The sequence below is a fragment of the Sphingomonas panacis genome, assembly GCF_001717955.1.
In the GTDB taxonomy this organism is placed as follows: domain Bacteria; phylum Pseudomonadota; class Alphaproteobacteria; order Sphingomonadales; family Sphingomonadaceae; genus Sphingomonas; species Sphingomonas panacis.
In genome coordinates this window covers 2,246,313-2,303,602 of the sequence record NZ_CP014168.1, presented here as the reverse complement: position 1 = coordinate 2,303,602, position 57,290 = coordinate 2,246,313, and the positions used below count along the sequence as shown (strand labels likewise).

Below are 57,290 nucleotides of genomic sequence, written 5' to 3'. Positions count from 1 at the left end.
GCCGATCGCCCTGATGCAATGGACATGGAATTTACTGGCGATCGCCAATCCCCTTCGAAATTATCGGTTTTCAGCCAAGTCGGACGCGCGGTTTCAGGCAAAGAATTCGTCAGAAAGAACGCAATACACCGATGAAGGTTGTTAGGGCGCGGACGCGGCTACGGCCTCGACGATGAAGTCGAGAAATACGCGGACCTTTGCCGGCGGAAGGCGGCGAGAGGGAAGATAGGCGTAGAGCGGGTATCGCTCGGTCGACCATTCGGACAGGATTTGCACGAGCTCACCGCGTCGCAGCCAGGCATCGAGGCCGAGCGCAAGACTCTGGAATATGCCATGGCCCGCAGCACAGGCCTCAATCGCGGTCGTTGGGTCGTCGGTCGTCATTCGACCGCGTACATCGACGTCGATCGCCTGACCATCCTTTGAGAACTCCCATTCGAACGGTCGGCCGGTCTGCGGATCCCGGAACAGGAGCGCTTCGTGGTGCAGCAGATCGTGCGGGCTCTGCGGTGTGCCGTACCGACCGAGATAGGTTGGCGCTGCGCAAGTCAGTACGCGTGTGTCGAGCAGCTTGCGGACGATGAGCGATCCGCCGTCGGCCGGCCCAAACCGGACCGCGACATCGACGCCAGCCATCTTGTCCTCGCGGTGGTTGCTGACAAGCAGGTCGATCGACACCTGTGGATAGCGAGCGAGAAACGCCGGCAGCCGCGGGGCAAGCACCATCCGCGCGAACCAGGGATCGACGTTGATCCGCAACTTGCCGCTCACCGTCGCGGCAGCGCCGGCAGCGTCGGTTGCGGCCTCCTCTATCGATGCCAGCAGGGGCATGATCTGGGCGTGGAACCGCCGTCCTTCATCCGTAAGCGTAACGGCCCGCGGCGAACGATCGAAGAGCCGGATGCCGATACGCACCTCGAGCCGCGCGATAGCGCGACTGACACCCGACGGCGTCAGTCCCAGCACGTCTGCGGCGCGCGCGAAATTACCCGTTTCCGCTACCGCAGCCAGCACGCCGACTCCGGTCAAGATTCGCGTATCGAAGCTCATAGGCTCGTCCCTACGGTGATTCCATGTCACTATAGAAGTGATAATTATGCGCGCAGGGCATCGCCGACAGGAGCGTAACGGGGTCGCTGACGCAGCCCGGCGTGGCTGTACCAGACGATACGCGAGGAAATCATCATGTACGCAATCACTGGGATCACCGGTCAGGTTGGCGGCGCACTCGGCAGTGCGTTGCTGGAACAGAGCCTGCCCGTACGCGCCGTCGTCCGCGACGCGGGCAAGGGCGCTTTGTGGGCGGCACGGGGTTGCGATGTCGCGCTCGCGGACATGAACGACGCGGCGGCGCTCAGCACGGCCTTCGCCGGGGCTGAGGCGGTGTTCATCCTGCCGCCGTCCGAGTTCGATCCGGTGCCCGGCTACACCCAGGCACGCGAGACGATTGAAGCGATCGTCACGGCCTTGATCGCGGCCCGCCCGGCAAAGATACTCTGCCTGTCCACGATCGGCGCGGATGCCGTGCAGGACAATCTGCTGACCCAACGGACGTTGATCGAGCAGGCCCTGAGCTCTCTGCCGATACCAGTCACATTTCTACGGCCCGGCTGGTTCATCGAGAATGCGCTCTGGGACGTGGCGTCGGCACGCGACGAGGGCGTCATTCGCAGTTTCCTGATGCCGCTCGACAAGCCGTTTGCGATGGTCGCGACCAAGGACATTGGCGCGCTGGCAGCAACGCTCATCCAGGAGGATTGGGCCGGCAACCGGGTCGTCGAACTGGAAGGCCCACGGCGTGTATCGCCCAACGATCTCGCCGCCGCTTTCGCCAAGGCGCTGGCACGACCGGTGCGGGCGGAAATCGTGCCTCGCGACACCTGGGAGGCGATGTTCCGCAGACAAGGTGCGACCAACCCCTATCCCCGCATCCGGATGCTCGATGGCTTCAACGAAGGCTGGATCGATTTCGCCGAGGACAGCGCGGCGCTCCGCAAGGGCAGTATCGACACCGATACCGTCATCGCCGAATTGGTGGCGCGCCAAGGATCGGCGAAATGATCGCGCCACTCGAAACACTCGGCATTTCGCTGCCTCGGCTTGGCCTCGGGACATTCCGCATGCAGGGTGCAGCCTGCCAGGCAGCGGTCGAGAACGCCCTGGCGCTGGGCTATCGCCATATCGATACCGCCGAAATGTACGGCAACGAGGAGGTCGTCGGCGCCGCCATCGCCGCATCGGCCATCGCACGGAGCGATCTGCACGTCACGACCAAGGTCTGGCATGACCATCTCGCGCCAGACGCCCTCCCGCGCGCGCTTGACGGAAGCCTTCAGCGACTCGGGCTGGACCATGTCGATCTGTATCTTATCCATTGGCCTGCCAAAGACATGGATCTGCCGACGACGCTGTCCGCGCTGATTCGAACGCGGGAAGAGGGTAAGACCCGCGCGATAGGTGCCGCCAACTTTACCTTGCCGATGCTGCGTCAGGCGATTGAGGAGGTTGGTGCGCCGATCGCGTGCAATCAGATCGAGTATCACGTCTTTCTCGATCAGAAGCCGATGCTTGGCTATCTGCGGTCGAGGGCAATCCCGCTGATCGCCTATTGCCCGCTCGCCCAAGGTCAGGCTGCAGAAAGCGACGAACTCGCGCGGATCGGTTCGAAGCATGGCGTTTCAGCAGCGCAGGTCGCACTTGCCTGGCTCTTCGACCAGGAAGGTGTCGTCGCGATTCCCAAAGCCGGCCGGGTCATCAGCCAGCGCGCCAATCTTGAGGCCTACTCCCTAGCTCTCGATGACGAAGATCGCGAGGTGATCGCATCCCTGCCCAAGCAAAAGCGGCTGGTGAACCCGCCGTTCGCACCCCGCTGGGATACGCCGATAGTCCAATGATGCGCGCTTTGGCACGAAAGACGGCTTTCGTCCGAAGCGGCCTTTGCCTGACCGGCCGTGATACGTCCAAACTTGTGAAGGGTTTCGGGCGCTTGCGTACGAAAGCCTCCAGTGCAGGAACCCGCGGGCCCCACGCGCTGGTCTATGGGTAAAGCGGCTTTTGGGTGGTTCTGACGGGTAAGCGATGCCGATCCGGAAGTGTCGGTTCTGGCCGGATCAACGTGACTTTGTGCGGCGTCAGAGTGCGGACGGTGGTGGTTTTGCTGGTCGGTGCGTGCTGCGCTGGGCTGGATTGCGGAATGGGCATGCACTGGGTCATCGGCCAGGACGCCGTGGGCGCGACCGTCGTGCAGCCTGAGCCATGCCGGATCATGGCGCATTCCCCCGGATTGGCGATGCCGATGATGGCGGCGCGCGGGGCTGGCACCAGCGGGCGAAGGCCTCGATGATGGTCATGTGCCCGCCGCAACATGGGCATGGCGGGCGATGGTCGGGAGGTTCGTCGGGTTCGGGCTCCTCGACCGGTACAGCAACGCCCAGCAGCCTGCGGGCCAGCGCCACGGTGTCCTTGTGGGTCGAACTGGCGAGCAGGCCGTAATGCCGGATGCGGTGGAAGCCGCGCGGCAGAACGTGGATCAGGAAGCGGCGGACGAACTCGCCGCTCGCCAGCGTCATGACCTGCTGGCGTTCAGCAGCAGGGCGGCGATAGTCCTTGTAGCGGAACGTCACGCCGGCCTCGTCGAAGCCGATGAGCCGCCGGTTCGAGATGGCAACGCGGTGCGTGTAGCGCGAGAGATAGGCCAGCACCGCCTGCGGCCCGGCGAAGGGTGGTTTGGCATAGACCACCCAGCGCTTCTTACGGATGGGCGACAGATGCCGCAGGAAGGTCTTACGCGAGGCCAGGCCTGCCAAGGCGTTGAAGAAGGCCAGCTTGCCGGCGTCGAACAACGCCAGCAAGCGTGTGAGGAACAGCCGGCGGAACAACGCACCCAGCACGCGCACTGGTAACAGGAAGGCCGGGCGCGACGAGATCCAGCGCGTGCCATCGAGCGCGATGCCGCCGCCGGGCACGATCATGTGCACATGTGGGTGGTGAGTCAGCGCCGATCCCCAGGTGTGCAAGACAGCAGTGATGCCGATCCGCGCACCAAGGTGCTTGGGATCGGCGGCGATGGTCAGCATCGTATCCGCAGCAGCGCGGAAGAGCAGGTCATAGACCACCGCCTTGTTCTGCCACGCGATGTCGGCGATCTCGGCGGGCAGCGTGAAGACGACATGGAAGTAGCCAACCGGTAATAGATCGGCCTCGCGCGCGGCCAGCCAGGTGCGCGCGGCGGCGCCCTGACATTTGGGACAATGCCGGTTGCGGCAGGAGTTGTAGGCGATACGCCAGTGCCCACAGTCGTCGCAGGCCTCGACGTGACCGCCCAGCGCGGCGGTGCGGCAGTTCTCGATGGCCGTCATGACCTTGAGCTGGCCGAGGCTGAGATGCCCGGCATGGGCCGCCCGATAGGCGGGCCCGGCGCTGCGGAAGATATCGGCGACCTCGATTGAGGCGCGCACCGGTTCAACCGGGAGGGGCCCTGCCTTCCATCACGGCCACGATCTGGTCGAGCGGGCTGGCCACCGCCCGCATCGTCTTGCTCGAGACCTGGGTGTAGATGCCGGTCGTGTTGATGTTCACGTGTCCCAGCAGGACTTGGATGACCCGGATATCGACACCCTGCTCGAGCAGGTGAGTGGCAAACGAATGCCGCAATGTGTGCGGGCTTACCCGCTTGTGGATCTCGGCGCGCTCGGCCGCTTCCTGCACGACGCGGTGCAACTGGCGGGCCGAGATCGGATCCGTGCCATTGCGACCGGGGAACAGCCAGCCATGGGGTAACATCACACCGCGCCGCTTGCCTTCGCGCCACCATTGACGGAGCAAGTCCAGCAAATGCGGTGAGAGCATGGCGTTGCGGTCCTTGCGTCCCTTGCCCTGCTCGACGCGGATCATCATCCGGGTGCTGTCGATGTCATCGACCTTGAGATGGGCAACCTCCGAGACCCGCAGGCCCGCGCCATAGGCCACGCTGAGGGCCGCTTTGTATTTGATGCCTGGCGCAGCCTCGAGCAGCCGCGCTGTCTCCTCGACGCTCAAGACCACACGCAGCTTGGGCATGCAGCGAACAACGACGAGCCCCAGCGCCATCTCCGGGCGCTTGAGGGTTATCCCGAACAGGAACCGCAGTGCCGAAACGCCCCCATTGATCGTGGCCGGCCCCACGGCGCGCTCGTGCTGGTCGACCTGATAACGCCGCAGGTCTTCCATTGTGGCCGTATCCGGCGGACGGCCCAGGAACGCGGCGAAGCTCCGAACATGCCGGATATAGTCCTTCTGTGTGTGCGCCCCGAAGCCACGCATCGTCATGTCCTGCAACATCCGCTCACGCAGCGAATGGGGCGGAGCAGCGGTCGTGATAGCATCCATGGTAAGTTCCTCTCCGTTGAAGGAACTCCACAGTCGGCGGGCGACGCCGCCTCGCCGAAAGCCTCACAAATACTACGCTACGTCATCCCAAGCGACCCTCCCGCGGAGCGGGTTCGTGCTCTGGTCGACTGCTGTCGGAAGCGAACCCGGAGTCGTGGGGACTTTTCTGCCGCTCCCGAGAGCTCCTGCCGACGACGGCTTCTGGCAGTAACAGACGGACCTCAAACATTGGTAACTCAGGCGCGAGCAATTGAAGTTTGGAAGGCAGGCGACCGTCAGCTTGGGACCGAATTTCGCCAGCCGCTTTGCCCAGAGTAGATCCGGAGCAACGCCGTGCCCCGCCCCATCCCGCGTTTTCATTGCCTGTCTCCGCCACCGGAGACAAACTAATTCGTATCATGATCTAAAATACATGTTGCGATATGATAATAGGGGAGGTATCCCCTTGGTAGTGAATTGCCACCAGCGAGAGTGGCTTCGATGAAGGGGATGGGCATGTTGAAAGCAAAACGCTTGTTGGCCAATACGTTGTCGGTCGGCGCACTCGCCGTGGCCATCATTCCAGCCAAAGCGGATGCACAAGCTAGCGTGCAGGCGTCGCCGTCAACAGAAACGTCCCTCACCGACATCATCGTGACAGCGCAGAAGCGCTCCGAGAGCATGCAGCGTGTTCCAGTGGCCGTTTCATCCGTCAGCTCTGAGGGGCTGCAGAATGCCGCAATTACCGGGCTGGCGGATATCAAAACGGCTATTCCCGGATTGTCGGCCGATCAGGGTGTTGGCATTCTCATTTTGCACCTACGCGGCATAGGGACTGTTGCCAACGGGCCGGGCATAGAGAATCCTGTCGCGCTCTACGTCGATGGTGTTTACTATGGAACGCAAAATGTTGGTCTGATCGGCTTCAACAATATTGCGCGCATTGAAGTTCTCAAAGGGCCGCAGGGCACGCTTTTCGGGCGCAATGCCACGGGTGGTCTGGTGCAGGTCGTAACCGAAGATCCAGGGCAGACATTCAAAACACGCGGCAATATCTCATACGGCAATTTCAACACGGTCAACGCTGCTCTTTACGCGGGCGGACCGGTTTCCGCCGTTTTGGCGACGGATTTTGCGTTGTCGTTCAACCGCCGCGACGGATGGGGCACCAATCTCGCAAATGGGACCGATGTTTTTGGCGTAAAACATGACATTGCCTTGCGTTCTAAAACTGTGTTCACGCCGGGAGCCGCTAAATTTACTTTGATCGGCGACTACAATGTGCATGAGGGTTCGGATAATGCCACGGGCATATTTAATGGTTTCCGAGGTGTCGGCAACCCAGCCCCCGTCGTTTATCCGCGGCGTTGGGATACAAATACCAACGTGCAGCCTTTGCTGGAATCTCGATCCTATGGCGTAAGCGTTAAATCAGAGTTCGATGTTGGCTCGGTTAACATCTCTAACCTGACAGCTTATCGCAACGTCAACTTTGACAGTCTGTTCGACTATGATGGTGGGCCACTGCCGATCACCAGCGTCAGAATTCTTCAGCGCGATCAACAATTCAGCAACGAGCTTCAGTTGAGCGGGGGAGATCCTTCCGGTTTGCGCTGGTTGGCGGGCGCGTTCTATTACTGGAGCAAGGCGAGTATCAACCCCAATGACGTGGGATTCAGTGATAATCCGCTGTTCAATCCGTCGTTTCCCGTCGGCACGATACGTATATTCGGACACCAGACGACGGACTCTCTTGCAGGCTTCGCGCAAGTGACTCTGCCAATCACAGACACACTCAGCCTGACCGGAGGCGCGCGCTACACAAGCGAAAAGCGTTCCCTGGAATCCAATACTGCCGCTGTCCTCCTGGTCCCTGGCACGCCAACCGTGCCGGTGGGGCCAACGATCACTGCGGAGCGCCGCTTCAATCGTCCTACATTTAGAGGGGCTGTTGAATTCAAGCCGAGCAGCACCGTTCTGCTCTACGCGTCGGTAAACACCGGGTTCAAAAGTGGCGGGTACAATGTGACCACGCCTAACGATCCTGCTTATGGCCCGGAGAAGATCACGGCTTACGAACTCGGGGAGAAGGTAGAGCTGTTCGATCGCAGGGTCAGGCTGAATTCGTCGGTTTTTTATTATGATTACAAGGACATCCAGGTCATTCGTGCAGAAGCGACCGGTGTCGGTGTTATAAACGGGGCGCGGGCGCGAATTTACGGTCTTGATGCTGACGCCGTGATAAAGGTCAACTCGGTTCTTGATGTTACCGGATCGGAGAGGTGGCTCGGTTTGTCTGTACAGCCTCGCGGGCTCGTTAAGTGGATCGCCGGCCGGTTGATCATGCCGCTGCGAGAAGCGGCTGGTTGTAGTATATCTGGTTGGGCGTCCTGCAGCCAAGGCTCGAGTGCGGCCTCACGGCATTGTAGAAGCCGAAATATCGACCGATACCGGTGCGAGCTTCGGGCACCGACGCGTAGGCGTGGAGATACACCTCCTCGTATTTCACCGACCGCCAAAGGCGCTCCACGAAGACGTTGTCGCGCCAGCAGCCTTTGCCATCCATGCTGATAGCGATCTTCTCCCGCTGAAGTACGCTCGTGAACTCGGTGCTGGTAAATTGGCTTCCCTGATCGGTGTTGAATATCTCGGGTTTTCCGAAGCGCGTCAGCGCTTCCTCCAATGCCTCGACGCAGAAGTCGGTCGCCAGCGTGATCGACACGCGCCATGCCAACACCCGTCTGCTGAACCAATCGACGATGGCGACAAGGTAGACGAAGCCGCGCGCCATTGGGACGTAGGTGATGTCGGTCGCCCAGACCTGGTTCGGCCGCGTAACCGCCAGCTTGCGGAGCAGATACGGGTAAATCCGGTGTCCCGGCGCCGGTTTCGAGGTGCTGGGTCGGCGGTAGATCGCCGTAATGCCCATCTTCTTCATGAGCGTCGCGACGTGCAACCGCCCGACCTTCACGCCTTCGCCGCCGAGCAAATCCCGAAGCATCCTGCTGCCGGCAAACGGGTACGCCATGTGCAGTTCGTCGATCCGGCGCATCGTCGCGAGATCGGCGGACGATACCGCACGAGGCAGATAATAGATGCTGCCGCGACTGATGCCGAGCTGCCGCGCCTGCTGTGAGACCGGCAGATCGTGAGAACGGTCGATCATCGCTTTGCGCTCGGCAACAGTCCGGCTTTTCCGAGCGCACCGGACAAAAAATCGTTCGCCAGCGTCAGCTCGCCAATCTTCGCATGCAACACCGTCACATCGACTGCGGGCTCGGCCGGAGCCTGCTCCGAGCCGAACACGTCCGCCGCGCTCTCCAGCAGCTTCGCCCGCCATTGGTTGATCAGATTGGGATGGACGTCGAACTGCTGTGCCAACTCCGCCAGCGTCTTCTCGCCCTTCACCGCGGCCAACGCCACCTTCGCCTTGAATGCCGGACTGTGATTCCGTCGCGGTCGCTTGCTCATCATGCCTCCTGTGCGTCAGCCATTCTGGCTGCCTTCAGGCCGATAATCCACTTATCCCGCTGTGCAGTTTCTCCGAGCCACCTCTCGGTGACGCTGCTCGACGCAAAGTTCCGCGACTTTCCCGTAGCGCCATTTGCCACCCGAGGCGGCGGTGTTCCGCTTCGCGACGGTGATGCTTCAGGTAACCGCTTGCCCTATGCACCAAAGACGACATTCAGCCTGAATGGCACGTACCGAATTCCGACCGGTGCCGATCAACTGGTCTTGAGTGGAACGGTGCTGCACAGTGGATCCTATTATTTCGAGCCCGATAATATCGCCAAGCAGCGCGCATACACGAGCTTCAACGCCGTTGCCCGGTTCGAAATTGATAATGGGCGCTACTATGTCGAGGCCTTCGGAAAGAACCTCGGCAATGTGGCAGTGACGAGCGTTGTCCTCACCAACCCGACGGGCGCGTCCAACACGAGCTTGCAACCGCCGCGGACCTATGGTGTCACGCTCGGTTTCAAATGTGAGGGATATGCCGAAGCATTTCGAGCGCAATCATATGACCAAAGTCGCTTCGCCTGAAGTGAGCAAAGGTTTCACGGGCGGTTGCCGCTGTGGAGCGGTTCGCTATGCGTTCCCTTAACCATTATTCATGGGGCTTTGCTATTGCCGGGATTGCCAGCATTCGACCGGAACGTCACATGCTCCGGTTATTGCTGTGCTCAGCGAGACACTGGATTTTACAGGTACTGTGCGGTGGTACGACGGTCAAAGCGCGTGCGGTAACAAAGTACAGCGTGGTTTTTGTGTTGAGTGCGGCACACCACTGATCGGTCGGCTGGAAAAAAATCCAGGCGCTAATGCGATCTTGGCAGGTACGCTGGATAATCCATCGCTATTCCAGCCAGCGTTTGCCATGTGGACTGCGAGCGCCCCATCATGGGTGACGATCGATCACAACCTACCGTCGTTTCAAGAGCAGCCTCCGGAGACCGGCGCCATGTATGATAGCATTCGAAGATAAGATCTTTTCCCCTCTTTGTGCTCAGTCAGATCCGTTGCGCCTTCGTGAACTAACGGCATGAGTTCTGAATGCAGAATATCAGCACAAGCGATCGGGCATCACGGCGCCTTTGCGGCGTCGATCAGTTGCCACAGTGCTTTATGTCGGTCATTTGGAACGAAGCCCAACATTAGGGTAGCTACTTGAGCTTTGAGCAAACCGGAAAAGCTTGAATCCCCAATTTCCTCACCGATCCAGAGCATCATCACGCCTCGGAAAGCAATGGCGCAGTGCAAAGGCAGAATGCGCGCCGCCCTATCACGTAAGTCTGGTGTGATACCCTCCAGATCGAGCATGGCTTCTTCCCAGAGGCTGCGACTGCGCGCCAGCATCTTGCCACGGTGTTCACCTTCTTCGACCGCCATCAAAGCAGATCCGATAAAGCGATTCACAGCGGAACGCTTCATCCAGACATCCGCTGCGGTGTCGCACATCACGAAGAGACGATCTATGGCGTCGGTCGGTTGTGCGACGTCCCTGTATAGATCGCCAATCTCCGTCATCAGCCTTTCAGCGAGAGCCTGGATGATGCCATTTTTATTGCCAAAATAGTTGAACGGGGTCGTGAAACTCACGCCAGCTTCGTCGCACAGCGCTCGCATTGAAAAGTCAGGCGGGGAGTTGGATCTGAGCAGCTTTTCAGCCGCATCCAGTATTACTTCGCGTGCAAGGCTGCGCTTGCGCTCCATCAAGCGAATGGGTTTTGGGTCTGCTTTCGTCATTCTGGCGAATTGCCCCTTCCGACCATTGGCAGCAAGCCACAATCCCGCTGCAACATGTCTAGCATATCATGATATGAAAAACATGTTGCGATATAGGCGAGAAAATGGGATCGTCTGTAACCGGCAAACTGGCCGGTTGTGAGACGAGGATGATGATGGCCAAGACGCACACGGTTATCCGTGACGCACGGATCCTGACGATGGTGGATGGCGATCGAGAATTTCGTGGCGATGTCCTGATCGCCGACGGGTCGATCGCTAGCGTGGGTCAGTGCTCCGTGCCGGACGGGGCTGAGGTTATCGAGGCAAAGGGCGGTATTTTGCTGCCTGGGTTCGTTGATACTCACAGGCACGTCTGGCAAACGCAGCTCCGGACGGCGGCAGGTGACTGGTCCCTGTACGACTATCTCGTCCATATGCGGATGACCTACTCCTCGTTCTATAACCCTGACGATGTTTATCTTGGTAATTATGTTGGGGCTCTTGAGGCGCTGAACGCGGGCGTGACCACCATGGTGGATCACTGCCATATCCTCAACTCGCCGGAGCATAGCGATGAGGCAATAAGGGGGCTTCGAGATTCAGGAACTCGTGGGGTGTTCTGCTACGGCCTTTTCGCCAATCCCACGTCTCACTCTCCTTTCATCATCGATCCCGATATGGCTTGGCGCTACGCCGATGCGCGACGACTGCGCGCTGGCACGCTCTCATCCAGCGACGGCAGAATACTGCTCGGCCTTGCGCCCAACGAGCCGGAATCGACCCCCTTCGCGACGAGCGCTATCGACGTGAGCTTTGCGCGCGAAATCGACGCGCATGTCGTATCCTGTCATGTGGCGATGGGCGCATATGATCAAGGACGCCAGTTTGTGCGCCAATTGCATGAAGCTGGACTTCTCGACCAGCGTTTCTTGTTCGTTCATGGCGCCAGCCTGACTGATGCGGAACTCGGCATGATTGCCGATGCAGGCGCTGGCATCAGCAGTACGCCAGAAACGGAAATGCAGATGGGAATGGGATACCCGGTCGCCATGCGGGCGCGCGCAGCAGGCGTGAACGTGTCGCTCGGCGTGGATATCGTGTCCAACTATTCCGGCGATCTTTTTACCCAGATGCGCATGATGCTCCAATCGGCGCGAGCTCAAGCCCATGCGCTGCTTGAAGCGCGGCGCGAGGCGCCCCGAGCAGTGGGCGCGACTACGCAAGAGGTACTTCGGATGGCGACGTTGGGTGGTGCGGAAGCGATCAACCTTTCCGACCGGATTGGGACGGTCGAAAAAGGTAAGAAAGCCGATCTGATTTTGATCCGCACCGACACCATTGGAATGGTGCCCGCGACCGATGCTGTTGCAGCGACTGTGTACAATGCCAAGGCTGAAGACGTCGAGATGGTCATGGTCGATGGTCGCGTTGTGAAACGTGATGGCGTGCTCGTTGATGTTGATTGGCCATCGATCGCCCGGCGCTTGCAGACTTCTGCACATCGGATCATCAGTTCCGCTCGCGCAGTCGATCCGGCTATCGCCAAAGGCGTAGTGGATGGCTTTTTCGCCGCGCCCCACTGACTGTCGGTCTTCGAATTTAGCTGTCCGCTCAGAGAGACGGTATGAAACTAGCAACGCGAAAAAATGGGCGGCCAGATGGCGAATTACTGGTCGTCTCGCAAAATCTCGCCAGAGCAGTATCGGGTGCTGACATCGTCCCTACGATGCGCGAAGCCGTCGAGAATTGGCAGCAGGCTGCGCCAAAGCTCCGCGCGCGCTCCGACGCACTACGCGCAGGAACGCAAGTCGGGGCGTTCGATCTTGATGCCGCTGATCTGCTCGCGCCTTTGCCAAGGCCCGCACAGTGGCTTGATGCTTCGGCCTTCCCAAATCATGGTCGGCTGATGGCCAAGGCCTTCGGTTTGGATGACGTCGCTCCTGCCGATTGGCCGCTCATGTACCAGGGGCTGAGCGATTACACGTTTGCGCCTCGTGGTCCGGTGCCTTTTTCGTCGGAAGGAGATGGCATAGACTTTGAGGGTGAGTTCGCTGTCGTGGTCGAACAAGTGCCGCAAGGAACGCCAGCCAAGGCAGCGCTTGAGCGGGTCTGCCTTGTTCTCCTGGCGAACGACTGGAGTCTGCGGCGGTTTGGACCGATCGAAATGCGGGCAGGCTTCGGGTTTATCCGTGCCAAACCAGCGACTGCTTTTGCACCCGTGGCAGTGACACCAGACGAATTGGGCGATCGCTGGTGCGACGGTCGCGTCGCCCTCGATCTCCATGTGCATCGAAATGCGCAACTCGTGGGCAAGCCAAATGGCCGTGAGATGGGTTTCAGTTTTGGTGAACTCATCGCTCATGCCGCCTACAATCGGATGCTGAGCGCCGGTTCCGTGGTCGGTTCTGGCACAGTGTCCAATGACGGATATCGCGAGGTCGGATCAAGTTGCATCGCCGAGCAGCGCAGCATCGAAACAATCGATTCGGGACAGCCGACAACCGAATTCCTGAAGTTCGGCGAACAGGTGCGAATGGAAGCATTTCTTGCCGACGGCATGTCGGTTTTCGGCGCTATCGATCAGACGGTATGTTCAACGGAGAAGATGTGATGGCGAGACGATTTATCGACCTTTCGATCGCTATCGAAACGGACGTCATATCCGACCCTCCTCCGCTTCGCCCGCAGATCAAATACTGGTCTCATGGCGAGACGTTTCACCAGATAGAGCCGTTCTTTCCAGGGCTGAAGCGTGAAGATCTGCCCGACGGCGAAGGATGGGCTGTGGAAGAGATGCAGCTAAACCCGCACAATGGCACCCATATGGATGCCCCGTGGCATTATCATTCGACTGCAGGCGGGCAGCCTGCACCTACGATCGACCAGACGCCACTCGACATTTGTTTTCAACGGGGTGTCAAACTCGACTTTCGGCACTTCGCAGATGGCTACGTGGCTACCGCGCAGGACATCCGCGTCGAACTTGATCGGATCGGGCACCGGCTCGCTCCCCTGGATATCGTGTTGGTGAACACCCGTGCCGGCATGCGATATGGTCATGACGATTATCTCGTCGCAGGATGCGGCATCGGGCGAGAAGCAACCTTGTATCTGACGGAGCAGGGGGTCAAAGTTGTCGGTACCGACGCCTGGTCGTGGGATGCGCCGTTTCCCATCACAGCAAAGCGCTTCGCCGACAGCGGCGACCCGGCGATCATCTGGGAGGGACATAAGGCTGGTCGCGAGGCAGCCTATTGGCAGATGGAGAAACTCCATAACCTCGAAGTTCTGCCGTCGTTCGGATTTGAAGTTATCTGTTTTCCTGTAAAAATAAAAGGCGCTGGTGCTGGTTGGACCAGGACGGTGGCCATGTTCACTTAGCAGTTTCCTGCTCGGGAAAGGCCGTTCGCTTGGTGGGGGCCGCAAGCGGTTTGAGTAGGCATAACTTGCACTCAGCTTTTGGAGATCGACGTGTTTCTCGAAAATTCATGGTATGTGCATTGCTGGGCTCACGACGTGCCTGGCGAGGGTCGGCTGCTCGGTCGTGTGATTATCAACCAGCCAGTCGCCGTTTGGAGAGACGAACAAGGCTCATTTCGGGCTGTTGAGGATCGTTGCCCCCATCGTCATGCCCCTTTATCGATGGGTCGCGTTGTCGGGAATAATCTGCAATGCATGTATCATGGAATGACGTTTGGCCCAGACGGCAAGTGCCTGCACATGCCGCTGCTCGATACTCCCCCCGACGTTCGAATCCGCACATACCCGGTCGTCATGCAGGACGATTGGATATGGGTCTGGATGGGGAAACCTGATGCGGCTGATGTGAGCTTAATTCCAAAAGCGTACGGCATTAGCGATCCGACCCGACCTATGCGCTCCAACAGCATCGAGTACGACGCGCACTACCAGTTGGTGCATGACAATCTTTGCGATCTTTCGCATGTCGACTTCGTGCACGAGACGTCATTGCGTCCCGCCACTGGCGCGTATTGGTCGCAGAGCGCCCCGCGAATTGCTTCGAAAAACCAGGCGATCCGCTTCGAAAGGTGGTTTGAAAGCGCCGATCTTCCGGGCAGCCCAGGCGAAACCGTTGATGCCTGGCTTGCCTATGACTTCGCGGTTCCTGGCGTCTTCATTCTTTCCGGCGCGCGCTTTCCTGCGGGAACAGCGGCAAGGCTTCAATATAAGGAGCCTGTTGGCGAGGAACCCATCGTCCGGAACATCGAGCAACAGGCAGTGACCCCAATTTCCGAGACGCGAACAGCTTATCATTATGCGACCGGACTCATCGGAAGCACGGCCGAAATTACGCGAAAGCTCGCCGAGAGAATGGACGTCGTCATGAAGACGTTTGAAGAGGATCGCACCATCATCGAGGCGCAGCAGCGTATATGGAACCTTACTGACTCCAGCGCGAAAAAGGTCTTCCTACCTCAGGATAAGGGCCCATTTCTTATGCGCAAATTGATGGAACGGCTTATCAACAAAGAGCAGCGAGGATGAAAAACCCGCTCCGCGGAAGCAGGACATTCCAATTGGCCGCCCCCCTATGGATCGTGAACGACTTGGGGCCATCAAGGTGTCTGGATGAGACGGCGGTCGACGGGCACGTTTATCTGAAGCACCAAAAATGTTGTTCGGGATGAGGAATGATAAATTTGCTTTAAACTCGAGCCGATTACAGACGCGCCTGCCTGTCGCGTCATTCGCATTTGACTCCCATCGCCTAGCCATGGAAAGCTTGGCGGTGGGAACGCCGGCTGCGGCGTTCAGGGCCGAATATGGGCGCGTCACCGGAAGGCCGCAGGATAGTATTTGAACGACCGGTTACGGTGGGAGCAGAAGTCCAAGCGTCGAACCGGGAATGGATGCCTGAGCTTGCCCTCTTCCCAAATTACCACCTCGCCAAAGGTTCGGTGGATATCCATTCCGATCACACGTCGCATTGGTTCCTCCAGTCAGCATGACGACGGGAGCGGTGGGCGACACGACACCTACGGATTCGCGCTCTCGGCGCAACCGGGCGAGTCGCAGAGGCGGCCAGCTACTAACTCGAGCTCTCAGTTCATCGAATACATCGGCCTGCCCACACTTTCGTGCTCCCGGCGCCTCTGTCCCGGATGGTGGCACCATATACCAAAACCAGGATGATCTCGGCGGGGATTTTGGCACCGGCAACCCTCATACCGGTTACCAACCCCCTCGAACGCTTGAACGGCGAGATCAAGCGGCGCACCGGCGTCGTCGGCATCTTCCCCAACGAGGATGCCATTACCCGTCTCGTCGGCGCCTTGCTGCTCGAGCAGAACGACGGGTGGGCCGTCCAGCGGGGCCGCTACATGACACTGAAAGCGTTTCGCAATTGAGCGATGATCCCCTCGTCACGTTGTCGTCCATGGCGACGTGATCGACCCGTGACTGACCGGAGATCAAAGCGGCTACACCGCCGAAGCTACACCGCCCGGTGGGACACAATCAGCAGACAAGCGCCCTTCCAACTTCAGACGCCTGTTCAGATTATATCGCGGCAGCCTTGAGAATCCGCAATTGCCCGGCCGCTTACTGCAGCATGGCTTATTCCGCGCCAAACATATCAATTTGTTCCAGGAATCAGTGATCAGCAACATTTGCCGTCAAGCAGCAGTAGCAGCATTCGTCATCAAGCGTCCGTCTATCATTCAGGCGTTGAGCTGAGGATGCCAGTGATCCGCGCAGCAGGACGCGCGTCCGGTTTCGACATACGCAACAGTTTCCCAATAATGGTGCGAGTGCCCGTCGCGCGCCGGAAGTTCGTGGTTGCGCACATTCGAATGGGCGGGCGCGGCAAACGGCGTCATCAGCGATTCGGGCGTATGGACATAGCCGTTGGCGATCACCTTGCGGACCGCAGCAGCATCCGCGATCCGTCCGAGTGGATCGCCATCGACGAGGACGAGATCGGCGAGCATGCCGGGCGCGATGCGACCGATTGGCTCGTTGAGGAACTCGCCCGCGTTGCTCGTCGCGGTTTTCAGCGCATCGACGGGGTTGATCCCGAACTTCACCATGCCGCGCAGGTTCAGATGCAGGCTGATCGCGACCAGATCGATCGGCGCGTCGGTGCCCGAGATGATCTTCCCGCCCAGCGCCATCGTCTGCTGGATTTGCGCGACCTGACGGCGAAGAGAGGTCAGGAACGTGTCTGGGTCGCCCTCGCGCATCGCTGCGACACGCTGCATCAGCTTGGCATATTCCCACGGCGGAAACAGGGTCTTGATGCGACGATCGCGTGCGAGGCCGTCGTCCTCACCGAGCAACACGCTCGCCACGAACAACGTCGGCGTGCGCCCTGCGTGCGCGGCGGCGAACAGGCCGTTGACGTCCTGATAGCCGCCGCCGCCGCTGGTGATGGTGCGCGAATAGCCATAGCGATTGGTGGCGCCGAGATGCTCCATGCCATCCATGCCGCTGAGCAACGCCGGATAATGATAATGCGAACTGAGATGCATGCCCATCGCATGCGCCTGTTCGACCACCTCCTTCTGGATATCGTGGCGCATACGAACGTAGGTTTTCACCATGTCGTAATCGAGCGCCTTGGCGCGCGCCATCTCCAGCGCGATCTGACCTGGCTCAGTGACCGGTCGCATGAAATTATAGTAGATGCGCGATCCATCGACAGCCTCGCCGGTGGCGAAGTGGCGCGCCGCGATACGCTTGCCGCTCTGGATCGCCTCGCGATCCTCGACCATGTGATAGGCTGGCGCGCCCGGGCTGCGCGTCGCGGTAACGCCCATCGCCAGCCAGATCCGGCCCATGCGATCGCCGTAATTATAGCCCTGCATCTGCCGGTGCGTGTGCATGTCAACGAGGCCGGGCATGAGGGTGAGTCCCGCCGCATCCTCAATCCGCGCATTGGCATCGCTGGCGCTGCCCGCCCCGGTTATGGCGGTGATGCGATTGCCGTCTATGACGATGTCGGCTGGCCCGGCATAGCCGTCGCTGGTGCCGTCCCAATGGCGCGCGGTGCGCAGGATCGTGCGGTCCTTCGGCTTTGCATTGGCCCAGGAGAGCCGGCACGGCACGATGACGGGCGAGCCCCCGGTCGCCGGCACGATCTGCAATTTGCCGTTGCTCAGATACAGCAGATGCCGTGAATCGCCGCTCCAACTCGGCGCGTCGGTAACGTCGCTGGTAATGCGCTTCGGGGCGCCCGCGAAGCTGCCGTCCGGGTTGACCGCGACCGTCCACAGGTTGCTCGCGAACACATAGGCGAGCGTCTTGCCGTCCGGCGACCACACTGGGCCGTCGAGGCCGCGCACACCCAGCGACTTGCCCGGCGCGATCGCCGTGTAAGTGCCCTTGCCGGTCGCAAGATCGACGGTGAGAATCTCGGAATGGCCCTCGCGATAGCGTGCGGTGACGGGCTTGAAGGCGGCATACGCGATGGTCTTGCCGTCGGGGCCGAAGCTCGGCCGGCCCGGTTCCCACAAGGCGCCGAACACCTTGCGCACCGCGCCGCTCGCGACATCGACGGTATGCAGCGCGCCGTCCTGATCGAGAAATGCGATCGTCTTGCCGTCCTGCGACCAGCTCGGCGAAACCGCGCCTTGATCGGGCAGATTGGTAAGTTGCCGCTCCACGCCGCGCGCCATGTCGCGCAGCCAGATGTCGAGCGTGCCGCCGCGATCGCAGGCATAGGCCAGCCACTTGCCGTCCGGCGACCACGCGGGATCAACCTTGTACCAGCGGTCGGCGACAAGGGGTTTGGGCGCTCCGCCAATGGTCAGCAGGTACAGATCGTTGAGCGCGCCGAAGACAATCTGCCGAGCATCAGGCGAAAGTTGCGGGCCGACGATACCGACGACGGGCTTGGGCGCGACACTATCGAAATCCCGCGTCTTCTTCGCATAGCGCGGCGTCGAGACCGGCACCGCGCACTTGATCGCGACCACGCTCTTTTCGCCACCCGACCAGCGCCGGATCTTGCCGCCCGATCCGTAGAGGAAGTCCGCGCCGATCCAAGCGGGGCGAAACGGGTAGAGATCCTCGCCGACGATCACGTCCTTGCCTTCGACCACGAGTGTCGCGCCCTTGCCGTCGATACGGGTAAAGGCGAGCCTGCCATCGGGCGCGAAGCTCGGCGCGTGCAGTTCGGAGGCGTGGAAGCGATCGGTCGAGACCGGCACCGACGCGACCATTTGCGCCGCGCCGCCGCCGATGTCCGCCACCATCAGCCGGGTGGCATCGGCAACATAAGCGAGCCGCTTGCCGTCGGGCGACCAGCAAGGTTCCGAATCCTGCGATTTGCCGCTTGAGAACGGCGTTACCGTACCGCTTGCCACGTCGAGCAGGTAGATAGCGTAGCGGCCGCCGGCACGGTCGCTTGAGAAGGCGATGGTCTTCCCATCGGGCGACCAGCGCGGTTCGCGATCGTCACAACTGCCGTCGGTATGCTGAACAAGTGCGCCGCCGGTCGCCGGCACACTCCAGATGTGGAAATTGCCGGTGCGGTAGGACTGGAAGGCAATATGCTTGCCATCAGGCGACCAATCGGGCTGACCGAGGTCGTCATAGGCGCCCGTCAGCTTGGCTGGCACACCGCCCGCGACCGACACCGTCCACAGGATACCGAGCAGATCGAATGCGACCCGGCCACCGTCCGGCGACATCGCGAGCGCGACGTTGGTCGCGTCCTCGACGATCACCGTCTTGGCGGCGGGCGGTGCAGCCCTGCCCGCACCACCCGCGCCGCTGGTGGCAACGCCCGCGATCAGCGCACCTGCACTGCCGGCCGCCAGGGTTTCGCGGCGCGTCAGTCCCCTGCGCGAATGCTTATCCGTCATGTTCTTACTCCGCGCGTCAGAAGCTCAGGTTGATCTTGCCGTAGTAGAAGCCGCCGCTGAAACCGTAGGGCGAATAGGAGTTGTAGAGCGCGAAGCCGGTATTGCCCTGATTCACCGCCGACAGCTTATTGGGGTATATATTGAACAGGTTGTTCGCGCCCGCAGAGAGCTTGATGCCCGTGGTCAACTGGTAGCCGAGTTCCAGATCGAACAGCACCTTCGGCGCGACCGTATCGTCGTGGTAGATGCCGTCCGCAGCGCGGGCGGCAGCAACCTGCGTGACCTCGCCGTAGCGGGTCGCGCGCACGTTCGCCGAGACGGCGCCGAGCGTCCAGTAGAGGTTGACGATCTCCTTGTTGCGCGGCGTGCCCCTGGTGAAATCGCCCTGCCGCGCGCGATCGATAAGGGATAGTCCCTGCGTGGCCAGTACCGCCGGCACGTCGAGCCGGGTGAACTTGGTCTTATTGATGTTCCCCGACACCGTCAGCACCGCCTTACCGAAGTCACCGAGACCAGCACGGTAGGTCGCGACCACATCGAGCCCTCGGGTGCGCGTGCTCGCCGCGTTCGAGAAGAAAAACCCGCTCTGCACCGGGTTGAGCCCGGCCGCGTTGAGGATCGTCGCCACCGGGTTCAGCGTGCCGTTCGCGGCAATCGCGCCGGTCAACGTGCCGGACAGCAGAATGCGGTTATCGATCTCGATCTGATAAGCATCGACCGTGACGTTGAGGTTGTTGATCGGCGTCAGCACGAGGCCGGCGGAATAATTGGTCGATTTTTCCGGCCGGAGCGGCTGCGAGCCGAGCGCGCGCGCTACCGTGTCATCGACGGGCAATGCACGCACTGGCGCCAGCACCGTGGTTGTAGCCCCCGGCAGCAGCACCCCGATTGTCGAAGAGGAGGCATAATGTTCCTGCTGCAATGTTGGCGCGCGGAACCCGGTGCTGATCGTGCCGCGCACGGCGATGCCCCTGATCGGCTCGATCCGCGCCGAAACCTTGTAATTGTTGGTGGTGCCGAAGTCGGAATAGGCCTCGTGGCGCCCCGATGCCGACACTTCCAGCCACCGGGTCACCTTTTGGCTGAGATCGAGATAGATGCTCTTGTTGTTCCGCCCGAACGTGCCGGCAGCAGAGGGCGGAAAGCCCGTCACGCCTTGTGAGCCCGCCTGGCGGATAACACCGGCGTTGGGCTGCCCGGCCGGGGTCCGATACCCGCCGTCCACATAAGACGGCACGTCACCCGCGCCGATCTCATAGGTATCCTCGCGATACTCGGCGCCTACCGCGATTTGCAGCGGCTCGACCAACCCAAGCTCGACATGTTTGGTCAGGTCGAGGTTGCTCGTCCACTCGGTGCCGATCACCTTGCCGATATAGAAGGTGCTCGGACTCGCCGGCCCGAGCGAAGCGTTGAGTGCGGTGGTCTCGACGTAGCGGACCTTGTTGTAGCCGTAGCTGGTACTCAGATCGAAATGCACGCCGAGCGGCCCCTCGCCGCGCAAGCCACCGGAGACCTGATAATCCTCGTCGTGGACGTGCAGGTGCGGAATGTATCCGTTAGGATAGATTTGCGGAATGTTGTTGGTCGCGTTGGGATTGCGGAAGGTGAGAAAGGCATCGGCCTCGCGCTTGGAGCCGGTGCCGAACACATAAGCTTCGATGTCATTCGTGCCGAGCGTCTGCGCGACATCGATCGAGCCGTTGACGCCGACCACCTGCGGCTGGCCGGGCTTGTTGACGCGGCGATCGGCAGTCGCCTCGCGCGGATCGCCGGCGAAATAGAGCTGCGAAAGGTTCGGCCCGCCGCGGACAGTGCGGCCCTGCATATAGCCGTCGACCGAGACGTGGATATGCCCGCCTTGCGTGGTGATACCCTTGTCGATCTGGAACCGCCCGGTCTCGCCGCCGCCGTCCCCGTTCGCACCGCCGATCACCGTCGCCGAACCCGAGGCATCCTTCTTCAAGATGATGTTGACGACGCCCGCGATCGCGTCCGATCCATATTGCGCCGATGCACCGTCGCGCAGCACCTCGATATGGTCGATCGCGTTGGCGGGTATGAGATCGAGGTCGGGCGGCGACTGGCCGTTCTGGGTGGTGCCGTTGATGAACAGCGTCGCGGTGTTGTGACGGCGCTTGCCGTTGACGAGGACCAGCACCTGATCCCCCGACAGCCCGCGTAGCGACAGGGTCTTGACCGCGAAGCTCGCGCCCGAGCCGCTGCTCGACACGCTGATCGACGGGACGAGCGTGCCGAGCAGGTCGCGCACCGATTGCTTGCCCGAGGTCTGGAGATCGGCTTTGCTCACAACGTCGATCGGCGCGAGGCTCTGCGCGACGGTGCGGTTGGTCTGCCGCGTGCCGGTGACGATGACGTCGGTCGGCGCGTCCTCCTGCGGCGAGGGTTCGGCCGCCGCCGGCGCGGGGGCTGGCGCCGCCACCGCATCGGAGGTGAAGCCAGCCGGTCGCAGCCCGGCCTTGCTCCGCGCCGCAATCGTAAAGGTACGGTCCCGCGCGTAGGCGAGTTGTAACGGCGTCCCCTCGATCATCCGGGAAAGCGCCTCACTGGTGGAAAGCCAGCCGCGCACCGGCCGCACTTCGTACCGACTCGCCTCCTCGTAAGGAAACAGGATTCGCATCGACGATTGCCGCGACAACGACAGCAGCGCTGCATTCAGGCCCTGCGCCGGGATGTCGAAATGATGTTTTTCCGAAAGCGCCTTGGAAGGCTCGACGACGGCAAGCGCCGGTGGTGCCACAAGCGCCAGGCACGCGACGGAGGCATAGAGCATGGGCAGCATCAAACGCATTGGCAATTCCCCCTTAGCCACAGCGGACGATCGTCGTCTCCCGAGGTAAAACGGAACCGGCCGGGCAAACCCGCCATATAAATGTAACGAAAATTTCAGATTTCTCTTTCGAGCGAATGCGTGCCGCCCGGGCCTACGTCGTCTGGTCCGCATACATCAGCAGCACGGAGCCATTGTCTTCGCTGGCCGAATGAACCGGCAGCGTCTGCTCCAGTGCGCGCAAGAACTCCGACGATTCGTCGGTGCGGAAACGGCCGCCGATACGCAGCCCGGCGATGCGTTGATCGCCGATCAGAATTGGCGCGGCGCGATAGCGATTGAACTCGGCGACAGCCTCGCCGACCGTCTCCCCGTTCAACAAGATCATGCGCTCTCGCCACGCCACCCGCTTCGCGATCGCACTTTCGTCCATGTGGCCGACCGCGACGGTCCTCGGCTGGATCACTGCGGATTCGCCCATCGGCACCCGCCGCATCACCCCCTCCGCCGTGCGCACGCCGACGATGCCGTGCATCACCGTGAGCTCGACCACTGCACCGCGCAGGCGGATGTTGAACGCGGTTCCGATCGCGCGCACGACGCCGCCCGGCACCGCGACATCGAATGGGCGCGTGGGATCATGCGCAACATCGAAATATGCCTCCCCGCGCACCAGCGAAAGCTGCCGCCGATCGGCCGACAGCGCGACCTGGACCTGCGTGTCCGTGTTGAGATGCACGCGCGATCCATCTGCCAGCGCCACGTCCCGCGCTTCGCCGATCGCGGTGCTGTAGCGCGTTGCCCGGCTGAGCCAAACGCCGAGCGGAACGATGGCGGCCACAGCCGCGGCAACCGAGGCACCAGCGATCACATTGCGGCGGGTGATACCGCGCGCCGCCGATGCTGCGCTTACGGGATGAGGTGCCGAGAAATCCTGTCCCTTCAGCCGTTCCCCGGCGTCCCACGCCAGTTCCGCCTGCGCGTACGCGACGGCATGTCGCGGATCGCGCTCGATCCAGTCGGTGATCGTCAGGCGCGTCGCAGGATCGGGGTCATTTAAGGATGCCGCGAGATAGGCTGCTGCCTGCGCCTCGATGGCGTCCCGGGTCTGCCCTGTGCTCCTGCTCAATCGGGCCATTCCCTTGCTGTGCCAGCGCCGCCATAAACAACCGGATCGCCCTGCCCAAATGCTTTTCGACCGTAGAAACGGACAGACCCATGTGACCCGCTATCTCGGCCATGGATTTTTCGTGAATGCGACGCGCGATGAAGACACGGCGGCATTGATCCGGCAGATCATCGAGAATGCGTTGCACACGTCGCAGTTCGTCGCGCGCACAGAGCTGAGCTTCGCAGTCGAGGCTTGAGCGAAGCATTTCGACTTCGCTGATCGTCTCGAAAGACACCACCTTGTCACGGCGCGCCTGGTCGATGACAAGATTGCGCGCAATGGTGAAAAGATAGGCTCGCCCGTGCGTCACCTCACGCCAGTTCGGATTGGCGTAAGCGCGCGCCAGGATTTCCGCGATGAGATCCTGATGCTCATGATCGCCGGAGGACAGCCGGCGCACACGTGCGCTCAGTGCGCTTTGGTGCGGCAGTATGATCGTCTTGAACCAGTCGAGCTTCGCACGAAGATGTTCCATTAGCGACCCCGTTGTTGTCGCATTCCGGACATCTCTCTCCCATTTTTTTCCTCTTAGGAAACTTTCACGAAATTTGGAGTTTGTCCACCGTGGATCTGGCCAGGGTCGGGCTGGGCATCGCGCTCCTACCCGACTGCGTTTGCTGCCAGTCGCGGGTCGAAGCTCGACTGACGGTCGCGCGGCACATCGATCTTCAGCTTGCCGGTATCGGTCATCACGGTCTTCCGACCGTAGCCGTTGCGCGTGTTGCGAGCGCTGTCTTCGCCGACCAGGCGGTGGTCCATCTCCGCGTCAAGGCGCGCGCGGTGAGCCGCCGCGGCAACTGCCATGACTGTGAGTATACCGGTGCAGCCTGGGAGGCCTGACCCGTGCTTACGATTGACCACGTGTCATGGCGTTGATCTGTCGGCCCTCCAGGCTGCACCCGGGGCGTCGCGAGACGTGACTTGATAGGAGCCTGAGGGAGTGCCGTCCCGTCACAGTCCTGTCCGCTCGCAGATCGCCTTCGGGTTCCACCAACCTGGAGGACCCGTATGCATGATATCATACCCGAGGCGGTCCTCATCGGTGTCGATACGCACAAGGACGTACACGTCGTGGTCGCGATCAGTGGATTGGGCACGCGCCTGGCCACCGCATCATTTCCCGCAACAGGGCAAGGCTACCAGCAACTCGCCGCCTGGGCGACTGGCCACGGCTCCGTGCATGCCTTCGGCATCGAAGGCACGGGTTCCTATGGGGCCGGCCTCAGTCGGGCGCTGACCGCCCAGGGCTTGTGCGTCGTAGAAGTTGGCCGCGTCAATCGCCAGCTCCGCCGCCGGCACGGCAAGACCGATACCGTCGATGCCGAGTCGGCCGCGCGTAGCGTGCTGGCGGGCGATGCAGAGGGACAACCCAAATCCGGTGACGGTGCCGTTGAAATGATCCGCCATCTCAAGATCGCCCGCGATACCGGCGTCAAGGCAAGAACCCAGGCGATGGTCACGCTCAAGACCTTGCTGGTGAATGCGCCGCAGCCGCTGCGCGAACGATTTATCGGCATCACCGGCAAGATGACGCTCATCCGCGCGATCGCGGCGCTACGTCCAGGCCCAGCTACCTCGACCACCGCATCCGCTAAGATGGCGCTGCGGGCGTTAGCCAATCGGTGGCTGATGCTGGACACCGAGATCAAGGAGCATGAGGCCGTGCTCGAAACGCTGGCACGTGCCCAGGCGCCAGCACTGATGGACGCGCCGGGCGTATCGACTGGCACCGTCGTCGACATGCTCGTCGTGCTGGGAGACAATCCCCAGCGGATCCGATCCGAGGCCGCGTTCGCGAAGCTCTGCGGTGTTTGCCCGGTGCCGGCCTCGAGCGGTAAGACCAGCCGCCATCGCCTCAACCGCGGCGGCAATCGTCGGGCGAACGCCGCCCTCTACCGGGTAGCCCTGGTCCGCATGCGCCATCACCCGCCGACCAAAGAATACATCCAGCGGCGAACCGCCGAAGGCAAATCACCTCGCGAGATCCGGCGATGCCTGAAACGCTATATCGCACGCGAGATTTACCAGCATCTCTGCACCGGAACGCCGCCGGTAACGGCCGCCGCAAAAGGCGCTTGACCAACATAGGAGCATCAACGCCGTCGCCGAGAGCTTTTTCTCATCGCTCAAGCGCGAACGCATCCGGCGCCGAACTTACAAAACCCGCGAGGAAGCCCGCCAGGACGTGTTCGATTCTGTCGAGATGTTCTACAACCCGGTGCGCAAGCAGGTCAGGAACGGTATGCTGTCGCCCGTCGCGTTGGAACGGCAGCAGATTGCGAAAGCTGAAGGCGTCTAGAAAACTCGGGGCTACTCAGACCAAGCCTCGCGTCTCAACCGAGATGGCGCTCCACGTTCTCGCCTATAAGCTGACCCGCGTGCTCAACATTGTGGGGGTGCGGAGGATGCTGGCTGCCATCGCGACCTGACGAACGATTGCCCCGCGCCGTGTATGCATTTTCGCAAACAAGCTATCGGCCTGGGGAGCATGCTCCGTTTTCACACGGCCTGGGTCGAGAGCAGCCGGTGACCGGTGGGCACGTTTGCGAATATTCCGTACTCTGGGTGAGGCACTTTCGGGATTGATGTCACCCAATTGACACCCCCTGTCGCCAGACAGGTTCTCCCGCCGACGGACCAATTCATCGATCTTCAAGGCTCCCCAAATTGAGGAGTCTGTCCGTGCGCATTCCTTTCATATCTTCACGCAAATATCTGATCGCTGGCGCACTCGGCGTTGGCAGCGTCGGCTCCCTCATCATGGGCCTGACCATGACCGCGACACCCGCGCGGGCGCAGTTCACCGTGTTCGATCCGAGCAATTACAGCCAGAATCTGCTGACTGCCGCGCGCACCCTCCAGCAGATCAACAACCAGATCCAGTCGCTCCAGAACGAAGCGAACATGCTGATCAACCAAGCGAAGAATCTGACCCGGATCGACTTCCCGGAGTTGCAGGCACTCAAGCAGACGCTGCAGCAGGTCGATGAGCTGATGGGCCAGGCCCAAGGCATCCAGTTTCGCGTTTCCGGTCTCGATCAACAGTTTCGCCAGCTTTTCCCGCAAAGCTTCTCGTCTGCGCTCCGCACCAACGATCAGGTCATCGCTGCCCGCACGCGGCTCGACACCGCGATGTCCGCCTACCAGCATACCATGACCGTGCAGGCGCAGGTCGCTGAGAATGTCGCGTCCGACTCGCAGACGTTGGCATCGCTCGTTGCCAAGAGCCAGGGCGCCGAGGGATCGCTGCAGGTCAGCCAAGCCACCAACCAGTTACTCGCGCTGACCGCCAAGCAGCAGTTCCAGATTCAGACCATGATGGCCGCGCAATATCGTGCCGAGACGATCGAGCGCGCGCGGCAAGCGCAGGCCCAGATCGACGCGCAGGCCGCTACACGCAAGTTCCTCGGTTCCGGCTCCGCCTACACCCCCCGTTAGGCGCACCGGAAGGCGGGGTGGGAAGATGCACCCCACGCATCTTCGCCTCCCCCGCCCCGCGACCTCTCTCATTTCGCAGGCCACGGCCCCATGAACGATCTCAACATCATCGACCGCTTCTTGGCAACGTTCATCACCTACATCGACGCCGGGTTCGGGCTGCTCGGCGGTGATGTTCGCTTCTTGACCGTAACCCTGATCGGCATCGACATCACGTTGGCCGGGCTGTTCTGGGCCTTGGGCGGCGATGACAATGTCATGGGCCGGTTCATCAAGAAAATCCTGTACGTCGGGGCGTTCGCGTTCATCCTGAACAGCTTCTCGACGCTCTCCGGCATCATCTTCCGATCGTTTACCCAAGCCGGCCTGACCGCCGGTGGCGGCACGCTGACGGCGGCCGATCTCCTGAAGCCCGGTCGGCTCGCGGGCACCGGTTTCTCGGCGGCATGGCCCCTCCTTCAGCAAGTCTCACAACTGATGGGGTTCACGACCTTCTTCGATAATTTCCTGACGATCGCGGTGCTGCTGTTTGCGTGGGCGGTCGTGATCATCACCTTCTTCATCCTTGCCGTGCAGATGTTCGTGACCATCGTCGAGTTCAAGCTGACCTCGCTGGCGGGCTTCATCCTGGTGCCGTTCTCACTGTGGAACCGCACCAGCTTCCTCGCCGAGCGCGTACTCGGCAATGTCGTGTCTTCGGGGATCAAGGTCATGGTGCTCGCCGTGATCGTCGGCATCGGCTCGAACTTCTTCACCGAGTTCACTGCGGCGCTTCAAGGCCAGGAACCCGATATCGGCCAGGCAATGAGCCTGATGCTCGCCAGCCTCACCATCTTCGGCCTCGGGATTTTCGGTCCAAGCATCGCATCCGGCCTTGTCGCTGGCGCGCCACAACTCGGCGCCGGCGCGGCGCTCGGCACTACGGCCGGTGCGGCGGGCATCACTATGCTCGCCGGCGGTGCTGTCGCTGGCGGTGCCAGCGCGCTTGGTGGTGCCGTGCTTGGCGCCGTCCGCGCCGGCACGTCGATGGGGTCTGCTGCATCAACCGCATACAACCTCGGCAAGGAGGCCGCACCGGCGCCGACCATGACGGCGGGCCTCGGCGGTGTCGCGCGCGCCGCTGGCAACGCCGCGCGTGAACGCGCTTCCAGCGCGCTCGGCCTCGGCGAAGCCGCCTCCCAGGGCCGCACCGCCGCATGGAACGCGTTCCATCGCACCAGCAGCGGCGATCCCGCGCAAAGCCACGGCAGCGACGGTGTTCCCGCATGGGCACGCGCCATGCGCGGCCAACAGACCGCTCGTCATCACCGCCAGATCGCGATGCACGCCATCCAGCAGGGTGACCGCGGCGGCGCCTCCGCCACCCCCGACATCAAGGAAAGGGATTGATCGATGACCTTCAAACGCGCCGTCCAGCGATATGGACGAACCCCGCAAGCCGAAACGCCGTATCAACGCGCCGGTCAGGTCTGGGACGAGCGGATCGGGTCCGCCCGCGTGCAGGCGCGCAACTGGCGACTGATGGCGTTCGGGTGCCTTGCGTTGACCGGCGGCCTTTCATCCGGTCTCGTCTGGCAATCGACCCAGAGTCGCGTCACGCCCTACGTTGTCGAGGTCGATCGGCTCGGCGAAGCGCGCGCCGTCACCAAGGCCGAGGCGGGCTATCGTCCGACCGATCCGCAGATCGCGTGGCACCTGTCGCGCTTCATCGCGAACGTCCGTGGCCGTCCGCTTGATCCGGTACTCGTCCGCCAGGACTGGCTCGAAGCCTATGATTTCACGACCAAGCGCGGCAGCCAGTTCCTCGGCGACTATGCGCGCGCCGCCGATCCCTTCGCCAATATTGGCGAGCGAACCGTGTCGGTGCAGGTCACCAGCGTGGTGCGGGCATCGGACCGCTCGTTCCAGGTCAAGTGGGTCGAGACCGCCTATGAGCGCGGCACCCAGGCCGGGACCTCACGCTGGACCGCGATCCTCACGATCGTGATCAAGCCACCGAGCGACGCCGATACGCTTCGCCGAAATCCGCTCGGCGTCTATGTCGACGCAGTCGATTGGAGCCGCGAACTTGATCCGCCGACGCCGACGCGACCATCGGCCACCCCGGCTCCCACGGCGCCAGCAGCAGTCAGCCTGCCGCTCGGCTCTCCGCTCGATCCCAATCTCGCTGCGCCCACGCAGCCCGCCTCGGAGTCACACCAATGACCTTCATCCTTGCCGTTTCGGCTATCGCCCTCGCGACCGCTCCAGCATCCGCGCAGATCGTCGCGTCTCCGAAGGTGCCGCCTCCTGTCGCCGCGCCCGCCAACGCACCGGCTTCGAAGTCCCCAATCAATCGCGTCCGCATCAAACATCCGATCAACCCCAACGTGGCGCGCGTCGCCGCTGCCAACAAAGCGGCAACGCAGCAACCGCAGTCGCAGGGGTTCGTGAACGCCGTGCAGGTCTTTCCCTTTACGGATGGCGCGATCTACCAGGTCTACACCGCGCCGGGCGCAGTGACCGACATTGCCCTCCAGCCTGGCGAGAGCCTCGTCGCCGTCGCCGCAGGCGACACCGTGCGCTGGGTGATCGGTGACACGACCAGCGGCACCGGCGCGGATAAGCGTACGCATATCCTGGTGAAGCCGTTTGCTTCGGGTCTCGCCACCAACCTCGTCATCACCACCGACCGGCGAAGCTATCACGTCCAGCTTACCGCCACTGCGCGCACTGCGATGGCGGCGCTGTCGTGGACTTATCCAGCGGACCAGCTGATCGCGCTGCGCCGAGTTGCCGAGCAAGCTGCGGCAGCTGCACCGGTTGCGGAAGGTCTATCGGTCGACAGCCTCCATTTCGACTACGCGATCAGCGGTGACCAGCCCGCATGGCGGCCCTTGCGCGCGTTCGACGACGGCCGTCAGACGTTCATCGAGTTTCCGGCGAGCATCGCCGTTGGAGAGGCGCCGCCATTCTTCATCATTGGACCTGCGGGTGAGACCGAACTCGCCAACTACCGCGTCCGCGGCCGCTTCTACGTCATCGATCGCATCTTCGATGTCGCCGAACTCAGGCTCGGCACCAAAAAGCAGCAGATAGTCCGCATCAGTCGCGTCGCCGAAGACAGCGCTTTGCGGAACGGTAAACACTCATGAGCGAGGACGCTACGCCTCCGCTTCCGAAGGTCGATCCCGAGACCTTCGCCATTCGGAGCAAACCCGCCCGCGCGATCCGGTTTCGACGCGGTGTCATCATCGCCATTGCCGCGCTTGGGTCGGTCAGCCTGATGGCGGTGGCTTGGATCGCGCTCAAGCCGCGCGTGTTCAGCGCCGTTGCCGATCGCCAGGACTTGTCTGAACCGAGCAATCGGCCATCAGCCGATGCCCTGAATGGACTGCCCGCGACCTACGGAGATGCGCCGAAACTAGGACCGCCATTGCCGGGAGATCTCGGACGACCGATCCTCGAGAGCCAGCGCCGGATGGCGATGGAAACCGGCACGGGTAGCGATCCATCGAACAACCAAGCGGCGCAGGAACGCGAGCGCCAGCTCGCCGAACTCAAGGCGGCACGCGAGTCGGGCGTGCTGGTGCAAGGCCGCACCACCGCCTCGACACCAACCGTTGCTGAGGCAGCGGGAACACCAACTCCACTTCCGACGCCAGCGGCAAATCCGGCGCTAGACCCCGGCCATGATCCGAACGCGCAGGGCCGCAAGGCGCAGTTCGTCGGGACGCTCGACCGTTCGGACGACGTCAACCCGCACACGCTGACTGCAGCGCCATCACCCTATCTGCTCTCCGCCGGCAGCGTGATTTCGGCAAGTCTGATCACAGGGCTTCGTTCCGACCTGCCCGGTTTGGTCACGGCACAGGTAACTGCCCAGGTGTTCGACAGTCCCACCGGTCGCATCCTTCTCATTCCCCAAGGATCACGGCTGATCGGCAGCTACGACAGCGTCGTGGCATTCGGCCAGAAGCGCGCGTTGATTGTCTGGCAGCGGATCATGCTGCCCGATGGCAGTTCGCTGAGGATCGACAATGTCCCGGCGACCGACGCGTCGGGCTATGCCGGGCTGCAGGACAAGGTCGACTTCCACACATGGGCACTGCTCAAGGGCGTCGCGCTCTCCACTTTGCTCGGCGTGGGTTCGCAACTGACGGTTACCGGTGAGAGCGACCTCGTCCAGGCGATCCGGGAATCGACCCAGCAGAACGTCTCGCGCGCCGGCGATCAACTCACGTCGCGCAATCTCGACATCCAGCCGACGATCACGATCCGACCCGGCGCGACCGTGCGGCTGGTCGTCCACAAGGATCTCGTATTCCGCTAACGGAACACGAAATCATATGCCGACATCGAGACTATCCCGACAGACGAACGTCTCTGGAGGTCAACATCATGATAGCATTGAGTAATTCGACTGAGCGTCATCGGCATAGTTTTGTCTCCTACAGCTGGTTGAGGAACGTCATAAGTTTGTCGTCGGGCCGGAACTTGCCCGGCTTGGTGTCGAAGGGGATGCCTGTTTCGCGCAGCCATGCTTTCAAGCTGTCCAGAACGAAGCGCTCGCCGCGCCGCTTGGAGGAATGCCGCCTTACGGAGCCCCGGATGAACGCCGCTTCGTCTTCCGGGCCATACCGATCGAGATTGATCCCTCGACGGCCGAGCCACGCGCTGAAGTCGCCCACGATGAACGTCTTTTTTTGTGCGACACATAGGAATAGCCGAGTTCCGCAAGGTACTCGGAGTAAACCCCGAAGTGCGGAGCCAGCGGCCCCTCGATCTGCCGCCGAGAGCGGCTTTCGCGATACGCGCTTTCCATACAACCAACCAATCTCGGTCGCGTCCACTCGGACAGGACTATGCCGATTGACTTTCGCTAATCTAGCACAGAAGACCGCCAAATGCTTCGAGAACTCAGCATAGTTTTGCTGTCGGCATATGAACTCATTCTCGCGCCGTGGAAAAAATAGGAGACCGGAAAAATGCCAGACCTCAAGCTTGCCCGCATCCCCGATCGAACCCCCGTGAAGCTGGCCATCAGCATCAGCCCGGATTTGAATGTCGATTTGGCCGACTACGCGACCCTGTACGAAAATGCTTACGGGCAAAAGGAAACCGTGTCGGATCTCATCCCCTACATGCTTCGCGCCTTCCTCGACAGCGACCGCGGTTTCACGAAGATGCGGCAAGCCGGTCCGAAAAGCTGAGCCATGCCCTCGCCGCATCCCGAACATCATGGCTGCAACGTGAGCAGTTTGAGCTGCTAGAGGGATGAACGACGAGGCAGTGTGCCGCCTGGTTGTCGTCTGAATCGATCTCATCGTAGGATTATCGGCCCCCTAGTGAACAACTTCGGCCCGACCATGCACGCGGCAGCAGCCGCCCATAAGGATATCCTTTCGAAGTCCGAGGAGAGTGCCTAGTCTCACACGATGATGAAAAGTCCGAAGGGCGAAGCGGTTGCGACAGACTGAACGGCACGCCAATGCCGACCCCACCATCACCGACGTCGCTGAGGCAGCGGGCGTATCGATCCGCACCGTGTCGCGCGTCCTAAACCGGTCGCCCAAGGTCAATGCCAGAACCCGTGAGAAGATCGAGGCGGCAATCGTCCGGCTAAACTTCCGCCCAAGCGCGCGCGCGCGCGCGCTTGCGATGGGACGATCGTTCCTGATCGGCATGGTCCACAACGATCGCAATGCATTGGTGCTGGAGGCCGTGCAACGGGGCATTGTCGGGGAGGCCGCGCCCGACGGTTACGAGCTCATCATGCATTCGACGCCGCCGGTGGACAGCCTTGCGATCGACGACGTGATAGACTTTGTCCATCGTTCGCGGGTCGATGGGCTTGTCGTGCTGCCGCCAGTTTCGGGCATCGCCGGCCTTGCCGACGCGCTTGCCGAGGAGGGCGTGCCCGCCGTGGCGCTCTCGGCGACGCCTGTCGAAGGCTATGTTTCGGTCATCATCTCCGAAGAACGCCGCGCCGCCGCTCAGGTGGCCCGATATCTGGTCCAGCTCGGGCATCGGCGGATAGCAATGGTGACGGGTCCGCAGGACATGATCTCCGCAGTCGAGCGTCGGATGGGCTTCATCGAGGCGCTCGACGACGCTGGCATCACGCTGTCGGCAGAGGCGGAAGGCGATTACGGTTTCGCATCCGCCTTAGCGCCCGCCGAGGAATTCCTCACCCAGGCCGATCCACCCACCGCGATCTTCGCCGCCAACGACATCATGGCGGCTGCGGTCCTGAAGATTGCTGCGGCGCGCGGGATCGCTGTGCCGGATAGGCTTTCTGTGGTTGGCTTCGACGGCAGCATACTCGCACAGATGCTTACGCCCGCGCTGACGACCGTGCTGCGCCCGTTTGACGAAATGGCGCGTCAGGCAACGCGGCAATTGCTCGATCGGCTCGGCGGATTGCCGATCACCCAGGTCGATCGTGCCGAGCTTGTCCTGATTGCCGGCGAGTCTGCCGCGGCGGTGCCCGATCAAGCGTGAAGCAGAACGTCTTCATTCGCCGACAGCGAGACTCGACGCGAGCGGCCGTCCCGCAGCCGCAACGTGAGCGTCTGTCGAGCCGCCTCGATCCCGGTCAGCCGCAACGGCTGGCCGGCTGTGTCCGTCACCAGCCGGACGCCGCCGCCTTCGATCCGCGCGACACGAACCGAATCGAGGCGCAACGTCGCGCCTTGTGCATCGTAGGTGAGCGTCGCGCGCCGACCTTGGTTGGTCTTGAGCGCGACATGTGTGTTGTGCGCTGCGGGATGATGCGGACGGCAGTTCCAATAAAGTTCGTCGCGGGCCTGCTGTACGCCGACCAGCCGCCACGTGAAATCGACCATCACCAACGCAGAGGGCGAATAGCCCGGTGAATCGGCATGGGTGAACGCGCCGCTCACCGGATCGATCTGCTGGCGGAAGCTGGTGTCGCGCTGAATCGCCCCGCACCATTGATTCATCAGCGTGCCGAACTCGGCCGAGCGCCGGTAATGGTCCATCCAGCGCCCAGTGCGCAGCGCGGTCAACGCTTGTGCCGCGCCGCCCCAACTGTTGCCGGGGATCGGCCGTACGAACGTCGGATCGTCGAGCGCGATCGACGGCAGCGGGAAGCGCGTCCAAAAAGCTTCGGGATTGCCAAGCTGGCGCTGCCACAAGGTATCGAAGGTCCGCTGGTCGACGACATGCTCGCCGACGACACGCGTAAGGATATCGCCGCGTACCCGGATGAAACGGTTCTCGGCATCGAGATCGTAGAACGCGGCGTCGTCGGGAACGTAGAGCCGGTCCAGGATCAGCCGGCGGATCGCCTCGGCCTGCTCGTCCCAGCGGGTCGCGTCGGCGGTTCTGCCAAGCGCGCGCGCCATATCGGCGAGCGCGCAGCGTCCGCCATAGACGGTCGCCGACAAATCCGGGCACAGCCGCGGCAACGCGAAGCCGGGCGGGAAACGCCGCGCGTCCTTGTTTGGGCATTGGTTGGGCACGCCGGCCCAGCGCGGGCTGTTGTCATGCCCCGTGTCATAGGTGCAGAACCCCTCGACCAGCCCAGTGCCGCGCGTGTTGCGGTGGCGCATCAGCCAATCATCCCACGCCGAGCAGGCGCGATAGGCAGCCTCCAGCAACTCACTGTCGCCAGTGTCACGTGCGAGTTCCCACGCGGTCGCGGCGATCGGCACGACCATCTGAATCTGGCCGAAGCCCGTCTCGGTCAGCTTGTTGTTAGCGGGCAGTTGCCCGTCGGCGAGCTGGAGATCGAAGAAGGTGCGGTGGCTCGCGCGCGCCACGTCGGGTCGCCAGCGGCGATAGACGAGCGCCTCGTGCGGCCCGCACTCCTGCCAGATGCCCTGATATTGCGCGCCCTCGATCAGCACGGGATCGGGGATGTGGGGCAGCACGCGGACGTTGCTAGCGAGCACCGCCAGCGCCCTGTCATACGCGCCCTGCCAGCAGGCGTTGGCAGTGGTGAAGGCCGGTGCGTCGCTCACCGCTGACGTGACCCGCGTGGCGGCCGGCAGCGCGAGCGCGGCGGTGCCGGCGAGGAAAAGACGGCGATCGACGGTCATGGCTGCTCCACTTGGAACGAATCGACGTCGATGCTGCCGCCCTGTCCGATGCTGGTGAAGCTGAACAGAGCCGGGCGAGATCCCTTCCACCAGGAGAATTTGGCGAGCGGGATGGCATCGCCGAACGATGCGAAATGCGCGCCGTCGAAGCTGTAGCTGTACCGCACCGTCTGATCGGGGGCGACATCCCCGCGCAGCGTAACCGTAGCGCCGGACAGCGCCGGACCGGGGGTCTCGACACCTTTCGAGGCGAGCGTGATCCGCCGCGCGCCGTGGTCCTGCACGATGCCGATCCAACTCGGCCCGACGCCGAACAGCGACAGCCCGGCGCGCTGACCGTCGCGCATACGCGACACGTCGATCCGGGTCGTGATCCGGCTCGCCGGGCCGTGGAGGATCTGAGTCAGCGTGTTGCGCGCGGTGACCAGATGCGCGCTTGGCAACGCGCTCAGCCGTAGCCAGCCCGGGCGCGCGGTGAGGCTCCACGCGCGATCATCGGGATTGTGGTTCCACTCCCATTGCAGACCGAGTCGTGGAGACCCGAAGTCGTCCGAAGCCTGAATCCTGTCGCGGGTGGGGGCGCTGCCGGTGTCGGGCATTGGTGCGGACGCCACCGGCTGTCCTGCCTCGGCGTCACCCTTGATCGGCGTTCCCACCAACGGCCAGTCATCGACCCAGCGCAGCGGTTCGAGATAGTCGATCCGGCCGAATGCGCCGGCCGAATTGAAGTGGAGGAACCAGCCTTGTCCCGACGGCGTCTCGACCCACGCGCCCTGATGCGGCCCCAGCACCCCGCTCGTGCCTGGCTTGAGCACTGTGCGCCATTCGTATGGTCCGCGAATATCGCGTGCGCGGCCGACCGCCTGCGGGCCGGTCGAAACACCGCCATACGGCGCGAAGATGTAATACCAGCCGTTGCGCTTGTAGAGCTTGGGGCCCTCGAGCGTCGGCAGATGCACCTTGTCCTCAACGATGACGGTGCCGGGGTCGAGCACGCGGGTGCCGTCGGTGCTCATCCGGTGGAGGATCAACGGCCCGGCGCCGGTCCGGCTGTGGACGAGCCATGCGCTGCCGTCATCGTCCCAGAACGGGCATGGGTCTTCGAGCCCGGCCTGGGCGATTACTGTCACCGGTCTGCTCCACGGGCCAGCCGGATTGGTCGCGGTCGCCATGAAGATACCCTCGTCGGGTGTCGGCCAGTAGACGAAGAACTTGCCCGCGTGGAACCGGATCGCCGGCGCCCAGACGCCCCCAGCGTAGCGCGTACCGCCGACGGGTTTCGAGATGGCGTCGGTCAGGGTGTGCGGGCCGGGCATGTCGTATTCGGGCGCGAACGGCAGCTTAGGCAAGACATGCCCGATGATCGTCCAATGGACGAGGTCGCGCGAGTGAAGCACCGGCAGACCGGGCGAGAAATGGAAGCTCGACGCGACCAGATAATAGTCGCGGCCTACCCGAACAGCATCGGGATCAGAATAATCGGCGAACAGAATCGGATTGATGAAGCTTGGCCGCACGCCACCACTTTTTGCGTGAGCAACGCCGGTGGAGAGCGCCAACGCGGTAATCCACGCGGCCGTGCATCGAGCGAATTTCATGATTGCGTCCTCTCTTGGCCAGACCATGCGTGCACCCTTGACGAGGATATATCCCATACCATAGACGACAATCTCAGCAAGTGAACATTGCCAGCGCTAGCATAGTAGCGCAATCATGGCAGAGGTAAGACGACCAAGATCGTTGGGTTCTAAGGTGATCGCGCCGCAGGCGCTTAAAGGGAGGATATCAATGCTGAACTTCAAAGCTGCCCGACGGCAGCTTCTCACCGAAACAACCGCATGCATGCTAGCGCTAGCAACGACCAGTCCACTCGCGGCGCAAACGCTTACACCGGGAGCGGAAGGCACGTCGCAGCCCGCGCCTGTGCAATCAGGCGCTGTTAGCGATCCCAGCGGCCAAATCGCTACCGAACCCGCCGCTCCGGACGTGGTCGTCACCGGATCGCGCATCGCCCGCAGCGGCTTCGATGCGTCGACTCCGGTCAACGTCTTCAACCAGCAGGACATCAAGCTTTCGGGCAACCTCAATATCGACAAGACGCTCGAGCAGGTGCCGCAGGTCGTCGCCTCGCAGCTCGGTGGCGCGACCTCCAATACCGTGCCGGGGGGCTATGCCGACGTGAACCTGCGCGGGTTCGGTTCGACCCGCAACCTCGTGCTCGTCAACGGCCGCCGTTTCGCGATCTTCGGCCCCGAGCAGGTCGTCGATCTCAACACGATCCCGTCGTCGCTGATCGCGCGTACCGAAATCGTCACCGGCGGCAGCTCGGCGGTCTATGGTTCGGACGCGATCACCGGCGTGATCAACTTCATCATGCGCGAGGATTTCTCGGGCGTCGAAGGCCGCGCGCAGGTCAATGTCGACCGGCCGACCGGCACGCCGACCTATAATTTCGATCTCACAATGGGCGGCAATTTCGCCGAAGGTCGCGGTAACCTCGTGGTGTCGGGCAATTACCTCAATCGCGGATCGATCACGCGCGGTGAGCGTGGCACCTTCGCGTATCTCAGTCTCGCCGACGGGTGCGTCGCGCCCGGCTCGGGCAGCGCCACCCGGCCCGGCACGCCGTTCACACCGGCAGCCGGGCAGAGCTGCACCGGCGGCGGTGGCCAGCTTGGCTTCATCGCCAGCGGGTCGGGCGACATTCCCAACGGTCGCTTCTCCGGCATCCCCGCAGCCGGCGGCCCGAACGCGGCGCTTAACGCCGCCTATGCCGCCGCCGGCCTGTCGGGCCTGACCTCGCGCGGCTTCACCTTCAACAGCGCAGGCACCGCCGCGCGCCCGGCGCTCACGCCGCAGGACGACTTCAACCTCGGCCCCGACAATTACCTGATCCAGCCGCAAAAGCGCTGGATGATCAACAGCTTCGGTCATTACGATTTCACAGACAACATCACCGGCTATATGGAGCTGCATTATAGTCATAACGAGGTGAACGCGCGGCTCGCGCCGACCAACATCGGGTCGCCGATGCTGTTCAACGTCAATAATCCCTATCTCTCGCCCGCGCTTCAGAACGTACTGGGCGTGCTCGACCGGTCGGAAACCGGCAACGCCACCGTCTCGGCGGGCACCGCTACATATACCAATCGGCCGAACGACGGCCTGGCGCAGATCACCGCCGGGCGGCGCTATGTCGAGGTCGGTCCGCGCATGGCGAGCGAGCGGCGCAACGTGTTCCGCGGCGCATGGGGGTTCCGCGGCAGCCTGGGGGACGTGAGCGAAAACGTCCTCAGCGACCTGAAATACGACGTTTATTACACCTATTCGCGCAGCGAGGACACGCTGCTGCTCCAGAACGCGTTGTCGCGCAGTCGCGTACAGGCGGCGGTACTCTCGCAGAATGGCGCGCAGCCGGTTTGTGACATCTTCGGCGCGCAGATCACCGAGGCGTGCGCTGCCGCGATCCGGATCAGCGCGACCAACACCACCGTCGCGACTCAGCAGGTAGCGCAAGGCAGCATCACCGGTACGCTATTCCGTCTGCCGGCGGGCAAGGTTGGCTTCTCGTCGGGCTTCGAGTGGCGCAAGACCGACGCAGTGTTCTCGCCCGACAGCTTCCTCGCGTCGGGCGATGTCGCCGGCTTCAACCCCGGTCTGCCGACGCGCGGCAGCGTTAGCGTGAAAGAGGGCTTCGGCGAAGTCCGCGTGCCGTTGATCCACGACACGCCGTTCATCCAGAACCTCACCGCCAACGCCGCGTTTCGCTATTCGGATTATGACCTGAAGGGGATCGGCGGCAACTGGACATATCTGGGCGGCCTGGACTGGCGTGTGAACCGCAGCATCGCGCTGCGCGGCCAGTATCAGCGCGCGATCCGCGCGCCCAACGTCTCGGAACTGTACGGCGGCGTGAACCGCGTGACGGGGGTCGCCACCGATCCTTGCTCCAACCATGGGTCGGCCGGGTTGCAGACCGCATCGGTTCGGGCAGTTTGCGAGGCGACCGGCGTGCCGGCCGCCAACGTCTTCACGGCGGCAGTGCAGCCCAACACGATCATTCCGGCCGATTTCGGTGGCAACCCGAACCTCGCTGCGGAGAAGTCCGACACCTACACCGCCGGCGTCGTCTTCACGCCCGCCTTCGCGCCGCGGCTGCTCTTCAGCGTCGATTATTTCAACATCAAGCTGGACGGCGCGATTTCGTCGCTGGGCGGCGGTCTGCAGAACACGCTCACCCTCTGCTACACCGTCATCCAGGATGCGAGCAGCCCGTATTGCCAGGCGGTTCAACGCAATCCAACGACGGGCGAGATCAACGATCCCTATGTCGCCAAGATCCTCAACGCCAATACCGGATCGTTGCGGACGTCGGGCCTGGACTTCGCCGCGCGCTACCGCTTCAACTTGGGCTTCGGTTTCCCCGGACTGGGCGAGACCAGTTCGATCGACCTTAGCAGCACCTTCACCTGGCTAAACGACTTCACCTCGGTGCCGGTGGCGGCGTTCCCGAACATCCAGAACCACTGCGAGGGATCGTACGGCCCGACCTGCGGCCAGCCGCTGCCGATCTGGCGTGGGACCAGCCGCGTGACCTGGGAGACCGGGCCGCTCAGCCTGTCGCTGCGCCACCGTTATATCGGCCCGGTCACGACCGACCGCTATCTGGTGCCTCTGCGTCAGGGTTCGACGGCAACGCCGGCGCTGAACACCCTGGTCTACCCAAAGCTACCCGACCGGCATTATTTCGATCTGTCGTTCAGCTACGACGTGGCCAAGACGTTCCAGGTGTTCGGCGGTGCGAACAACGTTCTCAACCAGGACCCGCCGATCACCACGCAAGGACCGAGTGCGAACACCTTTTCAGCAACTTACGACGTGATGGGCACCGAGTTCTTCTTGGGCATCACGGCGAAGTTCTGATCGCTTCCCCTCCTCCCGGCCGGCATCATGCCGGCCGGACTTTTTTCTTGCGGAGCGTGTACATGCAGCGTCGAGACCTCCTCCTCTCCGGCGGCGCGGCGGCGCTTGCCGCCATGCTTCCCGGCGGTGCCTTCGCGGCCGATGCACGCTGGCTTGACGTCCGCCGCTTCGGCGCGCGCGGCGATGGCAAGACGATCGACACGGCGGCGATCAATCGCGCGATCGCGGCGGCGGCGGCGCGAGGCGGCGGCACCGTCCATTTCCCCGCCGGCAGCTACGCCAACTACACGATCCGGCTGATGAGCGCGGTAACGCTCCACCTCGACCCCGGCGCGACGCTGCTCGCGGCCACACCGCGGGACAGGGCCGGCTACGATATCGCAGAGCCGATCGACCCCGCATATGAGCATTTCCAAGATTTCGGCCACAGCCACTGGCGCAACAGCCTGATCTGGGGCGAGGGATTGCATGACATCGCCATCGTCGGCGGCGGGCTGATCTGGGGCAAGGGCCTCGGCCGAGGCGACGGTAAGGATGGCTGGCTCAAGGACCCCAGCGGCCCCGGCACCGGCAACAAGGCCATCGCGCTCAAGAATTGCCATGGCGTGCTGCTGCGCGATTTCCGACTGCTCGAAGGCGGCTGGTTCGGCATTCTCGCGACCGGCGTCGATAATCTCACCATCGACAACCTCATTATTGATACCAACCGCGACGGCATGGATATCGACTGCTGCCGCAACGTCCGCGTCAGCAATTGTACCGTCAACTCGCCGTATGACGACGGCATCTGCCCGAAATCGAGTTTCGCGCTCGGTTATGCGCGCACGACCGAAAACCTGACGATCACCAATTGCTACATCACCGGCAATTATCAGGTCGGATCGGTGATCGACGGCAGTTGGAAGAAGATGCCCACGGATTTTGCGCCAAAGATCCATGGCCGCATCAAATGCGGCACCGAATCGAACGGTGGCTTCCGCAACATCACGATCAGCAATTGCGTGATCGAGGACAGCCGCGGCATCGCGCTCGAGACCGTCGATGGCGCGGTGATCGAAGACGTTACGATCAGCAACATCGCGATGCGCGGCACCATCGATGGGCCCCTGTTCCTGCGCCTCGGCCGGCGCATGCGCGGGCCGGCGGGGCGACCCATCGGCACGCTCAAGCGGGTGCTGATCCAGAACGTGTCGAGTTCGGGCGCGAGCCTGCTCCCCTCGGTGATCGCGGGGCTGCCTGGCCACCCGATCGAGGATGTGCAGATCAGCGACTGCCACTTCCAGCATATCGGCGGCGCGCCAGCCGCGATGGCCACGCTGACCGCGCCCGAAAACGAACTTGGCTATCCTGAGGCGACCATGTTCGGGGATTTGCCGGCAAGCGGCTTCTTCGTGCGCCACGCGCGCGGCGTGCGGATGAGCAACGTCGAAGTCGAGACGATCGCACCCGATCCGCGCACAGCCTTCCGGCTGGAAGACGTGGATGGCGCAGACTTCCTCGGCATACGCGCGCCGCGCGGCCGCGTCTTCGCGCTCGACCGCGTGACCGACTTCACCACCACCGCCACCCACGGCCTGCGCGATCAGGCGCTCGCCGGCCCGACGACGGTGACGCTGTGATCCCGGCCGCGTGGGTTTCGATGGTCTGCTCCGCGACAAAGCCCATCCCCCTGGCATCGCGCCGCTCGAGACGACGCTCATTGACAATGTCGTGGCGTTGACGCTCGAGCCACCGGCTCAGGAGGCGGCGCACTGGACCGCGCGCACGATGGCTAAGGTGATGGGTATTGCGGCGTCCTCTGTCGTGAAGATCTGGCACGACCACGGCCTGGCGCCGCATCGCTAACGCAGCTTCAAGCTGTCCAACGACAAGGCGTTTGCAGAGAAGCTGCACGACGCGGCCGGCCTCTACGTTTCGCCGCCGGCGCACGCGATCGTGCTGTCGGATGGACGAGAAGAGCCAGATCCAGGCGCCCCCACGCGCAACCGGTGCTGCCGCTCAAGCGCGGCCGGAGGGGGCGACCATGACCCACGATTACAAACGCAACGGGACGACCACACTGTTCGCGGCGCTGAACGTGCTCGACGGCTCGGGGATCGGGCGGAACATGCAGCGGCAGCGGCACCAGGAGTTCATCCGTTTCCTGAACGCGGTGGAGGCCGAACTGCCGTCCGACAAGGCCGTCCACGTCATCCTCGACAACTACGCCACCCACAAACAGCCGAAGGTTCGCGCCTGGCTTCCCCGGCATCCGCGCTGGACCTTCCACTTCGTGCCTACGTCGTGTTCCGGGTTGAATGCCGTCGAGGGCTTCTTCGCCAAGCTGACCCGTCGGCGCCTGAAAAACCGAGTCTTCTGCTCCGTAGCACATTGGGAAGCGCCGGTTCGGGAGCCGCGACGGCCCTGATGAAGACAAGGCCGCGTAGCGGCCGCAGGCTTCATCAGGGCAAGCCATGGCCGGCCAGCAGGTGTCTAAAGTGAAGTTGTCGAGACAACACTTTGGAGGCCGACCGACCATGACCAAGCTCTGTTCTACACCCGCCGGCGCTGTGCTGGTAGCGATCGATATGTCCAAGAACCGGCAGGAGGTCCTCATCGAGCGACCGGAAGGCGGCCGGCGCCGACGGATGACCGTCATGGCGACTAAGGAGGACTATGACGGTTTTGCCGAACAGCTCGCTGCCATTGGTCGCCCCATTGTCGATCTTCAGGCCGCCATCAACCGCTTCATCAAAGCATAACCAGGAATCGAAGCCGTTCGTCTGAAAGGCCAATCCCGATTAGATTATCGCAGCCGTCAGGCGCGGGCACCAAACGTTGGAATCAATCCATCAGTCGTAGCTGACGGGTTCGCGCCGAGATTAGGAAGGACAAGCCGCGCGACCAGCTGAAGCCATGGAAGCAATCGGCGTGGCGGGGAACCATCGTTATGTGCCGCAAATGTCACATCGCTCACCATGGAGGCCGGATGCCGGCGGGATAGAGAGCCGTATGCATTGAAAGGTGCATCTACGGTTCGGGTGGAGGCACTGGGGCTTCCTCGCAAGACGCGTCTCGCGCCGATCCTACCGAGACGCCAGAGGCGACTCGGTGGCGCACAGCGCCATAGAGCTCGGCCGCGCGTCAGCGCGGACGGCTGACGCCTGAATCTTCTCTGACTTTATGGGGACAGTCTGGTGCTCTGTGGGGCAGCGCGGTGCATCTCGGTCCCGAACCCCTTGCTCCGCGCCAGCACCCTCGCGATCCTGATCTCAGCAAGCCACTGGATCACACACGAACTGGGATCATGCCATGGAAACCGACCCACCCGACCGCATCCTCCGCCTTAAAACCGTGCTCGATCGCACCGGCCTCAGCCGGGCAACGCTGTATCGAAAAGTACAGGCTGGTACGTTCCCCAAGCAAATCCGTATCGCGCTGCGCTGTACAGGTTGGCGGGAGTCTGCCGTCAACGACTGGGTGCGCAATCCGACGTTGCATGAGGCCAAGACTGATCATTCGTGAAAAGCGGCCAATCGGAAGGGCGCACGTGTCACCGTTCCTGGGCAGGCGGAAATTCTGAGATGGCCATTCCTTTGGAGGGGCGATCGTCAAGCCGCGACGCCGAGCGATACGCCGCAGACGCCAGCGCACTCGAGCCGCTGGCTCTCGAGATCATCTTCGCTGAGAAGTGGCAGGTCATAAGCACAGCGCTCCCCTTCTACTTGAAAGCGCACGCCGGCACGACCCGTAGGCAAGATCTCGAGATTTTGTCTATCTCGGGATGGAGTCGCCTTGGATTATATCACGATATGTACGCCGATAGATCCAGTCGATAACGTAATCTGCCTTGCATAGCAGGACGGATGATCCGCATGCGCAAATCGCGTGACTATGACGCCGACCTTGTATCGCTCAACCAGAAGACGAGAGCGCTCGAGCAACGCAAGATCAGCCAGCTCGGCGAACTGGTGATCGCGTGTCGCGCCAATATGCTGCCGGTCGATGTTCTGGCCGGTGCGTTGCTGTCCGCCGCGCGCAGTGACGCAGCAGTACAAAAGGCGTAGCGAAAAGCTGGCGCGGCGATGTCTCAGCGCAAAGCCAGAAGCAACGAACGCCGAGCGACTGCGCCAAACCCTGCATCAGCTTTGGCGGCTGAAGGCGGTACGGTACCGCTTGATCGCGAGTCCTACCCGCCATGATACACACGACTGGCAAGCGAAGCGCCGCGACCGCGGGCCCCGGTTGATTGAACTGGTCAGACTGATCGCCAGGTCCGGGCTGATCGACCTCACCGAGCGCGATCGTGCCGTGATCTTCGGCACCTTCGCCGAGGTACTTTCGAAGTTGCGCGGGGAAGACAAAGAATCGTTGCTTAGGCTATGACGACCTCTCGGCAAGCGGGCGTTCGAAGATGATTCTCTCATCAACGATTTGCATTGATCGCGATTCTTCGCCACAGCGGTGGTGTCCGATACTGGATACCCCCTTGGTCGCAGCGAAACATCGCAGAAACACATATGGACATGTTGATATGGAAGAAGAAAATCTGAACCCCGTCGAACTCGCGACCGAACTGACGATCGCTTGGCTCGGCAACCAGAACAACCGCGTCTCGGCTGACGATGTCCCAGCGTTCCTGCGCACGATGCACAACACGATCGTCGAGCTTGGATCGGGATCATCGGCAGCGGACACGTCGAGTGGCGAAGCTGCCCCAGCGGAAGAGTTCACGCCGGCGGTATCGGTGCGCAAGTCGCTTGCCTCGAAGGATCACATCATCTCGATGATCGACGGCAAGCCTTACAAGACGCTGCGCCGTCATCTCTCGACGCATGGCCTGACCGACGTGCAGTACCGCGAGCGCTACAATCTGCGTCCCGATTATCCGATGGTCTCCGAGAACTATTCGCTCGCTCGTCGTGAAATGGCGCAGCGGATTGGCCTGGGTCGCAAGGGTCGCGGTGGCGCAGCAACGCCGGCTGAGGCACCTGCCGCCAGCGAAGGGAGTGCGGCACCCGCGCCCGCCCCTACCCCGGCAAAGCGCACGCGCCGCAAGGCTGCTGAAAACGCCTGATGATGTGCTCGCATCGCCCGGCATTCGTCGGGCGGTGCGAGCCATTTTCTAACACCTGCACGATCGGCACTATTCACGGGCGTAGCGTGACCGATCCGTCGCTGTTGGCCTGCGCCTTGAGCGGCAGCACTGCGGTGACCGCCGTCGTGAAACTGCCGATGTCGCCGGTCTCGACAGAGCCGCTGATGCGTGCGTCGGCGAAGCCCGGTGCATCGAGGCGAACCGGCGTATTCACGTAGCGATTGACCTCGGTGATCGCGTGTTCAAGCGTCATGCCGTCGAGCACGACGCGGCCTTGTGTCCACGCCGTCGTCGGTGCCGTATCGATCGCCTGGACCGGGCTTATGTGGGAGCCGTCGAGGACCAGCCGCTGCCCGGCTTGCAACTGCGCGACCGACTGCTCTCCCGAACTGATCCGCACCCTGCCCTCGACCAATGTGACGTCGATCCGGTCGCCGCTGCGCTGGACATCGAACTGCGTCCCCGTTGCCAGCACGCGCGTGCCGCCAGCGTCCACGGTGAAGGGACGCGCCGCATCATGCGCGACCGTGAAATAGGCCTGGCCCTTGGCGAGCGAAATGCGGCGCGCATCTCTAGCGAAGACAACCGTCAGCGCCGTATCGGTGTCGAGCATCACCTTCGATCCATCGGCCAGCCTGATGCTGCGTTGCTCGCCGACCTTGGTGGCGTATTGCTCGCCGCCCGAAGGCCACACCGCAAAGGTCGTCAGGCCAACCGCAACCACGCCAACCACCGCCGCCGCCATCGTCCCCAACCACGGGTATCGTCTGCTAGGCGGAGTGGCGGATCGCGTCATCGCCTGTTCCGTGGCAGCGACGATCGCCGGGCGATCGGCGAGCGTGCCGGTCTGCCTGTAAAGGCGATCGACGGCGTCGAACGCTTCGCGATTCCCCTCGCCCTTTCGCCACTCGAAGAACTGATCGAGCGTTCGGGCCGACACCGGCAGCGTCTGCAACCGCGCGTACCAATGTGCGGCTTGCGTGCACGCATCGCCGCCGCTTGCGTCATTGTCGTTCATGCGTAAATGCCGCTCAGTCGCGCAATCTGCTCGCGCACAATGCCAGCGCCTTACCCATCCGCCACTCCACGGTCTTGATCGAGATGCCGAGCGTTGTCGCGATTTCGGCATTGCTCATATGCCGGAAACGGCTGAGCACGAAGACGTCGCGGATCTTTTCAGGCAGATCGAGTACGATCCGCTCCAGTTCGAGCACCGCCTCCTGCTCGTACATGCCATGCCTGTCACCACGACCTTGTTCGGCGGTGACGCCCTCTCGATGCTGCTGGCGAACCGCCTCGCGCCGCTTGCGGTCGCGGAACAGGTTGAGCGCCGTCTGAAACAGGAAAGCTCGCGAGTGAGCGATCTCGGTGGTCACCGGTCGCGCCGCGCGCAACCAAGTGTCCTGCACGATGTCATCGACATCGGCAGGCTGCATACGCAGCCGCGCGACTACCAACCGCCGAAGCCAGTCGCCGTGATCGCGGTATAGGTCTTCGATTGCCGCCGCACGTGTATCGTCACCAATCGGGCGCCTTTGCGAATCGTCTCTCCGTCCTGCCATCAGCGCGCTCCTCGCAGCGAACGAACGCCTCGACCTTTGAAAACCATCTTCGGAAAGCGTCTTTATAGAGTATACTCCGTGGTAAAATACTCTTCAAGATCGTGCTTCCTCTCACATGGAGGCTCGAGAAATTCTGGCCCGCAATCTGCGGATTCTTCGACGCGTCAGGGGATGGTCGCAGGAGGAACTCGCTGACCGTGCGGAGATAGACCGCACTTACGTGAGTGCGCTGGAGCGCTGCATCTATGCGGCGAGCGTGGATGTCCTCGACCGGCTCGCCGCAGCCCTGAGTGTTGATGTCGCCGCACTGTTGGACGCGGATGCGGCCGAAAGCTTAGAACCTTAACCTATCGCTAGGGAGTGTCAGGATTTTCGTGTTTGGGCGGGCGGTTGAACATTACGCCGCCATGGCCCTGATGAAACGTTCGCCGAAGATGACGGCGAACTGGGCCTTGGCCATGGACCACTCACGTGGCGGCATTTTCCATTCTTTTTCGGATCGGTTCAAGATCAGGTAGAGCAGCTTGGTGGCGGCATCGTCGCTGAGGAAGTGCCCCCTGCGCGGACGGCCCGCCTGAGCTTCGAGTTCAACGCCTCGATCGCGTTCGTCGTATAGACGATCCGACGCACCTCATCGGGGAAGGCGAAGAACGGGATAACCTCGCTCCAGGCGCGTCTCCAGCTCTGGCCGATGGCGGGATGCTGCTGGCTCCAAGGGCCGGCCTCGAACGCCGTCAGCGCCTTTTCGGCCGCCTCCGCGCTCGGCGCACGGTAAACCTCCTTGAGCGCGCTGGCGAGGTTCTTGCAGTCCTTCCAGGAGACGAAGTCCATGCTGTTCCTGAGCAGATGGACGATGCAGGTCTGGACGATCGCCTCCGGGAACACGGCGGTGATCGCCTCGGGAAAGCCTTTCAGGCCATCGACGATGGCGAGGAGAATGTCCTCGGTGCCACGGTTGCGAAGCTCGTTCATCACCCGGAGCTAGAACTTGGCGCCTTCGTTCTGCTCGAGCCACAGGCCAAGCACCTCCTTCGCGCCGTCAGCGCGTACTCCCAGCGCGAGGTGGATCGCCTTATTACGAACCATGCCTTCGTCGCGGATCTTGACCCGGATCGCGTCGAAGAAAACTAGCGGGTAAATCGGATCGAGCGGTCGCTGCTGCCAGGTCGCCACCTCATCAAGTACCGCGTCGGTTACCGTGCTGATCAGGTCGGGCGACACGTCGATCCCGTACAGATCATGCAGGTGCCCGGTAATCTCGCGGGTGCTCATGCCGCGCGCGTACATCGACACGATTTTATCGTCGAAGCCCGGAAAGCGTCGCTGATACTCGGCGATCAGCTGCGGATCGAAGCTCGACTGACGACTGACTATCACGCGGCACATCGATCGCCAGCTTGCCGGTGTCGGTCATCACGGTCTTTCGATCATAGCCATTGCGCGTGTTGCCGGTGCTGTCATCCCCGGCCAGGTGGTGATCCATCTCCGCGTTCAAGGCGCGCTCGGTCAGCGCCTTCTTAGCGAATCCAGCAAACCGCCTTGGTCAAAGGCGGCACTGGCAGCACCGTCAGCCAGCAACTGGTCGAGAAGCTCGTTCGGGATCGTTGCTCTTTGCGTCGCGACATATGAGATCTCCTCTTTACCCATCATGCCCGCCCACACACGAAAATCCTGACACTCTCGACCGCAACTCCGGCTGCGTCGATCCCGTGCACCTGAAAATAGCGTTTTGCGATGTCGATCCCGATCACCTTGATGTCCATGTTCGACTCTCAGTTAGTTCAGCCCAACGATGCTGGGCCAGGGCCGCGACGGGTGTCCATCACATCATGTCAGTGCCCCCCAGGCGAGATACACCCTTACTCCCGTCCCTGGTCCGATCATGCAGCTTCCACTGACCGGATCAGCCGGGTCAGAGCAGCAGCCTCGATGCAACTGTCGAAGCGAAGGCGTCGTCCTGCGCCAGACACAGCTCGACCATCAAAGGCGAGACCACCAGGTCTCCGGGCACTGTCTCCGCGCTCAGCATGGGCGCCGCGATGTCGACCGGCAAAAAGGTCGGCCCGGTCGGCGCAGGCAGCAGCCCTCGCTTCCTGAACTGATGGCGCCATTGATAGATCTGGCTCCGGGACACATCGTAGCGCCGCGCAACGCGAGCCAACGCTCGCCGTTCACCTCCACAGCGGCAATGATCTCAAGCCTCTCCGCGTTGCTCCAACGGCGACGCGTTCCCGGACCAAATCTCCATCGCCGTCCCTCGCTCTGGCTCAAGACGTCCATAACGACGTCCTTTACGCGCTCACGCCACCTCCCGGCAGGCGGTCTCAATCGGTCGGTTACTTTCGAACTGTCCACTCGGCAACGCATCTGGCTATCGCTACCAACTGCGTTGCGGCGGCCGACAAACGCTCATATCAGCTCACCCCTGCAATTATGAAGGGGAGATCATGCGAAGCGATACAGATGCTCAACACATTTGTTGCGTGTAGCCTTATTCATATTCGTATAGATGGCGAGCATGGCACATGTTACCGGCGCACGATTGGAAAGGCTAATCGCAGATCGCGGTACGTCCCAGTCTGAGGTTGAGCGACAGATGAACGTGTCGCAGCCGGCCATCTGCGGGTTGAGAAACGGACAAACGCGCGGAACGGGTAAACTGCTGGATCTGGCTCGCGCGCTGCACACTAGGGCTGGCTATCTGATCAGCGAAACAGACGACTCGGAACTGGCCGGGGCAGTAAGAGGCGACCGGCCTTCGATCCCGGATCATTTCCGCTTGATTCCGGTAGAAGAAATCTCGTTTGAATTAGGGATGGATTCGACCTTCCTCCACGACGACCGCGAAACGCCGGCCCACTACGCCCCACTCGACCGGATCGCACACTTCACCGAGTCACATCCATCGCAACTCCGTTTTTCGCGCGCGACCGCCGCGAATCAATGTGCCGAACTATCCTCGACGGCGACTTGGTTCTGATCGACATGGGCGAGACAAGGATGATGCGACAGGATGATATTTGGGCGGTTGGCTACGCCGATCTCTGCGAATCGAAGCGGTTGCGCTCGGCCGGAGAAGGCAGGATCAAGGTGATGGCGGACAACGCGCGCGTGTCCGGCGAGCTGTTCCGAATGGACAAATAGCGCATCATTGGGGCGTGTGCGACAATCTGCGGAAGATGTAGTCTGCTCATCTAAGGCATACTTTTATCGATGGTTGTCAGTACGGCGCTTTGAACAGACGGTCTACAAAGAAGGTCTCGTATGAATAAGTATTTTGGCGCCTTGCGCATATTATTGATACCGTTAGATATTTCGGTTATTTTGCTTCTTTGTATATGGCTTTTTACAACACCCACAGGCCTCAATTCTTCGGTCGGGTGGACCTGCATAACTATTTTCTATCTATACTTCTTTATGTTTTGCGTGAATTTTGCCCGTGTACGAAAAAAATTGCCGATATCACTTTCGATCGAGGTAAGCTTTTCTCTTTTTTACTTCCTCTTGTTTTTCGGCCCGTATCAATCTGATCTACTCGGTGGTTTAAGTTACAGTATAAGTAAGTTTCTTCCAAATACGTACCCGGCCGGAGCGAACCAAGCGCTATTGGCGGCTACTATTGGATATGTTGCATTCCATTTGGGAACTGTGCTTCCGAGGAAGGTTTATCCCAGCGGCACCGATCAATGGGACGAAAATCCGCATGCATACAAAGCTTTCGATTGGTTATTTAGTTTTATTTTATTTTCTTCTATGGCGATTTTCAAGATATTAGGATTGCAATCATCGGACGTTGATCGCTATTCTGATGCAGCCAATCACACACAGAGAGCTCAACAAAGCAATACCATCGCAGACGGTATTTATAATATCATAATATTATTTTGCATATTAGCTCTCTCGCGATTGGTATCGCGAATTGCTCGTGGACAAGGCCTAAATTTCGCCCATTGGCTTATGGCTATCTGTGTTGCACTCTGGTCTGTCATGATATTAATACAAGGCGACCGGAATAACTTCTTCATGATCGCGCTGGCTGCATTGTGCGGAGTCGGCACCTTTAAATACCGCGTTCGCTGGCCCGTTATTGTCGTAATGATGGCGAGCGCTCTGACGCTCTATCAGGCAGTTGAAATCCTACGAATGATGCCGGAGCCTTCGGTGTCGGCTTTTTCTGACGCATGGCAACGCCATGCCAACCAAGGTAATGGCGATAGCAGTTTAGGGAATACTACGGCAACCCTCAGGGCTACCTTTGAAATAACTCCGAAGTTAAGTCCATATGCATGGGGCTACTACAAGCTTGTAGGTTTCGGAGGCATTTTTCCTTTTATCCGTGGATTCTTTATAACGCCGGGAGCTGGATTTGTTACGTCGGCAGACGCGCTGACCTACTTTATGATAGGCCCAAGTGCGGGATGGAACGTTGGGTCTAATCTCTTGTCAGATATTTATATGGATTTTGGCTTACCGGGAATCATCATATTAATGACGGTAACGGGTTATTTTGTCGTACGGGTCAGAACCACAATCATTAAACGCGGCATGAGTACGAAGAGGATATTCGTGTACATGGTACTTGCTGGAACCATGACTGAAATGCCTAGGTATTCTTTGGACTTCCCCGTGCGATTTCTAGTGTGGGGATTTGTAATTCTCTTTATATATGAGAAGTTATTTTTGGGTTCATTCCGGCGAGAGCAGCATCAAACCACGCTTTCAAAATAAAATAGCCCAAAGCTGGCAAATCAGACAATGCGTGCAAGATTGGCGAGTTGACTCTGGTGAATGTTTTATCAGGAGCGTTCGGCAAGCCCGGACTTTACCGAGCGCAAAACGGTGATCGACCGTTCGCAAAGCTCGCCACTTGCGCGGCAGGCCCGGGAGATTTTTTTTTTGGGGGGGGGCGGCAGCCGCTGTAGCGTATATTGCCGACCCAAAAATCGCTGCCGGCAGCCGACCTCGCCATCATGTGGCAGATCGACGAAATGCACTTGGAGTGCCCTTTTGCGGGTAGTAGGATACTGCGCGATCTGCTCCGGCAGGAGGGCATCGAGATCGGTCGCCAGCACGCCGCCACCTTGATGAAGAAGAAGGCAATCGAGGCGACCTACCCCCCCCCCCCCCCCCCCCCCCGAACACCTCGATTACATTGCGAGGAACGACTTATACCGGTTCCGAGAAGCTCTGACTCGTTGGGGGTTTCCAACGCGTCAAAGTGGTGATTCATAGGTCGGCATGGAGGTGACCATGCCGATGCTGACGATCCGGAATGATTTGACGGCTGAGGAGCTGCGGCGGCTGGCGCGTCGCGAGCGCGATGCTCGCGTTGGGCGGCGGATGCTGGCGATCGCCAATGCACTCGACGGCATGAGCCGGGCGATGGCTGCAAAGCTGGCCGGCATGGACCGGCAGACGCTGCGCGATTGGGTGATCCGGTACAACGAGCGCGGCGTGCCTGGGCTTTGCGATCGCTGGGGCCCAGGCCGGCCGACGGCGGTGGATGATGGGCAACTGGCGGTGGTGAAGGCCACGATCCTGCAGGCGGCTAGCCGGGCCGGCGATGCGAAACCTCCTTTGCGGATCGTCGATGTCGCTGCCTTGATCGAGGAGCGAACTGGCGTGAACTATAGCATCTCGGGGGCGCACCGGCTCATGCAGACGATGGGCTTGTCGTATCAAAAGACCCGGCCCAGCCACCCCAAGGCCGACCCGAAGGCACGTGAGCGTTTTAAAAAAGTCTCCCGGCCGAGCTGAAGCGGATCGAGCGTGAACGTGCAAACGGCCGTACTGTGGAGCTATGGTTCCAAGATGAGGCCCGCGTCGGCCAAATCGGCCGTACCGGCCGCGTCTGGTATGATCGCGGCGTCCGCCCACGCGGGCTCCGCGACATGCGCCACGATGCAGCCTGGATCTTCGGCGCCATCTGCCCGGAGCGCGATACCGGGGTCGCGCTCGTCCTGCCCGAGGCAACCGTGCCAGCCATGCAGGCGCTGATCGATGAACTCGCAGGCCAGTTGCCCGCCGACCGCCATGCCGTGCTCGTCATGGATCGCGCCGGCTGGCACATCGCCGCCAAACTCACCTGGCCCGAAACCATCACGCCACTGCACCTGCCGTCCTACAGCCCAGAACTCAATCCGATCGAGCGGGTCTGGCTGTATCTACGCGAGCGTTTCCTCAGCCACCGCCTGTTCGACACCGTCGACGCCATCGTCGATGCATGCTGCGACGCCTGGAACGCCCTTCTGGCCGAAACTGGACGCGTCGCAAGCCTCGGTCGCTACGGCTATCTATGACCGGTCAGTCTTTCGAGGAAACGGTATTAAAGAGACCTGTGCGCGGGTGGGCGTAGGGCATTGTGCTAGCGTGTTTTTGTCGGATCGCTCGTTGGCCGGCGTCTCGATCGACGCGATCGGTCCTCTCCGCTTTTCAGGCGGTCGCGGCGAGGAGATTGAAGGTTCGCTTGAGGTTGTAGGCGATGGCGGTGAGGTGGATCTGGGCGGCGGCTTTGGCTAGGCCTCGCCATCGCATCCGTCGCAGTCCGTACGAGCGTTTCCAGGTGCCGAAGACTTTCTCGATCCGGCCCCGGACGCGATGGATCGGCTGGTTCCAATCCCGCAGTCGGCCGAGCGTCTCTTCCTCGTCGCGGCCCCACATGGCGTTGAGCACGACACGCGGCGTGCCGCCCTTGGCGCGGACGGCGCCCCCGAAGTGCGATCCGCGATAGGCGCTGTCGGCGAAGACCTCGCCGGGACAGTCGGGCAGCGCGTCCGGGCCGGCACGGCCATCGTTGACGTTGGCCGGCGTGACCGCGATCCGCTCGACCAGGGCGGTGTCCGCATCGCAAGCCACATGCGCTTTGAAGCCGTGCGTCGCGCGCTTGCCGCGGTGCTTCACCCACCGGCCATCGCCGTCGTTCTCGCTCGCAGATGCGATGATCGTTGCATCGACAATGGTGCCGGCCTTCACCGTGATCGCCTTGGCGGTGAGCTGGCTTGTAACCGCATCGAACAGCGCGCGGTCGAGGTCATGGGCGACCAGCAGCCGGCGGAAGCGGACAAACGCCGTGCGCTCGGGCGTCGCCTCGGTGCCGGAGAAACCGCAGAAGCGGCGGAACGAAGCGCGATCGTCAAGCGCATCGGCGAGCTTCACATCCGACAGGTCGTACCAGACCGCCAGCAGCATCCCCCTGAACATCGCCAGCGGCGGCCAAGCCGGCTCTCCCTTCGTCGCCGGATACAGCCGCCCCAGCAACGTCGCAATCGGCTCCCACTCGATCAGCGCGGCGATCTCGTCCAGCGTCGATCGCGGCCGCTCCCGCTGCGAAAACCCGAAACCCTGCTGCCCAATCGCCCGATGCGCCACACCCGCCTCCGCCACCAGAGGCACCATAGAATCACGACTTGCGACCGCCGTCTACGCCCACCCGCGCACAGGTCTCATTAAAACATGATTTACCCTCGATGACTCCCCGCAGATTCTAGCGGGAACGATTTACTTCGCTTCGCCATCCGAACAAAGAGGTGCGAGATGCATAAGAACGTCATTCATTGATCAACGCGTCTCGTTTTTTCTTGCCCCATGTAGCAATTTTCTATATTGTCGAGATTATTTTATTGATTTTGACTTTTCTTAGTTTGGACAAATTAGTTTGACTCTGATCGACGCTCAAGCATCTAACAACCGCGATCTCGGCGGCGCGAGCTTCAGCTTGCGTAACAGGATAACACGCATTTGTTGGAAACTGTGCTGGACATTACTCGGCAAATGGACGCCGCCACCGCTTCACCGATGGCGCTGCATCCTTTTACGATTATTCGGCGCAAAGGTCGGACGTGGCGTGCGGATATATGGCAGCACGATTATTTGGCTGCCGTCCAACCTAGCAATTGGCGACAGCGTGATCATTGGACCGAGGGCAAATTTGTACAATCAAGGGGTAATCGAAATTGGCAACCGGGCGGTAATTAGCCAAGGTGCTCATTTATGCGCTAGCAGCCACGACGTGAACGATTATTATTTTCAACTTGTGCTGCGCCCCATCCGTGTCGCACCTAACGCTTGGATCGCGGCCGAGGCGTTTGTCGGTCCTGGCGTGACGATCGGCGAAGGCGCGGTACTTGGTGCAAGAGCGGTCGCTATGCGCAACCTTGAGCCATGGGGCATCTACAGTGGCAACCCGGCGAAATATCTGAAGCAGAGAGTGTTTCAGCAACTGCCCTGAGGCATTTCGAGACAGATCGCACGCTACGCAGGATCGAACTGCGCGAACTTTCCTTGACTGCGCTCGATCCAACGCTCTGGCTTATCGGTAAGGCTGCCGATTTTGACAGCTGGATTCCCGACCATAATTGAGTCCGATTCGATTGTACCGCGAAGGACGCTCCCTGCGCCGACGATGACGTTGTCTCCGATCGTGGTTCCCGGAAGCAGCACTGAATTCATACCGACAAAGACATTGTTACCGATGGAGATCGGCCTGCGCACGGCGACATCGGTCGCTGGCATTGTTCCATTTGCGATTAGGGCAGTCGTGATCGAGTAGTCGTGGGTCAATAGAACGACATCCCGCGATATAACAGAACGCTCACCGATCGTCACCAGCGAGAAATCATCGAAGCGGGCACCGTTGGAAATGTAGCGAGGCTCACCTGCGAAACTGACGCCGTAGGATCTCAGCACCCATACGTAGAATTTCATGAAGCTGCGTGCGCTTACTGCTTCAATTGGGATAGCAAGCAGCTTTAGGCCGCGTAGCGCGATCCGCGAGGCGACCCGTTTAAGCGATCTCAATTTCTTTCCCCTAAAATATCCTCGAAAATTTCACGGTATCGCATCCCGACCTTGTTAGGCGCCATAGCCTCGACCCGTGCCTGCGCGTGGGCTAAAAATCCAGTATTCTGCCATACTGACAATGCCGCCTTTATCACTCTCGCAACGCAAACGGGGTCGGTTCGTTCGATGACGTAGAAGGGATATTCGTCTCCGAACAGCTCTCGATGCTCTGGAATGTCAGAGGCGACGACAAGGGTTCCCGCTGCGACGCTTTCAAGCATTACATTTGGCAAACCTTCATGATGACTCATACTGACGGCTAGCCGCGCGTTGCGAAGTTGTGCGGGAACGTCGCGGCGGAAACCAAGGAAATCGATCCTATTGGCTACGCCGCCTTTCGCTACCAAGGCCTTCAGCGATGCTTCCTCGGCACCCGCGCCGATTACGGCAAAGGCAATCTCAGGATGATCGCGCGCTAATGACACAAACGCCTGGACCACAGCATACGGGTTCTTTTGAATCTCAAGTCGGCCGACCGTCACGATGCGCGCTGGTTGAAGCGCATCTGACAGAGTTGTCGTAACAGGCACGATATTGTTGACGGTGAAAAGCTGGCCCCGTGCGCGCGCTTGCCGCCAATAATCCGAACCCTTTTCCGAGTTCGCGACGATACCGTCAGCGAAACGCCCCAGCAAACGCCGCAGCCGGTACCGCAACTCGTTCGGGTACGAGGAATCGCGCTCGGTCATTAACCAGCGCATCCCGGGCAAAGCACGCCGCAGGAAGAAGCCATAGACATCGCAGGAATGAAGCCAGGTGAAGAGTAAATCCGGCCGCACCTCGCGCAGCACCGCCCTCACAGCGAGGATATTACGCGGATCGTAATTGGAACCGCGTGCTGGCAACTGAATAACACGAAGACTATCGCGCACCAGTAAATTATCATGAACGCCCGCGTGAAAATACACGACAGTGAGCTCGAGATCCTCGTAGCGCTGGAGTTCGTTTAATAGCAGAATGCACTGTTTCTGCGCACCGCCATCGGAAAACCCGGGAATAAGGAAGCAAATCTTGCGCTTCATTTGATTAGACCTTGCAATATTTCTTTTCGAAGTAAGCGCGCTTGTCCTTCGGGTTGAGAGATTTCGTTGGATCTGCTGCAGCACGAGTGCTGTCGCGATAGGCGTCGAAAGTTTTGATGGCCCGCGCCGGGACGCCTACGGCGACGCTATCCGACGGAATATCGCGTGAGACCACTGAACCAGCACCGATTACGACATTGTCGCCGATCGTCACGCCTGGCAGGATGATGGTGCCGTAACCGATGAAGACGTTGCTCCCGACGGTGATCGGCTTAATAATATCGATATCCGAGTCGCTCTCGCGGAATACCCAAACGCCCCCGTCATGCGTCTCGAAGCGCGTCCGCGTCGCGCTGACACGATCGCCAAGCGTGATCAACCATGGTTCAGTAGAGAATTCAACGTCGATTAGCCGGCAACCCTTCCCCATGCGCACGCCGATCCGGCGCGCATAGCCCTCAGGGTCGCGCCGACGGTCAACGTAAGCCAAAATCCGCTTTGCCATCCCCATCATGTCAGATCCCCTTCTACGTGGTGAACGTTCGTTCCACGAGCCGCATCAACCGCGTGTCGCGCGCGAGCCCCTCGATAGTGACACCCAGTACCAGCAAGTTGCATCGTACCCTGCGCCATCGACGAATGTACCGTGTTCGCTCATAAATATCGCGCCTTTAATAAGGCAAACGACTGCCGCGCACTGGCGCGCGTACTAACGGAGAAGATAAACAAATAAGAGATTGCCAAACTGATCGCCACCGCCACCGCACCCGCGATCAACAGTCCTATCCATCCTTGCGGGTGCCAGATTTGCGAGAGCGCAAAAGCCAGCCCCATAGCGCCGAAAAGGCCCGCGAGTTCCAGCCAGTAGCGGCCGTCGCTTGGAATGAGCGCCGCGACATAACGCGGCAAGACGATGTTGAGCGGCAGGCGGCCGACAATCAGGCCTATAAATATGCCCACCAAGCTTGCGGTAAGCCAGTAAAACAGCGCCGCGAGCGCCAACGAGAGTATCAGCGTCAC

General features: G+C 61.4%; 53 protein-coding genes and 5 pseudogenes (1 of these 58 only partly in view). 35 read left to right on the top strand and 23 right to left on the bottom strand.

The window, feature by feature from the left end:
* Positions 1-141 precede the first annotated feature (141 nt).
* Complete coding sequence (locus J0A91_RS10455; protein WP_069204870.1) at positions 142-1,050, bottom strand: LysR family transcriptional regulator; 909 nt, start codon at positions 1,048-1,050, stop codon at positions 142-144.
* Positions 1,051-1,185: 135 nt separating this feature from the next.
* Here J0A91_RS10455 and J0A91_RS10450 point away from each other — a divergent pair, with 135 nt between their 5' ends.
* Together J0A91_RS10450 and J0A91_RS10445 are read left to right on the top strand one after the other, a co-directional pair.
* The gene (locus J0A91_RS10450; protein ID WP_069204869.1) at positions 1,186-2,061 is read left to right on the top strand and encodes an NmrA family NAD(P)-binding protein; all 876 of its coding nucleotides are present in this window, start codon (positions 1,186-1,188) and stop codon (positions 2,059-2,061) included.
* Positions 2,058-2,894 carry an aldo/keto reductase gene (locus tag J0A91_RS10445; RefSeq protein WP_069204868.1) on the top strand — a complete coding sequence of 279 codons (837 nt, stop codon included), beginning with the start codon at positions 2,058-2,060 and terminating at the stop codon, positions 2,892-2,894. Before J0A91_RS10450 ends, J0A91_RS10445 begins: the two co-directional genes overlap by 4 nt.
* 369 nt (positions 2,895-3,263) lie before the next feature.
* On the opposite strand, the gene J0A91_RS10440 is transcribed toward J0A91_RS10445, so the two are convergent.
* On the bottom strand, positions 3,264-4,457 hold the full coding sequence (locus J0A91_RS10440; RefSeq protein WP_069204867.1) for an IS91 family transposase: 1,194 nt from the start codon (positions 4,455-4,457) through the stop codon (positions 3,264-3,266).
* Between the two features lie 4 nt (positions 4,458-4,461).
* A complete protein-coding gene (locus tag J0A91_RS10435; protein WP_069204866.1) occupies positions 4,462-5,367 on the bottom strand; it encodes a tyrosine-type recombinase/integrase in 906 nt (301 codons plus the stop codon).
* A gap of 480 nt (positions 5,368-5,847) precedes the next feature.
* Between J0A91_RS10435 and J0A91_RS10430 the strand changes: the two are divergent.
* Positions 5,848-7,530, top strand: a pseudogene (locus J0A91_RS10430) (TonB-dependent receptor); the annotation flags it as partial.
* A gap of 157 nt (positions 7,531-7,687) precedes the next feature.
* On the opposite strand, the gene J0A91_RS24840 reads toward J0A91_RS10430, so the two are convergent.
* Positions 7,688-8,817, bottom strand: a protein-coding gene (locus tag J0A91_RS24840; RefSeq protein ID WP_150126889.1) for an IS3 family transposase whose coding sequence is annotated in 2 segments (ribosomal slippage) — positions 7,688-8,556 and positions 8,556-8,817 — 1,131 coding nt in all. Because the reading frame shifts where the segments join, the coding sequence is not laid out codon by codon here.
* Between the two features lie 87 nt (positions 8,818-8,904).
* Here J0A91_RS24840 and J0A91_RS10420 point away from each other — a divergent pair.
* Positions 8,905-9,390, top strand: a complete 486-nt coding sequence (locus J0A91_RS10420; RefSeq protein WP_169833126.1) for a TonB-dependent receptor domain-containing protein — start codon at positions 8,905-8,907, stop codon at positions 9,388-9,390.
* Between the two features lie 70 nt (positions 9,391-9,460).
* Complete coding sequence (locus J0A91_RS25220; protein ID WP_083224619.1) at positions 9,461-9,832, top strand: GFA family protein; 372 nt, start codon at positions 9,461-9,463, stop codon at positions 9,830-9,832.
* A 98-nt stretch (positions 9,833-9,930) separates the two neighbouring features.
* Here J0A91_RS25220 and J0A91_RS10410 read toward each other — a convergent pair whose 3' ends face one another.
* Positions 9,931-10,593 (bottom strand): TetR/AcrR family transcriptional regulator, encoded by a 663-nt coding sequence (locus J0A91_RS10410; RefSeq protein WP_083224618.1) that lies wholly within the window; start codon positions 10,591-10,593, stop codon positions 9,931-9,933.
* A 155-nt stretch (positions 10,594-10,748) separates the two neighbouring features.
* On the opposite strand from J0A91_RS10410, the gene J0A91_RS10405 reads away from it, so the two are divergent.
* The 5 genes and pseudogenes from J0A91_RS10405 to J0A91_RS10385 all read left to right on the top strand — a co-directional run.
* On the top strand, positions 10,749-12,158 hold the full coding sequence (locus J0A91_RS10405) for an amidohydrolase family protein (protein WP_169833125.1): 1,410 nt from the start codon (positions 10,749-10,751) through the stop codon (positions 12,156-12,158).
* 41 nt (positions 12,159-12,199) lie between these two features.
* Positions 12,200-13,186, top strand: a complete 987-nt coding sequence (locus J0A91_RS10400; RefSeq protein ID WP_069204862.1) for a fumarylacetoacetate hydrolase family protein — start codon at positions 12,200-12,202, stop codon at positions 13,184-13,186.
* Positions 13,186-13,956, top strand: coding sequence for a cyclase family protein (locus J0A91_RS10395; protein ID WP_069204861.1), 771 nt, complete (start codon positions 13,186-13,188; stop codon positions 13,954-13,956). Before J0A91_RS10400 ends, J0A91_RS10395 begins: the two co-directional genes overlap by 1 nt.
* Positions 13,957-14,046: 90 nt before the next feature.
* A complete protein-coding gene (locus J0A91_RS10390; RefSeq protein ID WP_169833124.1) occupies positions 14,047-15,081 on the top strand; it encodes an aromatic ring-hydroxylating oxygenase subunit alpha in 1,035 nt (344 codons plus the stop codon).
* Between the two features lie 689 nt (positions 15,082-15,770).
* Positions 15,771-15,985: pseudogene (locus J0A91_RS10385) on the top strand (transposase); the annotation flags it as partial.
* A 271-nt stretch (positions 15,986-16,256) separates the two neighbouring features.
* Here J0A91_RS10385 and J0A91_RS10380 read toward each other — a convergent pair.
* From J0A91_RS10380 to J0A91_RS10360, 5 genes and pseudogenes are all read right to left on the bottom strand, one after another.
* Entirely contained in the window at positions 16,257-19,403 is a 3,147-nt protein-coding gene (locus J0A91_RS10380) for an amidohydrolase family protein (protein ID WP_069204858.1), read from the bottom strand.
* A gap of 16 nt (positions 19,404-19,419) precedes the next feature.
* On the bottom strand, positions 19,420-22,215 hold the full coding sequence (locus J0A91_RS10375; protein WP_083224616.1) for a TonB-dependent receptor plug domain-containing protein: 2,796 nt from the start codon (positions 22,213-22,215) through the stop codon (positions 19,420-19,422).
* Positions 22,216-22,348: 133 nt separating this feature from the next.
* A complete protein-coding gene (locus tag J0A91_RS10370) occupies positions 22,349-23,323 on the bottom strand; it encodes a FecR family protein (protein ID WP_169833123.1) in 975 nt (324 codons plus the stop codon).
* Positions 23,247-23,840 (bottom strand): RNA polymerase sigma factor, encoded by a 594-nt coding sequence (locus tag J0A91_RS10365; protein ID WP_083224939.1) that lies wholly within the window; start codon positions 23,838-23,840, stop codon positions 23,247-23,249. Before J0A91_RS10365 ends, J0A91_RS10370 begins: the two co-directional genes overlap by 77 nt.
* A 140-nt stretch (positions 23,841-23,980) precedes the next feature.
* Positions 23,981-24,157, bottom strand: a pseudogene (locus J0A91_RS10360) (transposase); the annotation flags it as partial.
* A gap of 216 nt (positions 24,158-24,373) precedes the next feature.
* Between J0A91_RS10360 and J0A91_RS10355 the strand changes: the two are divergent.
* The 7 genes and pseudogenes from J0A91_RS10355 (at position 24,374) to J0A91_RS10325 (ending at position 31,115) form a co-directional block, all read left to right on the top strand.
* On the top strand, positions 24,374-25,444 hold the full coding sequence (locus J0A91_RS10355; protein ID WP_069204855.1) for an IS110 family RNA-guided transposase: 1,071 nt from the start codon (positions 24,374-24,376) through the stop codon (positions 25,442-25,444).
* Positions 25,445-25,460: 16 nt separating this feature from the next.
* Positions 25,461-25,664, top strand: a pseudogene (locus J0A91_RS10350) (IS3 family transposase); the annotation flags it as partial.
* A 383-nt stretch (positions 25,665-26,047) separates the two neighbouring features.
* The gene (gene trbJ, locus J0A91_RS10345; protein WP_240502257.1) at positions 26,048-26,803 is read left to right on the top strand and encodes a P-type conjugative transfer protein TrbJ; all 756 of its coding nucleotides are present in this window, start codon (positions 26,048-26,050) and stop codon (positions 26,801-26,803) included.
* Positions 26,804-26,893: 90 nt separating this feature from the next.
* Positions 26,894-28,192: a P-type conjugative transfer protein TrbL gene (gene trbL, locus J0A91_RS10340; protein WP_069204854.1), complete on the top strand. Its 1,299-nt coding sequence runs from the start codon at positions 26,894-26,896 to the stop codon at positions 28,190-28,192.
* 3 nt (positions 28,193-28,195) lie between these two features.
* On the top strand, positions 28,196-29,008 hold the full coding sequence (gene trbF / locus J0A91_RS10335) for a conjugal transfer protein TrbF (RefSeq protein ID WP_069204853.1): 813 nt from the start codon (positions 28,196-28,198) through the stop codon (positions 29,006-29,008).
* The gene (trbG, locus tag J0A91_RS10330; RefSeq protein ID WP_069204852.1) at positions 29,005-29,937 is read left to right on the top strand and encodes a P-type conjugative transfer protein TrbG; all 933 of its coding nucleotides are present in this window, start codon (positions 29,005-29,007) and stop codon (positions 29,935-29,937) included. The genes trbF and trbG overlap by 4 nt, the downstream gene beginning before the upstream one ends.
* Positions 29,934-31,115 (top strand): TraB/TrbI/VirB10 family type IV secretion system protein, encoded by a 1,182-nt coding sequence (locus J0A91_RS10325; protein WP_069204851.1) that lies wholly within the window; start codon positions 29,934-29,936, stop codon positions 31,113-31,115. Before trbG ends, J0A91_RS10325 begins: the two co-directional genes overlap by 4 nt.
* 118 nt (positions 31,116-31,233) lie before the next feature.
* On the opposite strand, the gene J0A91_RS10320 is transcribed toward J0A91_RS10325, so the two are convergent.
* Entirely contained in the window at positions 31,234-31,473 is a 240-nt protein-coding gene (locus J0A91_RS10320) for a hypothetical protein (protein ID WP_069204850.1), read from the bottom strand.
* Between the two features lie 297 nt (positions 31,474-31,770).
* Here J0A91_RS10320 and J0A91_RS10315 point away from each other — a divergent pair, with 297 nt between their 5' ends.
* The gene (locus tag J0A91_RS10315) at positions 31,771-31,995 is read left to right on the top strand and encodes a DUF2274 domain-containing protein (RefSeq protein WP_069204849.1); all 225 of its coding nucleotides are present in this window, start codon (positions 31,771-31,773) and stop codon (positions 31,993-31,995) included.
* Between the two features lie 253 nt (positions 31,996-32,248).
* Positions 32,249-33,286 (top strand): LacI family DNA-binding transcriptional regulator, encoded by a 1,038-nt coding sequence (locus J0A91_RS10310; RefSeq protein ID WP_069204848.1) that lies wholly within the window; start codon positions 32,249-32,251, stop codon positions 33,284-33,286.
* Here J0A91_RS10310 and J0A91_RS10305 read toward each other — a convergent pair.
* Together J0A91_RS10305 and J0A91_RS10300 are read right to left on the bottom strand one after the other, a co-directional pair.
* A complete protein-coding gene (locus J0A91_RS10305; protein WP_069204847.1) occupies positions 33,277-34,848 on the bottom strand; it encodes an MGH1-like glycoside hydrolase domain-containing protein in 1,572 nt (523 codons plus the stop codon). The genes J0A91_RS10310 and J0A91_RS10305 overlap by 10 nt on opposite strands.
* Entirely contained in the window at positions 34,845-36,446 is a 1,602-nt protein-coding gene (locus J0A91_RS10300; RefSeq protein ID WP_083224937.1) for a glycoside hydrolase family 43 protein, read from the bottom strand. Before J0A91_RS10300 ends, J0A91_RS10305 begins: the two co-directional genes overlap by 4 nt.
* Before the next feature lie 388 nt (positions 36,447-36,834).
* Here J0A91_RS10300 and J0A91_RS10295 point away from each other — a divergent pair, with 388 nt between their 5' ends.
* The 9 genes from J0A91_RS10295 to J0A91_RS10260 all read left to right on the top strand — a co-directional run bounded on the left by J0A91_RS10295 (position 36,835) and on the right by J0A91_RS10260 (position 44,827).
* Positions 36,835-39,771, top strand: coding sequence for a TonB-dependent receptor domain-containing protein (locus tag J0A91_RS10295; protein ID WP_240502256.1), 2,937 nt, complete (start codon positions 36,835-36,837; stop codon positions 39,769-39,771).
* Positions 39,772-39,833: 62 nt separating this feature from the next.
* On the top strand, positions 39,834-41,390 hold the full coding sequence (locus J0A91_RS10290; RefSeq protein ID WP_069204845.1) for a rhamnogalacturonidase: 1,557 nt from the start codon (positions 39,834-39,836) through the stop codon (positions 41,388-41,390).
* Between the two features lie 10 nt (positions 41,391-41,400).
* Positions 41,401-41,616, top strand: coding sequence for a hypothetical protein (locus J0A91_RS25215; protein WP_069204844.1), 216 nt, complete (start codon positions 41,401-41,403; stop codon positions 41,614-41,616).
* A gap of 100 nt (positions 41,617-41,716) precedes the next feature.
* Positions 41,717-42,178, top strand: coding sequence for an IS630 family transposase (locus J0A91_RS25210; RefSeq protein ID WP_420852820.1), 462 nt, complete (start codon positions 41,717-41,719; stop codon positions 42,176-42,178).
* A gap of 109 nt (positions 42,179-42,287) precedes the next feature.
* On the top strand, positions 42,288-42,512 hold the full coding sequence (locus J0A91_RS10280) for a hypothetical protein (protein WP_069204843.1): 225 nt from the start codon (positions 42,288-42,290) through the stop codon (positions 42,510-42,512).
* Positions 42,513-43,062: 550 nt separating this feature from the next.
* Positions 43,063-43,275, top strand: a complete 213-nt coding sequence (locus J0A91_RS10275) for a helix-turn-helix transcriptional regulator (protein ID WP_083224614.1) — start codon at positions 43,063-43,065, stop codon at positions 43,273-43,275.
* 350 nt (positions 43,276-43,625) lie between these two features.
* Positions 43,626-43,817, top strand: coding sequence for a conjugal transfer protein TraD (locus J0A91_RS10270; protein ID WP_083224935.1), 192 nt, complete (start codon positions 43,626-43,628; stop codon positions 43,815-43,817).
* The gene (locus J0A91_RS10265; protein WP_240502255.1) at positions 43,792-44,136 is read left to right on the top strand and encodes a conjugal transfer protein TraD; all 345 of its coding nucleotides are present in this window, start codon (positions 43,792-43,794) and stop codon (positions 44,134-44,136) included. Before J0A91_RS10270 ends, J0A91_RS10265 begins: the two co-directional genes overlap by 26 nt.
* A 28-nt stretch (positions 44,137-44,164) precedes the next feature.
* The gene (locus J0A91_RS10260; protein ID WP_476749573.1) at positions 44,165-44,827 is read left to right on the top strand and encodes a Ros/MucR family transcriptional regulator; all 663 of its coding nucleotides are present in this window, start codon (positions 44,165-44,167) and stop codon (positions 44,825-44,827) included.
* A gap of 73 nt (positions 44,828-44,900) precedes the next feature.
* On the opposite strand, the gene J0A91_RS10255 is transcribed toward J0A91_RS10260, so the two are convergent.
* Positions 44,901-45,866: a FecR family protein gene (locus J0A91_RS10255; protein WP_069204839.1), complete on the bottom strand. Its 966-nt coding sequence runs from the start codon at positions 45,864-45,866 to the stop codon at positions 44,901-44,903.
* A 13-nt stretch (positions 45,867-45,879) separates the two neighbouring features.
* Positions 45,880-46,410: an RNA polymerase sigma factor gene (locus tag J0A91_RS10250; RefSeq protein ID WP_069204838.1), complete on the bottom strand. Its 531-nt coding sequence runs from the start codon at positions 46,408-46,410 to the stop codon at positions 45,880-45,882.
* 115 nt (positions 46,411-46,525) lie between these two features.
* On the opposite strand from J0A91_RS10250, the gene J0A91_RS10245 reads away from it, so the two are divergent.
* The gene (locus J0A91_RS10245; RefSeq protein ID WP_069204837.1) at positions 46,526-46,756 is read left to right on the top strand and encodes a helix-turn-helix domain-containing protein; all 231 of its coding nucleotides are present in this window, start codon (positions 46,526-46,528) and stop codon (positions 46,754-46,756) included.
* A 51-nt stretch (positions 46,757-46,807) separates the two neighbouring features.
* Here the strand turns inward: J0A91_RS10245 and J0A91_RS10240 are convergent.
* Both J0A91_RS10240 and J0A91_RS10235 read right to left on the bottom strand, forming a co-directional pair.
* A pseudogene (locus tag J0A91_RS10240) lies at positions 46,808-48,035 on the bottom strand (IS256 family transposase).
* A gap of 287 nt (positions 48,036-48,322) precedes the next feature.
* Positions 48,323-48,571, bottom strand: coding sequence for a helix-turn-helix domain-containing protein (locus J0A91_RS10235; protein WP_083224611.1), 249 nt, complete (start codon positions 48,569-48,571; stop codon positions 48,323-48,325).
* Positions 48,572-49,006: 435 nt separating this feature from the next.
* Between J0A91_RS10235 and J0A91_RS10230 the strand changes: the two genes are divergently transcribed.
* The 3 genes from J0A91_RS10230 to wzy all read left to right on the top strand — a co-directional run bounded on the left by J0A91_RS10230 (position 49,007) and on the right by wzy (position 51,138).
* Complete coding sequence (locus J0A91_RS10230; protein WP_240502254.1) at positions 49,007-49,390, top strand: hypothetical protein; 384 nt, start codon at positions 49,007-49,009, stop codon at positions 49,388-49,390.
* On the top strand, positions 49,381-49,554 hold the full coding sequence (locus tag J0A91_RS10225; protein ID WP_169833121.1) for a hypothetical protein: 174 nt from the start codon (positions 49,381-49,383) through the stop codon (positions 49,552-49,554). The genes J0A91_RS10230 and J0A91_RS10225 overlap by 10 nt, the downstream gene beginning before the upstream one ends.
* Positions 49,555-49,674: 120 nt before the next feature.
* Entirely contained in the window at positions 49,675-51,138 is a 1,464-nt protein-coding gene (gene wzy / locus J0A91_RS10220) for an O-antigen polysaccharide polymerase Wzy (protein WP_083224610.1), read from the top strand.
* A 68-nt stretch (positions 51,139-51,206) separates the two neighbouring features.
* Here the strand turns inward: wzy and J0A91_RS10215 are convergent, their stop codons facing one another.
* On the bottom strand, positions 51,207-51,482 hold the full coding sequence (locus J0A91_RS10215) for a hypothetical protein (RefSeq protein ID WP_150126885.1): 276 nt from the start codon (positions 51,480-51,482) through the stop codon (positions 51,207-51,209).
* Between the two features lie 178 nt (positions 51,483-51,660).
* Between J0A91_RS10215 and J0A91_RS25205 the strand changes: the two genes are divergently transcribed.
* Positions 51,661-52,167 (top strand): winged helix-turn-helix domain-containing protein, encoded by a 507-nt coding sequence (locus J0A91_RS25205; RefSeq protein ID WP_069207207.1) that lies wholly within the window; start codon positions 51,661-51,663, stop codon positions 52,165-52,167.
* 35 nt (positions 52,168-52,202) lie between these two features.
* Complete coding sequence (locus tag J0A91_RS25200; RefSeq protein WP_069204834.1) at positions 52,203-52,709, top strand: IS630 family transposase; 507 nt, start codon at positions 52,203-52,205, stop codon at positions 52,707-52,709.
* A 133-nt stretch (positions 52,710-52,842) separates the two neighbouring features.
* On the opposite strand, the gene J0A91_RS10205 is transcribed toward J0A91_RS25200, so the two are convergent.
* Positions 52,843-53,805 carry an IS5 family transposase gene (locus tag J0A91_RS10205; RefSeq protein WP_206364916.1) on the bottom strand — a complete coding sequence of 321 codons (963 nt, stop codon included), beginning with the start codon at positions 53,803-53,805 and terminating at the stop codon, positions 52,843-52,845.
* Between the two features lie 259 nt (positions 53,806-54,064).
* Between J0A91_RS10205 and J0A91_RS10200 the strand changes: the two genes are divergently transcribed.
* A complete protein-coding gene (locus J0A91_RS10200) occupies positions 54,065-54,637 on the top strand; it encodes an LbetaH domain-containing protein (RefSeq protein WP_069204833.1) in 573 nt (190 codons plus the stop codon).
* Between the two features lie 23 nt (positions 54,638-54,660).
* Here the strand turns inward: J0A91_RS10200 and J0A91_RS10195 are convergent, their stop codons facing one another.
* The 4 genes from J0A91_RS10195 to J0A91_RS10180 form a co-directional block, all read right to left on the bottom strand.
* Complete coding sequence (locus tag J0A91_RS10195) at positions 54,661-55,113, bottom strand: acyltransferase (RefSeq protein WP_069204832.1); 453 nt, start codon at positions 55,111-55,113, stop codon at positions 54,661-54,663.
* Between the two features lie 89 nt (positions 55,114-55,202).
* Complete coding sequence (locus tag J0A91_RS10190) at positions 55,203-56,270, bottom strand: glycosyltransferase (RefSeq protein ID WP_069204831.1); 1,068 nt, start codon at positions 56,268-56,270, stop codon at positions 55,203-55,205.
* A gap of 4 nt (positions 56,271-56,274) precedes the next feature.
* Positions 56,275-56,784: an acyltransferase gene (locus tag J0A91_RS10185; protein WP_206365013.1), complete on the bottom strand. Its 510-nt coding sequence runs from the start codon at positions 56,782-56,784 to the stop codon at positions 56,275-56,277.
* 140 nt (positions 56,785-56,924) lie between these two features.
* Positions 56,925-57,290, bottom strand: the final stretch of a protein-coding gene (locus J0A91_RS10180) for an oligosaccharide flippase family protein (protein WP_069204829.1). 1,125 nt of this gene lie beyond the right edge of the window; the window shows 366 of its 1,491 coding nt (coding positions 1,126-1,491); its start codon lies off the right edge, out of view; its stop codon occupies positions 56,925-56,927.

Bases quoted from the DNA above. Each gene is read 5' to 3' on its own strand.
- J0A91_RS10455 (WP_069204870.1), bottom strand. From the start codon at position 1,050: ATGAGCTTCGATACGCGAATCTTGACCGGAGTCGGCGTGCTGGCTGCG.
- J0A91_RS10450 (WP_069204869.1), top strand. From the start codon at position 1,186: ATGTACGCAATCACTGGGATCACCGGTCAGGTTGGCGGCGCACTCGGC.
- J0A91_RS10445 (WP_069204868.1), top strand. From the start codon at position 2,058: ATGATCGCGCCACTCGAAACACTCGGCATTTCGCTGCCTCGGCTTGGC.
- J0A91_RS10435 (WP_069204866.1), bottom strand. From the start codon at position 5,367: ATGGATGCTATCACGACCGCTGCTCCGCCCCATTCGCTGCGTGAGCGG.
- J0A91_RS25220 (WP_083224619.1), top strand. From the start codon at position 9,461: ATGGGGCTTTGCTATTGCCGGGATTGCCAGCATTCGACCGGAACGTCA.
- J0A91_RS10410 (WP_083224618.1), bottom strand. From the start codon at position 10,593: ATGACGAAAGCAGACCCAAAACCCATTCGCTTGATGGAGCGCAAGCGC.
- J0A91_RS10405 (WP_169833125.1), top strand. From the start codon at position 10,749: ATGGCCAAGACGCACACGGTTATCCGTGACGCACGGATCCTGACGATG.
- J0A91_RS10400 (WP_069204862.1), top strand. From the start codon at position 12,200: ATGAAACTAGCAACGCGAAAAAATGGGCGGCCAGATGGCGAATTACTG.
- J0A91_RS10395 (WP_069204861.1), top strand. From the start codon at position 13,186: ATGGCGAGACGATTTATCGACCTTTCGATCGCTATCGAAACGGACGTC.
- J0A91_RS10380 (WP_069204858.1), bottom strand. From the start codon at position 19,403: ATGACGGATAAGCATTCGCGCAGGGGACTGACGCGCCGCGAAACCCTG.
- J0A91_RS10375 (WP_083224616.1), bottom strand. From the start codon at position 22,215: ATGCGTTTGATGCTGCCCATGCTCTATGCCTCCGTCGCGTGCCTGGCG.
- J0A91_RS10365 (WP_083224939.1), bottom strand. From the start codon at position 23,840: ATGGAACATCTTCGTGCGAAGCTCGACTGGTTCAAGACGATCATACTG.
- J0A91_RS10355 (WP_069204855.1), top strand. From the start codon at position 24,374: ATGCATGATATCATACCCGAGGCGGTCCTCATCGGTGTCGATACGCAC.
- trbL (WP_069204854.1), top strand. From the start codon at position 26,894: ATGAACGATCTCAACATCATCGACCGCTTCTTGGCAACGTTCATCACC.
- trbF (WP_069204853.1), top strand. From the start codon at position 28,196: ATGACCTTCAAACGCGCCGTCCAGCGATATGGACGAACCCCGCAAGCC.
- trbG (WP_069204852.1), top strand. From the start codon at position 29,005: ATGACCTTCATCCTTGCCGTTTCGGCTATCGCCCTCGCGACCGCTCCA.
- J0A91_RS10325 (WP_069204851.1), top strand. From the start codon at position 29,934: ATGAGCGAGGACGCTACGCCTCCGCTTCCGAAGGTCGATCCCGAGACC.
- J0A91_RS10315 (WP_069204849.1), top strand. From the start codon at position 31,771: ATGCCAGACCTCAAGCTTGCCCGCATCCCCGATCGAACCCCCGTGAAG.
- J0A91_RS10305 (WP_069204847.1), bottom strand. From the start codon at position 34,848: ATGACCGTCGATCGCCGTCTTTTCCTCGCCGGCACCGCCGCGCTCGCG.
- J0A91_RS10300 (WP_083224937.1), bottom strand. From the start codon at position 36,446: ATGAAATTCGCTCGATGCACGGCCGCGTGGATTACCGCGTTGGCGCTC.
- J0A91_RS10290 (WP_069204845.1), top strand. From the start codon at position 39,834: ATGCAGCGTCGAGACCTCCTCCTCTCCGGCGGCGCGGCGGCGCTTGCC.
- J0A91_RS25210 (WP_420852820.1), top strand. From the start codon at position 41,717: ATGGACGAGAAGAGCCAGATCCAGGCGCCCCCACGCGCAACCGGTGCT.
- J0A91_RS10280 (WP_069204843.1), top strand. From the start codon at position 42,288: ATGACCAAGCTCTGTTCTACACCCGCCGGCGCTGTGCTGGTAGCGATC.
- J0A91_RS10275 (WP_083224614.1), top strand. From the start codon at position 43,063: ATGGAAACCGACCCACCCGACCGCATCCTCCGCCTTAAAACCGTGCTC.
- J0A91_RS10270 (WP_083224935.1), top strand. From the start codon at position 43,626: ATGCGCAAATCGCGTGACTATGACGCCGACCTTGTATCGCTCAACCAG.
- J0A91_RS10260 (WP_476749573.1), top strand. From the start codon at position 44,165: ATGATTCTCTCATCAACGATTTGCATTGATCGCGATTCTTCGCCACAG.
- J0A91_RS10255 (WP_069204839.1), bottom strand. From the start codon at position 45,866: ATGAACGACAATGACGCAAGCGGCGGCGATGCGTGCACGCAAGCCGCA.
- J0A91_RS10250 (WP_069204838.1), bottom strand. From the start codon at position 46,410: ATGGCAGGACGGAGAGACGATTCGCAAAGGCGCCCGATTGGTGACGAT.
- J0A91_RS10245 (WP_069204837.1), top strand. From the start codon at position 46,526: ATGGAGGCTCGAGAAATTCTGGCCCGCAATCTGCGGATTCTTCGACGC.
- J0A91_RS10230 (WP_240502254.1), top strand. From the start codon at position 49,007: ATGAACGTGTCGCAGCCGGCCATCTGCGGGTTGAGAAACGGACAAACG.
- wzy (WP_083224610.1), top strand. From the start codon at position 49,675: ATGAATAAGTATTTTGGCGCCTTGCGCATATTATTGATACCGTTAGAT.
- J0A91_RS25205 (WP_069207207.1), top strand. From the start codon at position 51,661: ATGCCGATGCTGACGATCCGGAATGATTTGACGGCTGAGGAGCTGCGG.
- J0A91_RS10205 (WP_206364916.1), bottom strand. From the start codon at position 53,805: ATGGTGCCTCTGGTGGCGGAGGCGGGTGTGGCGCATCGGGCGATTGGG.
- J0A91_RS10195 (WP_069204832.1), bottom strand. From the start codon at position 55,113: ATGAAATTCTACGTATGGGTGCTGAGATCCTACGGCGTCAGTTTCGCA.
- J0A91_RS10190 (WP_069204831.1), bottom strand. From the start codon at position 56,270: ATGAAGCGCAAGATTTGCTTCCTTATTCCCGGGTTTTCCGATGGCGGT.
- J0A91_RS10185 (WP_206365013.1), bottom strand. From the start codon at position 56,784: ATGATGGGGATGGCAAAGCGGATTTTGGCTTACGTTGACCGTCGGCGC.